We start from the raw sequence: 57,671 nt of genomic DNA, 5'->3' as shown, positions 1-57,671 counted from the left end.
TGGTTTGTTTGTTTTTTGATTGCTCAACGAAAGGAATCGCTTGTTTATACAATGTTTCTGCTAGTTTTATTTGATCTTGGCTTGAGGCAATATCTGCTTTTAGCATAGTAAGTTGATAGTTGAGCCCTTTGGTGAGTTGCTCAGGGTTATGTATTGAGCTCAGCTCTTGCTCTACTTGATTGAGGTTTGCCTCAATTGATTGGCTGCTACCTTCAATTTTCCAATTGAGCCGTATTTCAAGTAGACGTAATTCCAAGCTTAAATAAGGCAACTTGTACTCTTCGGTCAGTTGCTTTGCTTGTTGAATATATCGAAGTGATTCAGATGGATTATTAAGGTTAAATTCTGCTTGAGATAAAATCTTAAGTGCATCGATTGTGCTTCCTGGGGTTCTAAAACGAGTGTCTGAATCGTCACGGGATATGGTCGAAGGCCCCTTTTCTGACTGGGCCATAAGCTTTCTTTGAGTTAGGTAATTAGAAGCTAAAATTTTGGATTGCTTGGGAACAATATCGACCAATGAGTCTGCTTCATTAAGCAAGGCCGATGAATAAACAGTCGAGGCTGATACAAAAGCTGGCAATATTAGAATGAATATTGTTATCAGGCGACTCAAGCGCAAAATCTCCATAAAGTAATTTTGATCCTTATTTAGGGGCCGATACACTTAACGATTATAAGTGGTAGAATATTGATAATATCAGTAAAAACATTTCTATACACTGTTAGTGGTGTTGATTGTAATTGTGGTAAAGAGCCTAATATCTAGGCTAAGAAATACCAAATTCTAGTCCATTAATGTTTAAGCTACGAGTACTAGGTTGCATAAAGAAGAGTGTCTAGATTCAGTCTGCTGGCGGTGTGTTAGCTAGGTAAGGACCAGAGCGTTTGAATAATAGCTCATACCTTGACCCTCTTTTGGATTAGAATGACGAGAATTTTACGCAATACCGCACTGAAAAGCGAATACTCATATCGGAGAAAATCATGGCTGAACAAGCCCTTCTTGCACTGTTGTCATTTAGTAAAAAGTACCATCAGGCGTATGTTGAGCACTATGGTCATCAACCGACAAACGAGCAGTTGTTTGATATAGCCTCTCCTTGTGTACAAACCAAGAGAGAAGATACCGTCGAATGGCAAGCTTGTTCACGAGAACACGAAGCAAACTTTGCTAATCTTGAGCAAGGGATTGAGTTGACTCTACATCAAGATATTAAGGTGTTTTATGGGTCTCAATATAGCGCAGATATGAACGCCACATGGCAGGGTAATGGTTTAACCCTTCTGCAAGTTTGGAGTGATGAAGATTTTGTACGCTTACAGGAAAATATATTAGGTCACTTAGTGACTCAGCGACGTTTAAAGTTGAAGCCAACGGTATTTATCGCGACGACGGATGCTGAACTTGATGTGATCTCAATTTGTAACCTCTCGGGTAATGTTATTCTTGAGCGCCTTGGTACCGACCAACGTGACGTTTTGGCACAAAATATCTCGGAATTTCTTAATCAGCTGACGCCTACGGTATAACAATGTATGTAATTGAACTCCATTTTGAATGTTTTGATAACACCACTATAACGGCTGTTGATAAAGCTATTAACGGCTTAATGGATGCACTACGTTACAATGGTCAAGTTCTTGGACGAGAGTTCCCTATCATTATGGGGGAGGGCGAATTTTTTGTTCGTGTGGTATGTCCTGAACAAGACAGCTTACACCCAAGTCATCACTCTGACTTTGTAAAAGTATGTTTAGAGCGATTGAATGAAGCGAGTTTGCTTGCACCTAAATTGCGTCTTCTCGGTCGAGATCTTAACTCTGAACAAGCAGCTGAAAATGATCAGCCTAGCTGGCAAGTATTGTACACGACATATGTCCATACTTGTTCTCCTCTAAGAAGCGGCGATACGTTATTGCCAATCCCACTTTACCGCAATTCTCCAACACTAAATGGCGATCATAAAGCGGTGCTCAAGTGGCAGACTGAGTGGCAAGCATGCGATGAGCTTCAAATGGCTGGAGCTTGTAGAGCTGAGCATGCGGCACTGCATGAAATATGTGATGTAGATAGTGTATTGTTTAAGCGTGGTTGGGATTTACGAGGACGTATAGAATATATCACCAAGATTCCAACATACTACTATCAATATCGTGTAGGTGGGGACAACTTAGCTAATGAAAAATTACGCAAATGTCCAAAGTGTAATAGTGATTGGTTACTAGAAGAGCCAGAACACGATATCTTTCATTTTAAATGCGATCAATGTCGTATCGTATCGAATATCTCATGGGATCATATCAAGTAAAGCTAACAGCCCGCAATTAATGCGGGCCTGATTCCTCTTTTTCTGAGGGCTCTTGGTCGTCATCTTTTTTTGTTGTTTTATCCGGCTGGCCAAATTTCATTTTGGCTGTATATTTAAGTGCCGCAATGTTTCCAATTACGACACTTAAAACGATAACAATGATTACCCAAGGGTTAGTCAGAAATTCCATTAACCTGCCTTCGTACTGATATTTGTTATAAATTGATTGTAGATGCTATCCAACTCAGATAATACCAGTTGCTCACAGCTTACATCGCAATTTGAAAGTTGCTTGCGCAAGACCTGCTGATTAAACAGAGATAAACACTGGGTGGCTGTTGCAAAGTGGCTAATATGCCAAGGCTCTGCTGCTACTCCACCTTTATCTTGTGCATAAGGAAAGAAAAACCCAAATTTAGCCAGATTATTCTTTAACCATTGATAAAAATCAACTTGATGCCCTTGGAGATATTCCCATGGCTCTAATTGCAACTGTGAACCCTTTGGTAAGCTTGCCTTATCAAAGATATCGAAGTCAGTTCCCCAATGGTGCCTACTTGCTCCTGGTAGCGCAGACCAGCGAAGAATAGCATAGATTTTTTCGCGTTCGGAAAGCTTTTCCACATCAAGAGGCTGGCTATTGTGGTCAAGGATAGCGAGCTGACCAGACATCTTTCGGTTCCAGATGGATTTTTGTCTTTCAAATTCGCGAAATCCACTTGCTACATTGAAATCAAACCCTGACTGAACAGCTGCGTCCCTCAAGGACTGTAGATCGGCTTCAACCATAGTATGTACAAGCAATGGTTGATCTCCGATAACAGTATTGACGAGGTGTGTCGGTACTTTTCCAACCAGCTGTTCAGGTGTCATTGTCATGCCAATAGGTTCTCCAGCGTCATTTGGTACATCTTAGTCAGTTTTTCAAGGTCGTCGACTTTGACGCATTCGTTGACTTTATGAATGGTTGCGTTGACGGGACCAAGTTCGACAACTTGTCCTCCCATACGAGCAATAAAGCGACCATCTGAGGTGCCACCAGTTGTGAGCAATGCAGGTTTGGTTTGATTTACGGCCCCTACAGCGCTAACAACAGCATCAAGTAATTCACCTGTATCGGTTAGAAATGGGTCGCCATTGAAAGTCCAATCTAGGTGGTACTCTAGGCTGTGTTTCTCTAGAGTTTCAGCCACGCGTTTTACTATTATCTCATTATTAAGCTCAGTACTAAAACGCAGGTTAAACTGAACGTTAAACTCACCTGGAATGACATTTGATGCACCAGTGCCCGCTTGAACATTTGGGATCTGAAAGCTGGTTGGAGGGAAATAGTCATTGCCTTGGTCCCACTCTGTTGATGCAAGTTCATTCAGGGCAAGCAATGATTGATGAACAGGGTTTCTTGCTAAGTGAGGATAGGCAACATGCCCTTGGATGCCTTTGACCGTTAAATCGCCAGTGATGGAACCTCTGCGGCCATTTTTTACAACGTCACCGACGACTTCCGTACTGGATGGTTCGCCAACAATACACATGTCAATATTTTCACCACGTTTAATTAAGGTTTCTACGACGCGTACGGTTCCATTGATAAATGGTCCTTCTTCATCGGAAGTGATCAGAAAGCCAATTGACCCCTTGTGATTAGGATTTAGGGCGATGAACTGTTCAACCGCGACGATCATTGAGGCTAATGACCCCTTCATGTCTGCCGCTCCTCTACCGTAGAGGAAGCCATTTTTAATGGTAGGTTCAAATGGTGGCGTGTCCCATAACTCTATGTTACCTACTGGGACGACATCTGTATGCCCTGCAAAAGCAAATAAGGGGGCTTGAGTGCCTCGCCGTGCCCAGAAATTAGTCGTATCTTCAAAGACCATAACTTCTATTTCAAACCCTAGAGCTTTTAGGCGCTCTATCATTACATTTTGACAACCTGCATCTACAGGGGTTACCGACTGGCGACTAATAAAATCTTTTGCTAGAGCCAAAGTAGGGGTGTCAGTCATACTCTCATTCCTTATACAGCAGAGAAAATGGCGGAGTATTGTTCAGCTTTAAAGCCAAGATGATAATCGTTATTTGTCACTATAATAGGGCGTTTAATCATAGCGGGTTGCTCATTTAAGAGTTCAATTGCCAATTCTTCATTAAGGTTATCTTTTTGCTCTTGGCTTAATTGACGGTAGGTTGTGCCGCGCTTATTAACGACATTCTCCCAGCCGAGGTGCTGGCAAAATGTTGCAAGCATATTTTTATCAACACCTTGTTTTCGGTAATCATGGAATTGAAATTCTATCCCTTCTACTTCTAGCCATTTTTTGGCTTTTTTTATCGTGTCACAATTAGGGATTCCATACATGATGATTGTCATAACTCAACCTTTAAAGAGACTTTAGTAAACTTTATTGACGCTTTTGGCATCCTAGCAGGAAGTGTTCACAGAGACAAAAGTGTGAGCAAACTATTTTGCCTGTACAAAACATGCATTCAATCTTTGATGAAGGGTGAGTTATTGATCAAACGCAACGTATAGGGCTACAAAACATAAATAATGACGTTGTTCATTAGCAAAGGTTAACAGATCGAGGAGGAACCAATGGAACTGAGTCCTGTTTTTGCAAGGCGTCTATATCTAGCACTATTGGTGCAAAATCTTGATAGACCTAATATCCCTAAACTTATAGATAATACCGGGTGGCCCCGCCGTACAATCCAAGATGTGATTAAAGCGTTACCCAGAATTGGTATTGAGCTGAAATTTGTCCAAGATGGACGTCGCCATAATGATGGTTATTACCAGCTCTCCAATTGGGGGCCTTTTGACTACCAGTGGGTGGTAGATAGGCAATCGGATATTGAAACTAGCTTGGGCTTTAATATTTGATAATTTAAAGGGCGATGGCACATTGTCCCTTTTGGGTCAAAATTGTGCTAAGTAGGTAATAAAACCAATCCAACTCAAGGCGAGTAGCCCCCAAGAAATAATAAGGGGGGATTTAGTGTGTAGAGCTGAACGTTGGATGTTTACATCGCTTGGTTGAATCTCTGTTTCAAGCTGAACTTGTTTGACTTTCTTTGCTTTTTTTTGGGCTTTATCTGCTTGGCGTGTTTTTTCTTTGTGCTGCTTTTTATATTGAGCAATGCCTTTTTCTATTCCTTGAGCTATGAGTTTAGTTTGTTCTTTTGTCTGGCCGGGCTTTTGTGTTGCTTTAGCTATCTTTAATGCCTCTTGTTGAGTTTCAAGAGAAGGAGAAATGTTACTTTTCATCGGTCTTGTTACTTATAAATTTGAGTACTTGTATCCTAACACGATTTAGGTTTTTTCAGAGATAGCAATATAGGATAAATAGTATAAAGTAGAGTAATTATTAATAGTTATGAAATTATCGTGCGGTACAGTCTAGAACAATATGATAAACATGGTTTTCTCAAGGCTCCACTTTGGCTTTGGCTGGGTTGGTTGTTTCTTGCCAAAGCTTGGGTGATTTTTACCTTAGCTGGAGCAAGCCGAGAAAATGGTGCTCAAATCCTCGATATTATCTACCCAGATCATAATCTTTTTTATTTAGATTTGCTCATGGGAGTCCCTAGCCTTGTTTTGATGTGGGCTATCGGATTACGAAGTCCAGATAGGACGTGGATTAATAGAGTGGTTGGTATGGCTAGGTCGACAACATTGTTAGTAATTACCGGTCAGTTTATTCAAACCATTTATCATGTATATCTTGAACATGGCATATTCCAATGGTCTAACGCTGTAGCCCTAGTTATTTTATTATGGTTTATGCTTTATACCTACAAGAGTCGCCATGTGAGAGATTGTTTGGGTTACACTTCATCAGTGGCAGATTGATATAATCCGTTGAGAGTCTTATTAATATAATTACAATAAACATAATACACTGGTTAAAATTTTAGATGTGAGGAAATAACCATGCCGACCCCTCAAGGTGCAATTGTTCCTGAAGCGAGCCCTTTCGCTCAGTATACTTTGTTGAAAGTGAAACAAAACCCAGCTGCGGTTTTAGAACAGCTTCAATCGTTACCTGCTTTGGTTGAAGAACTTAATGCACAGCAAATTGGAGCTGAGCTAACCGTTTCGATTGCTTTTACCAGATCATTTTGGAGTCAACTTGAAGGCCCTATCCCTGAAGAGTTAATCGATTTTCCGCAGTTAGGTGAAGGGGACATGCTGGCACCAAGTACAGATGTTGATGTTCTGGTACATTGCCATTCAAAGCGTCATGACTTACATATTCATCTTCTTTGTAAGTTGTTTGAAAAAATGTCTGAATATGTTTCGGTTATCGATGAAACTTATGGCTATCGCTACTTAGATGCACGTGATATGACAGGCTTTATCGATGGCACAGAAAACCCGCATGGTGGCCAGCGTCATGAAGTGGCAATTATCCCTCAAGGAATATTTGCTGGTGGAAGTTATGTGATGTTGCAACGTTTTGTACATAACCTACCTGCGTGGAATCGGCTTAATGTTTCAGCTCAGGAAAAAGTCATTGGACGTACCAAGTCTGATTCAATTGAACTAGATAATGTACCCGCGGCTTCTCACGTTGGTCGTGTTGATATTAAAGAAGAAGGAAAAGGACTGAAACTCGTTCGCCATAGCTTACCTTACGGCAGTATATCAGGGGACCATGGTTTATTATTTATTGCCTATTGCCATACTTTGCACAATTTTAAAGTGATGTTAGAAAGTATGTATGGAGTCACGGACGGGAAATACGATCAACTGCTGCGATTTTCAAAGGCAGTTACAGGGGCTTACTTTTTTGCACCATCTGCCAAAATGCTACAAGCGCTGCAGGTAAAGTAATGTAAGTTGAACCTTATCCCAACGGAGCCGAACCATTGTGTTCGGCTTTTTTATTGTTCCTATGTTCTAATAGCTTTAAAGTTTTGTTATATAAATCTTTTTAGCTCAAAAAGGCGGAGTTATGAACAATGCAAAAGTAGTTATAATTACAGGTGGTGGGCGAGGTATTGGAGCTGCAACCGCAAGGCTTTTTACTCGCTACGGATATGCGGTTTGCATCAATTATAAGGCTAACTCTGATGCGGCCAATACACTCGCAAAAGAGATAAATGCCAGTGGTGGGCATTGTATTGCTGTGCAGGCGGATGTCTCTAAAGAGTCTAATGTTTGCCGATTATTTGAAGTGGTAGATGAAGAACTTGGTTCATTAACTGTTCTTGTCAATAATGCAGGTATGTTACACAGGCAAATGCGTTTAGATGAAATGAACGCAGAACGAATAAATACCATTTTGACTAATAATGTCACGAGTTATTTTTTATGTTGTCGAGAGGCAGTGAAGAGAATGTCAACTTATCACGGTGGCGCTGGTGGAGTGATTGTTAATGTATCGTCGACGGCTGCCAGAACAGGCTCTCCTAATGAGTATATTGATTATGCAGCGTCGAAAGGTGCGATTGATACTTTAACCAAAGGTTTGTCTCTTGAGGTAGCAAAAGAGGGAGTACGGGTTAATTGTGTTCGACCTGGGTTGATTTATACCCAAATGCACGCAGATGGTGGAGAGTCTCAGCGCGTCGATAGGTTAAAAAGTAACATCCCAATGCAGCGTGGCGGCTTGCCTGAGGAAGTGGCAGAAGCAATTTATTGGCTTGCCTCTGAAAAGTCATCATTTTCTACGGGTAACTATTTGGACTTAGCGGGCGGCTTATAGGCGATAAAAAGCTAAAGAAAATCGCTCTAGGCCGATATAAGTAGTAATCCTCTTGAGTTATATGACCCAGCATTATGGCCATCACTGTAAATACCAATGTCTCAGCAATGACGGCGCAGAGGTATCTAACCAATGCGACGGACATGTTGAATCAATCTTTGGAGAGGCTATCTTCAGGACATCGCATTAATAGTGCAAAGGATGACGCTGCTGGTTTACAGATTTCTAATCGTCTTGAAGCACAAATGAGAGGTTTAAGTGTTGCAATGCGTAATGCTAACGATGGCATTTCCATAATGCAAACTGCTGAAGGCGCAATGAATGAAACCACCACCATTTTGCAACGTATGCGCGATCTGTCTCTGCAATCAGCCAATGGTTCGAATAGCCGCTCAGAGAGGATCGCCTTACAAGAAGAAATGACGGCTTTGAATGATGAATTAAATAGAATTGCCGAAACTACTTCTTTTGGAGGTCGTAAGCTACTCAATGGATCATTTTCTAGTTCATCTTTTCAAATTGGTGCAAGTTCAGGTGAAGCTGTCCAAATTTCGTTAAAAAATATGCGTTCTGACAGCTTAGATATGGGGGGCTTTAGCTATATTTCCGCGGGAAAAGCGGATCGGAACTGGCAGGTTAAACAGGGCTCGGAAGTATTGGTTATGGACTACACTGATGCTTTTGGCCAGCCGAAATCTATTCAGGTTGAAGCCAAGGTTGGTGATGATATTGAAGAACTTGCTACATATATTAATGGTCAAACGAGCAAAGTTTCTGCATCAGTTAATGAAGATGGTCAGTTGCAAATTTTTATGGCAGGAGAGGAAACTTCTGGCACGATTTCTTTTTCTGGTAGCTTATCCAATGAATTACAAATTGGCTTATCAGGTTATGAAGCAGTTGATAACCTAGATATTTCTGATGCTGGAGGTGCTCAGCGAGCAGTATCAGTTATTGATACTGCTTTGCAGTTTGTCGATAGTCATAGGGCTGAGCTAGGGGCTATGCAAAATCGGTTTGGTCATGCGATTAGCAATCTAGGTAATATTAACGAAAATTTAGCGGCTTCAAATAGCCGTATTAAAGATACCGATTACGCAAAAGAAACAACCCAGATGGTTAAACAGCAAATCTTACAACAAGTCAGCGCCTCTATTCTTGCTCAGGCAAAACAGCAGCCGAATCTGGCACTCACTCTACTTGGTTAAGTCTCTGCTTCCCTTCGACAATACTCTTTAAATCTTTAGTAAAAAAATCGTTTTTCTGAAGTTTTTTCGGCCTTGGTCAAATTTCATCTTCTGAGAGTATTTTTTTCAAAAATAGCTTAGAAAAAAGCTCAAGGTTTTAAAAATTGAGCCGTTAATAAAAGTAACTTTGAGAGAACTACTTTGATTTTCCGAGACGTCGGGAATCGCAATACAGGAAAATCAAACGGAGAAATCATCATGGCAGTGAATGTAAACACTAACGTAGCAGCAATGACAGCACAGCGTTATCTAAATAGCGCTAATAATGCGCAGCAAACGTCAATGGAACGTCTATCTTCAGGTTTTAAGATTAATAGTGCAAAAGACGATGCTGCGGGCCTCCAAATCTCAAATAGATTAACATCTCAGAGTAGAGGCCTTCATGTGGCAGTACGTAATGCTAATGACGGTATTTCAATTGCACAAACTGCGGAAGGTGCGATGAATGAAAGCACCAACATCCTACAGCGTATTCGTGACCTATCTCTTCAATCAGCAAACGGTTCTAACTCAAGATCAGAGCGAATTGCATTACAAGAAGAGGTAACGGCTCTTAACGATGAACTCAATCGTATTGCTGAAACTACATCATTCGGTGGTAACAGATTACTAAATGGCACATATTCAACCAGAGCTTTTCAAATAGGATCGAACGGTGGTGAAGCGGTAATGCTAACTCTCAACAACATCCGCTCTGATAATGTTGGTATGGGCGGTGGCATGTATCACGCAGCGAACGGCAAAGATAAAGATTGGGTGGTTGAAGCTGGTGTTAACGATATAGTTATGGACCTTACCGATATAGAAGGTAATGCGCAAACAGTCACTATTAACACAAAAGTTGGTGATGATATCGAAGAGGTTGCTACTTATATCAATGGTCAAACTGAGCTGGTGGGTGCTTCCGTTGATGGAGAAGGTAAACTACAGATTTTCGCTGGTACAGATAAGGTAGTAGGTGATGTTTCTTTCAGTGGTGGATTAGCCGGTGACTTAAACATGGGACCACGAGAAGCAGTAACCGTTGATACTATTGATGTGACTACAGCAGGTGGCGCTCAGCAATCAGTCGCTATTGTTGATTCAGCTTTGAAGTATATCGATAGTCATCGAGCTGAACTTGGTGCTTTCCAAAACCGATTCACACATGCAGTTACTAACTTAGATAATATTAATGAGAATGTGAATGCATCTAAGAGCCGAATCAAGGATACAGATTTTGCCAAAGAAACTACTTCATTGACCAAATCACAGATTCTATCTCAGGCTTCAAGTTCCATCCTAGCTCAGGCAAAAGAAACGCCAAATACAGCTTTAAACCTTCTTGGTTAAATACCAAAAACAAAAAAAATCCAGCTAATTCTGGATTTTTTTGTTTTTTAATTATCTGATTTTAAGTGTTTTTTTTGATTTTAAGCCATATCTGATTTTTTTTTCAAAAATTTTCTCTAAAGGATATATTCACTCAGCCGTTACAAAGACTGAGAGAAATGAGATGTGCCAAAGCGAGGTGAGAGACGCGAAGGTGCATCACCCTTAATGCCTAAGGAGATCAATATGGCAATTAACGTAAACACCAATGTGTCTGCGATGACTGCTCAGCGATACCTTAACGGGTCAGCTGACGGCATGCAGAGATCGATGGAGCGTCTATCATCGGGTTACAAAATTAATAGTTCCCGGGATGATGCAGCAGGACTTCAAATATCTAATCGTTTAACATCGCAAAGTCGTGGTTTAGACATGGCGGTGAAAAACGCCAACGATGGGATCTCGATTGCACAAACCGCAGAAGGTGCAATGAACGAGACGACCAACATCCTTCAACGTATGCGAGATCTATCACTTCAATCGTCTAATGGTTCGAACTCTCGTTCCGAACGTATTGCGATTCAAGAAGAGGTAACAGCACTCAATAACGAGCTCAACCGTATTGCCGAGACAACTTCTTTCGGTGGCAACAAACTTTTGAACGGTACTTATGGTAGCCAATCTTTTCAGATAGGTGCAGGCTCCGGTGAGGCTGTTATGCTCACTATGGGAAATATGCGCTCCGACAACGAAGGGATGGGTGGTAAAGCCTACACAGCACAAACTGGGCAAGACACTGATTGGACTGTCTCTCAAGGATCAACCGATCTGACTCTGGACTATACTGATGTATATGGTGAAGCAAAGCAGTTAACCATTAATGCCAAAGAAGGTGATGATCTTGAGCAGCTTGCAACCTATATCAACGGTCAAAGCCAAGACGTTAAGGCATCTGTTGGTGAAGAAGGTAAAATGCAATTGTTTGCTGGCAATAATCGAGTCGCATCTGATGTCACCATCGGTGGTGCTTTAGGAGGTGAAATAGGTTTTGGAGCCGCAGAAGACAAGACAGTTTCTGATGTTGATGTTTCTACTGTTGCTGGTTCGCAGATGGCCGTATCCATCATAGATGGTGCTTTGAATACCGTCGATAGCCAGAGAGCGGAATTAGGGGCATTCCAGAACCGTTTTGGTCATGCAATCAGTAATTTGGATAATATTAACGAGAATGTGAATTCTTCTCGTAGTCGTATCCGAGATACTGATTATGCAAAAGAAACGACTCAGATGACTAAGTCGCAGATTTTGCAGCAGGCAAGTACTTCTGTACTGGCTCAGGCCAAGCAATCACCGTCAACAGCTCTTAGCTTATTAGGTTAATCGATAGGTTCGAACGAGCTTATTGGTAGGTAACAGAGTTACCAACCTATAAGGTGGAAGGGAGATTGTTATGGAAATACCATCCAACACATCGAACGTCCAGCCTTACGGCTCAGAAAGTGGCATTAAAGTTGCTTCAAAGTATGATGGTGCACAGCAAATTTCCTCGCGGAAAGAACAAGTTGCTACAGTCGAGGTAAGAGAACAAGCTGATCAAGCTGTTGAACAAGCAATAGAAGCGTCTCAGCAACGTGAAAAGCTCAACAGGGAAGATCGGCAACGTATGGTACAGCAAATGAATGATTTCATTTCGTCCATTAATACCGGCTTATCTTTTCGAGTCGATGAAGAATCGGGAAGAGATGTAGTAACTATTTATGAAGCGGATACTGGTGCTATTATTCGCCAGATACCCGATGAGGAAATGTTAGAAATACTGCGACGCCTGAGGAATCAGACAGCTCGATATTCGTCGGGTCTTCTGAACCATAAGGTTTGATCGTGTTTTGAGGTGATTGAATGAGCTTTGGCCCCGTAGGGATGAATTCTGGCATGGATATCAATGCCATGGTCAGCAAAGTTGTTGATTCGGAGCGTGTTCCTAAACAGCAACGAATTGATAATGAGCGTGACAAAATTGATTCCAGTATCAGTGCCTACGGTCGGCTCAGAGAGTCGTTGGATACGATGAAAAACTTGATGGCGAGCTTTCGTCAAGAGAAAGCTTTCGCTGCGAGAAAGGTTGAATCGACAGATGAAGCCGTCGTGTCTGCGACAGCAACCACTGAAGCTATCGCTGGTAGATATGCTATTGATGTGTTGCAGCTTGCTCAGAGTCATAAAATTGCGTCGGATGTATTACCACAAGATGCAAAATTTGGCCCTGGTAAGCTGCAGATTTCTTTGGGAGATAAAGAATTTACATTACAAGTAAAAGATAACTCCAAATTGATTGATATTGTTCGCAGTATCAATGAAAGTAAAACTAACCCCGGTGTTCGAGCCTCTGTCATCAATGATGTCCAAGGGCCTCGTCTTATCGTTGCATCGAGCAACTCAGGTGAAACAAATGCACTTAAGCTGAGTGCTGAAGCCGCAACAAGTAATTTACTAAAAAGACTCGAATACAAAACTCTTGAACAACGTGTCAAAGATCTTGAAGAAGCACGATCGGTGGCTCAAGATTTGATCAGCCCATTAACTGTTGACGAGCAGGCTGTCGCTGATCGAATTGCAGAAAATAATATTAAAGCGGCAAAGATTGTCGATCAAGAAATTGCCGATACGTCAAAGCAGGCGGCAATTGATGCCGATCCTAAGGCTGCTAAAGATGCAAGTGCAGATAATGAGTTATCAGATGTTGCGGCAACAGCCGCTGCCGCTGCAGGGACACAAGCCAATCAGTATCTTAAACCACAAGATAGGATTCCAGGTTGGACAGACACGGCTTCTGGCACCTTAATAGATTCATACTGGGAACCTGAATCTCAGCTTGATGAAAGGGCACTAGAGAAAGCTCCTGATATCCCTGGTTGGAGCATGTCAGCTTCAGGTACTTTGACAGATTCCTATGTCACGCCAAAAGAAGCGCAAGTTGCCTTAGAGGCTAAACAGGCTGCGATTGAAGAGAAACTTGCTCAAGAAAAAGCAGTACTCGATGCAAAAGTATTATCTGGTGAGTTGACGCCTGAAGAAGCACAAGAAATTGAACGCTCTAAACTACCATCAGAAGAAAGAGACTATCTCGAGCGTATGGATAAAGCTCAAGCAGACCTAAAGACAGCCCAAGAATCTTTTGATACCTATAGAGGTATGACACAAGTCCAAGCTGCTCAGGACTCTAAGGTGTTACTTGACGGAGTCGCTCAGCTTTCTAGCGATAACAATATTATCGAAGATGCCATTGAAGGTGTGGATCTGACTTTAAAAGGTCGTTCAGATACAAATAAAGCCCCTTCTGAAATTGATATTGAGTATGATCGCCAAAGAGTACGGGAAGATATTGAGCAATTCGTATTAGCTTATAACCAGTTCTATCAAGTATCTAAAGAGTTAGCTGGTGTCGATCCAAATACAGGGCAAGCAGGGCCACTCGCGGGTGACAGCGTAGTTCGTAATGCAGATTCAAGGCTTAAATCAGTTTTTTCTACTCAAATAGAGCCCGCATCTAATGATCTTAAAACATTAACCGAATTTGGTATTGCAACAACTCGGCAAGGTACTCTAGAAATCAACTATGATATGTTAGACCGCCAGCTCAATAAAAACTTCAACAAGCTTGAAGACTTTTTTGGCGGTAATCAAGGTTTTGCTAAGAAGGTAGAAGAAGCGATTCAAGGTCTTACCGGCGTGACAGGATCGCTAAGGACTCGCGAGCGTTCTATGACTGACAGAAATTATCGCCTTGATGATGACCAGACTGTGTTAGATAGACGAATGGAGAGCCTTGAAAAACGAACGCATGCCAAATTTTCGGCAATGCAAGATGCAACAACCAATATGCAATCACAATTGTCAGGTATGATGAATGCACTCGGTTGATGATTTTTTGAAAAAACTCGCACTACTTAGTGATGTAGATCTCAAAATAACCTTTAAGCTTGCAGAAATTGAGATTAATTCTGAAGAAATTCTCGTTCTGGTCGATAGAAGGGAACAGATATTGCTAACCTTGATCAGTACAATAAATGAGCATGAAGAGTTAGCGCAATTATCTGAATGGCAAGATGCCATTACGCGCACTCAGTTGACTGTCGAGTTGATGCAAAAGAAAACTGCGGAACTTGGCAGTAATTTGAAAAAGTACCGCTATGGCAATAAGTCACTTCAGCAGTACAAAAAATTTTTATAAAGAGGGTTGTTATGCGTGGTTCATTACAGGCTTACAAGAAGGTATCGGTAGATAGCCAGCTCAGTGCTGCCTCCCCGCATAAAATTGTTCAAATGTTAATGGCAGGAGCTATTGAACGTTTGATTCAGGGTAAAGCGGCAATGGAGCAGGGCAATATCCCAATAAAGGGAGAAAAGCTAGGTAAAGCACTCGATATTATTATCAGTTTACGTAGTTGTTTATCGATGGATGATGGTGGTGATATTGCTCAAAATCTTGATCAACTCTATGAATTTATGATTACGCAAATAACTGAAGCTAATCATAAGAATGATCCCCAGCCAATTGATGATGTTATCGATATAGTTCGTGAAATTAAATCTGCATGGGAACAAATACCTGCCGAATATCACAATTTGACCGCAAATGATGCGGAAAAATAAAGAGTAAGTTTGATTTAATCGACTTTATCGACATAATTTTCGCCAAAGCTTTTGGTATAAACATCACATCACCTAATTGCTTGGTTGCCTTTATTTTTTTATCAAATAGAATGTAAGCCACTAACTTGTTTAGTGGCTTAATTTGTTGCTAAGTATTATAAATTGTCTATCACTAATCCTGTTCTATAGTTAGGTTAGTCTCCAGAACAAAATATCAGTCACAACGTTTGAAAATAAAGGCAATAATTCTCACCTATGCAAGGTTTAGCTAAGCTGCTCGTAATTGAAGATGATGCTCAAGCACGCATCGATCTGAGTAATATATTAGAGTTCGTTGGAGAACAGTGTGAACCGATAAGTTCTACACAGTTAAACGACGTAGATTGGTCCAATGTTTGGGCTGGCTGTATTATTGGATCGTTGAAAAATCAGGATTTTTCACCTCAATTGACCAGTCAAATCTTAAAAGCAAATCACATTCCTTTGCTTATCCTAGGAACTCATTCTTATCCAGTTGAAGAAATGACCAATTATGTTGGTGAACTGGAATATCCTTTAAATTATCCACAGTTAAGTGAAGCTCTTCGTCATTGTAAAGAGTTTCTTGGACGTCAAGGGGTTAGCCTTGCGTCAGCCTCTCGAAATAATACCTTGTTCCGCAGCCTAGTTGGGCAAAGTATTGGTATTCAGGAAGTGAGACATCTTATTGAGCAGGTCGCTGCTACTGAAGCAAGTGTTCTTATTTTGGGTGAGTCCGGTACGGGCAAAGAAGTTGTGGCACGTAACATTCACTACCATTCTACACGTAGAACAGGGCCATTCGTGCCAATTAATTGTGGTGCTATTCCCCCCGACTTACTTGAAAGTGAGCTTTTTGGCCATGAAAAAGGGGCTTTTACAGGGGCTATTACTTCTCGTAAAGGACGTTTTGAATTAGCTGAAGGTGGCACTCTATTTTTGGATGAAATTGGTGATATGCCAATGCCAATGCAGGTTAAACTACTTAGAGTTTTGCAAGAACGCTGTTTTGAGCGGGTTGGTGGAAACGCGACAATAAAAGTTAATGTACGTGTTATTGCTGCAACTCATCGTAACCTAGAAAATATGATAAAAGATGAATCTTTTCGAGAAGATTTATACTATCGCCTTAATGTTTTCCCTATTGAAATGCCCCCTTTACGTGATCGTATTAATGATGTGCCTCTATTACTTCAGGAATTGATGGTACGAATGGAGTCTGAAGGGAGTCAACCTATTTGCTTTAGCCCTCGTTCAGTTAATTCATTAATGGAACATAATTGGCCAGGTAATGTAAGGGAACTGGCTAATTTAGTCGAAAGAATGGTTATCCTTTATCCTAATAGCTTAGTGGATGTAAACCACTTACCAACGAAATATCGTTATAGTGATATTCCTGAATTTCATCCTGAATATCATGCATTTGCTTCGGTAGAGGAGCAAGAACGCGATGTATTACAAGATATTTTCTCGGAAGGTTTCAGCCTTAAGAAGGCTAACGGTATACATGATCATATCCATGCTCCTCAGGAATTGCCTCCAGAAGGGGTGAACTTGAAAGAGATGTTAGCAGAGTTAGAAGTGAATATGATTAACCAAGCTTTAGAGGCTCAAGATGGAGTAGTCGCGCGAGCTGCAGATATGTTGGGTATGCGAAGAACAACTCTTGTTGAGAAGATGCGCAAGTACAATGTTGAACGCTAGTGCGTCAATTATTAGTGTCGTCAAAATTCCGACTGTCACTTAACTTGCTGAATTTAAACAACAATAGTCTGGCTTGCTTCTTGCATTCCAGACTATTGTTGTTTTTAAAGGCAGAAATACGACATGCAAGCAGCTCAAGCTATGATAACTCAAAAACCACTTGGTACTATTGAAGAGCAAGTTGAGAGATACAAGCAAGTATTAGATGTTATGCCAGCAGGCGTTATCTTGCTGGATACTCAAGGTGTAGTGCATGAAGCTAACCCTGAAGCTCAAAGACTGCTAGAAATGCCACTTATCGGGCAGAAATGGTTTGAAGTTATTCAAGATGCCTTTTCTCCTCGTGAGGATGATGGGCATGAAGTCTCATTACGAAATGGTCGTAAGGTGAGGCTTGCCATTTCTGCTTCGGCCACGGGACAATTAATTCTTATTACTGATTTAACGGAAACGCGACTTTTACAATCGCGTATTAGCGACCTTCAGCGTTTGTCTTCATTAGGGAAAATGGTTGCTTCGTTAGCACATCAGGTTCGAACTCCTTTATCTAGTGCGATGCTTTATGCGTCAAACCTAGGTGCTCCTAGCCTAACCGCAGAGACTAAACAACGTTTTCAAACTAAGTTAATGGATCGTCTACATGATCTTGAAAAGCAAGTTAACGATATGCTGCTGTTTGCCAAAGGCGGTGATAATAAGGTGGTGAAGCCTTTCACTATTTCTGAGTTGGTCTCTGAATTTTCACCTATGGTTGAAACGGCCTTAAAGAACAATCAGATTGATTATCATCTTGAAATCGAGAAAAACCGAGTTCAGTTATTAGGTAATGTTAATGCGATAGCATCAGCATTAAGTAATCTAGTCATGAATGCTATTCAAATTGCAGGAAAACAGTCACAAGTTGATGTGTTTTTTAGAGCAGTGCGAAATGAGCTTAAGATTTCTGTCCAGGATAATGGACCTGGGATACCGGAAGAATTACAGAATCAAATTATGGAGCCATTCTTTACGACTCGAACTCAAGGAACTGGACTTGGGCTCGCTGTGGTGCAGATGGTATGTCGTGCTCATGATGGTAGGTTAGAGCTGATATCAGAGCAAGGGGAAGGTGCTTGTTTTACTGTCTGTATCCCTCTTGATAACAATTCACAATCTGAGCCTAAGACAATCACAGGAGAAGGATAATGACGCAAAGCAAAGTACTAATCGTAGAAGACGATGAAGGTTTGCGCGAAGCCTTAGCGGACACTCTCGCTTTAGCAGGATATGAGTGGCTAGAAGCAGATAGCGCTGAAGATGCCTTGCTTAAACTCAAATCACACTCTGTTGATGTGGTTGTATCTGATGTACAAATGGCAGGCATGGGAGGATTGGCCTTACTGCGTAATATAAAGCAACATTGGCCGAACATACCTGTGTTACTAATGACCGCCTACGCTAATATTGAAGATGCAGTCTCAGCGATGAAAGATGGGGCTATAGATTATATGGCGAAACCATTCGCACCAGAAGTGTTGCTCAACATGGTCAGTCGGTATGCTCCCAATAAATCAGACGATAATGGCTATGCTGTTGTTGCTGATGAAAAAAGCCTCAAATTATTGGCGATGGCGGAAAAAGTGGCAAAAACAGATGCCAACGTTATGGTCCTTGGACCAAGTGGTTCAGGTAAAGAAGTTATGTCACGGTACATTCACAATGCCTCCAATCGTAAAGATGGTCCTTTTGTTGCAATTAATTGTGCAGCTATCCCAGATAATATGTTGGAAGCTACCTTATTTGGTTACGAAAAAGGCGCTTTTACAGGAGCTGTGCAGGCTTGCCCAGGTAAATTTGAACAAGCTCAAGGTGGAACCATTTTACTCGATGAAATTAGTGAGATGGATTTGAACCTGCAAGCTAAATTATTACGCGTTCTACAAGAGCGTGAAGTAGAACGTTTGGGAAGTCGCAAGAGTATTAAACTCGATGTGCGTGTTTTGGCTACTAGTAACCGAGACCTCAAGCTTTATGTTCAAGAGGGTAATTTCCGAGAAGATTTATATTACCGCTTAAATGTTTTTCCAATAGCATGGCCGGCATTGTGTGAACGTAAAGGTGATATTGAACCCCTTGCTAACCACCTTATTGAACGCCACTGTAAAAAGCTGGGATTACCAGTTCCTAAATTGTCACTAGCGGCCTTGAATAAACTCCTTACCTATCATTGGCCAGGCAATGTTCGAGAGTTAGATAATGTTGTGCAACGAGCTCTTATTTTAAGTGAGAATGACGAGATTGCTTGTGAACATATACTTCTTGAGGGGCTAGATTGGCAAGATGCGTGTAGTTTGCAGCAAATAGTTGAAACTGGGCAGATTTGTGCACCAAATATAAAACCTTTAGCTGAAGTTGAGAATGATCTCATTATAACTTCTGGGTTAGGGGGAGAGTTACGTGAACAGGAATATGCCATTATTTTGGATACTCTAGCTGAGTGTAACGGACGGCGTAAGGATATGGCAGATAAGCTAGGTATTAGCCCTCGAACACTGCGTTATAAGCTAGCAAAAATGAGGGATGCAGGTATCGACATCCCAAACTAAAGTGCTGCTTTTTTAGCTAAACTTTATGGCATGTAGATTGCAGATTATTTTAACAACAAGGACTATGGTCAAAGAGTTGACGGTTGAGGTGTTGCAATGAAAGTGGATGGTTTTCAAGGTGAACTGCAAGCTATGATGTTTGAGGCGGCGAATACAAAGCCGACTGCAACAGGTCAGTCGGTAGGCAGTGATTTTAAAGATTTGCTCAATAACGCTATCAACAATGTGAATGGGTTGTCTAAAACCTCGAGCAATTTACAAATGAGATTCGATCGTGGTGATGAGGATATATCTTTGTCTGACGTAATGATTGCGCGAAACAAATCGAGCGTTGCATTCGAAGCTACTATTCAGGTACGTAACAAGCTTGTTGAAGCGTACAAAGAATTAATGAATATGCCAGTTTAATGGATAGGTATTGTCTGTGTCAGAAGAAGAAAACCAATCAACAGACCTAGCCGTAGCGGAAGGAGCTCCGGATACCGCCATGGTCGCAACATCAGATTTGGATAGTGATATTCAGAATCCAGATCTAGATGAGCAAAGTTCGAAAAAATTCGATATGGCTGTCGGAGACCTAGATCTTCTTCGCCAAGTTGTACTCGTTTTTTCTATCTCTATCTGTGTTGCTTTAATTGTGATGTTATTTTTCTGGGTTCGAGAACCTGAAATGCGCCCTCTAGGTGCTTATGAGACCGAAGAGCTTATCCCAGTATTGGATTACTTCGATCAAGAAAAAATAGACTACAACCTCGATGGTAACACGATTTCCGTACCTGCCAGTGACTACAACTCAATCAAATTAGATATGGTCCGTGCTGGATTGAACACTGAAAAGCACGCGGGTAATGACATCCTGATGCAGGATATGGGATTTGGTGTTTCACAGCGTTTGGAACAAGAGCGACTTAAACTGAGTCGTGAGCTTCAACTCTCTACAGCCATAGAAGAAATGAAGCAAGTACGTAAAGCGCGTGTACTACTTGCACTACCTAAACGAAGTGTTTTTGTGCGACATAATCAGGAGGCATCAGCTTCTGTTTTCTTAACACTACGAATGGGGACTTCTCTTAAACAAGAAGAGGTGGACTCTGTAGTAGATATGGTTGCAAGTGCGGTTCCAGGCATGAAACCGAATCGAATTACAGTAACTGATCAGCATGGCCGCTTATTGAGCTCTGGCTCTCAGGACCCCGCATCGGCAGCTCGGCGAAAAGAGCATGAATTGGAGCGCAAGCAAGAAGATGCCTTGCGTGAAAAAATAGATTCTGTACTTATCCCTATTCTTGGTTTTGGTAATTATACGGCGCAGGTGGATATTCAGCTTGATTTCAGCGCGGTAGAGCAAACTCGTAAACGTTTTGATCCCAATACGCCTTCTACTCGAAGCGAATACACGTTAGAAGACTACAATAATGGTAATGTGGTTGCCGGAGTCCCTGGTGCACTCAGTAATCAGCCTCCTGCTGATGCATCTATTCCGCAGGATGTTGCTCAAATGAAAGATGGTTCCTTATTTGGCCAAGGATCGGTACATAAAGAGGCAACACGTAATTTTGAACTGGACACAACAATTAGTCATGAAAGGCGTCAGACAGGTATTGTTAACCGTCAAACGGTAGCAGTTGCAATAAAAAACCGCTCAACAGTTAATCCTGATACTGGTGAAAAATCATATCAGCCTATTTCTGAAACTGAATTGAAGTCAATTCGTGAAGTATTGATTGGTACTGTAGGTTTTAATGAGAATCGTGGTGATTTATTGAACGTACTTAGTATGCAGTTCGCTGAACCAGAATCTGAAATTAAAGTGGATGTTCCTATCTGGGAGCACCCGAACTTCAATGACTGGATGAGATGGTTGGCCAGCGCTCTCGTTATCATCGTAATTGTGCTTGTGTTGGTTCGCCCTGCGATGAAGAAGCTACTCAATCCAGCTTCAGAAGACGACGACGATATGTATGGACCTGATGGATTACCAATTGGTGCTGACGGTGAAACAAGCCTGATTGGCGGCGATATGGATGGTGGAGAGTTGTTTGAGTTTGGATCTAGTATTGACTTGCCCAACCTCCATAAAGATGAAGATGTGCTTAAGGCTGTTCGAGCTCTAGTAGCAAACGAGCCTGAACTCGCTGCACAAGTAGTTAAGAACTGGATGGAAGATGGCTAATGATGATGCCCCTCAAGGTGAGGGTGGTGAAGAGAACACCATAGATATAGAGAGTGTACCCGGTGAAGAGCGTGCCGCGATCCTTTTGCTGAGTCTTAACGAAGAAGATGCAGCCGGAATTATTCGCCATCTAGAACCTAAGCAAGTACAGCGAGTGGGTAGTTCGATGGCGCAAGCAGCAAGCTTTAATCAGGAAAAAGTCAGTGTTGTTCACCGCGCATTCTTAGAGGATATTCAGAAATACACCAATATAGGTATGGGTAGTGAAGACTTCATGCGTAACGCCTTGGTGGCTGCTCTTGGTGAAGATAAAGCTAACAACCTTGTTGATCAAATCTTACTAGGGACAGGGTCAAAAGGATTGGATTCACTGAAGTGGATGGACCCTCGTCAAGTGGCCAGTATTATCATCAACGAACACCCTCAGATTCAAACCATAGTGCTTTCTTACCTAGAGCCTGACCAGTCTGCCGAGATTTTGACACAGTTCGCCGAACGTGATGCTCTCGACTTAGTTATGAGAATTGCCACCCTAGAAGAAGTTCAGCCTTCAGCCCTCGCTGAGTTGAATGAAATTATGGAGAAACAGTTTGCCGGTCAAGCGGGTGCTCAAGCTGCCAAGATTGGTGGTACTAAAGCAGCCGCAGAAATCATGAACTTTATGGATAACCAGATGGAAGGCATCATGATGGAACAGATCCGCGAGCAGGATGAAGACATGGCCACACAGATCCAAGATCTTATGTTTGTGTTCGAGAACCTTATCGAAGTGGACGACTCAGGCATTCAAAAGTTGCTGCGTGATGTTCCACAAGATGCCTTGCAACGAGCACTAAAAGGTGCCGACGATGCACTACGTGAAAAAATATTTAAAAATATGTCTAAACGAGCGGCTGAACTTATGCGAGATGACCTTGAAGCCATGGCACCAATTAAAGTATCGGATGTTGAAGCAGCTCAGAAAGAAGTATTGGCTGTTGCCCGTAAAATGGCTGACTCAGGTGATATCGTACTGGGTGGTGGCGCAGATGAATTCTTATAGTTTTGAAAGTTAGGTGATAGAGCAATGTCAGAGGAAAGAAAGCGCGGATATCTACGTATAGAGGACGGGGACCTAGCTCATAAGACTGAGTTGTGGGGTATGCCGGATTATTCATCGGATACTCGCACTCAAGCTAAAGATACAGCAATGAATTATGACCCTAGCTGGATGCCTGTTCTTCCTGAACCTCAGCAAGAAGCACCGAAAGAGCTAACAGAAGAAGAAATTGAGCAAATAAAGCAACAGGCCTATGAAAACGGTTTATTACAAGGCCAAGAGGCAGGATTTACACAAGGGCATGAAAAAGGAAAAGAACAAGGACATAGTGAAGGCCATCAGCAGGGTTTTGAAGCAGGTAAAGTAGAAGGCGTAGAGGCAGGGCAAGACCTGATTCAACAGCAAATTAGTACATTTGTTAGCTTGGCAAACCAGTTTGCTCAACCACTTGAATTACTCAATGTTCAGGTTGAGAAACAGATCGTCGATATGGTACTGATGTTAGTTAAAGAAGTTGTCCACGTGGAAGTTCAGACTAATCCTCAAGTTATTTTAGATACTGTTAAACAGTCGGTTGAATCATTGCCAATCTCAGGCCACTCCATCACACTCAAACTTCACCCTGACGACGTTGATACAGTGCGCTCTTCCTACGGAGAAAGAGAATTAGAGTTTCGCAATTGGCTTCTTGTTCCAGAGCCTGCTTTAAATCGTGGAGATCTACAAATTGAAGCTGGAGAATCAAGTGTTAACTACCGATTAGAAGACAGAATTCGCAGCGTGCTTCAAAGCTTTTGTGGTGCAAACCATCATCAAGGTGGTGAATAATGTTAGCTCTGGATCAGCGTCTATCGGATTACCAAACTGAAGGTCTGACATGTCGTCCTGTAGCGTCAGGTAAGTTGGTTCGAGTGATAGGCCTTACTCTGGAAGCTACTGGGTGCCGTGCCCCCATTGGTAGTCTATGCCAAGTTGAAACTATTCATGGTCATATGGACGCTGAAGTAGTGGGCTTTTCTGGGGATAATCTTTTTCTCATGCCAAGTGAGCAAATTACTGGGGTTTTGCCCGGAGCAAAAGTGACCCCGTTGACAACAGATTCAGGCTTGCCAGTTGGTATGGAGCTATTGGGTCGAGTCATTGATGGCGTCGGAAATCCACTTGATGGACTTGGTCCTTTGTACACAGAAAAACGGGCAACCTTTAGCTCGGAACCTATTAACCCTTTATCTCGCAAACCTATTTCTGAACCTTTGGATGTTGGTATTAAAGCGATTAATGGGTTATTGACGGTTGGTAAGGGCCAACGTATTGGTCTGTTTGCGGGTTCTGGTGTCGGTAAATCTGTAACCTTAGGTATGATGACTCGCGGTACGACTGCTCAGGTAGTTGTAGTCGGGCTGATTGGTGAGCGGGGCCGTGAGGTTAAAGAGTTTATCGAGGAAATATTGGGTGTGGACGGTCGTCAGCGTTCAGTCGTTGTTGCTGCGCCAGCCGATTCTTCTCCATTAATGCGTCTCAAGGGGTGCCAAACAGCCTTGACCATAGCGGAATACTTTCGCGATCAAGGTCTAGATGTATTGCTATTGATGGATTCATTGACTCGTTTTGCTCAAGCTCAGCGAGAAATTGCTTTGTCCGTTGGTGAGCCACCTGCGACCAAAGGCTACCCACCCTCTGTATTTGCTAAATTGCCTGCTTTAGTCGAACGGGCAGGTAACGGTAACCAAGAATATGGCTCCATAACGGCTTTCTTTACCGTTCTTACTGAAGGTGATGACTTACAAGATCCTATTGCAGATGCATCACGTGCAATTCTCGATGGGCATATTGTCTTATCGCGAGAAATGGCAGATGCCGGACACTACCCAGCTATAGATGTTGAAAAATCGGTAAGTCGAGTAATGCCACAGGTAACTAACGAAGAGCAAATGCTTATGTCGAAAGCAGTACGACAGGTACTATCTGTGTGCAGAAAAAACCAAGATCTAGTTTCTATTGGTGCTTATAAAATAGGGTCTGATCCAGCAATCGATAGTGCATTTACACTCAAACCAAGATTAGATAGCTATTTACAACAAGGCATGAAAGAAACAGTACCCTTCGACATGAGCATTAGTATGCTGCGTAACCTACTACAAGGCGAGGAGTAATATATGGATAATGCTGTCGTTTTTTTACTCGAACAATCTACCACACGTGAGAACCAAGCGGTACTTGCTTTAAGCCAAGCTCGGTCTGAATTACAAGATTATTACCAGCAATTGGAACAAATAGAACATTATCGTTTAGATTATTGTGAACAACTTGTTGAGAAAGGTAAGCAGGGTTTGACGGCAAGTCAGTACATGCATCTGAATCGATTTCTCACAACTCTCGATGAGACTTTATCTAAACAGAAACAAGCGGAACAACATTTTCTATCACAAGTAGAAAATTGTGAACAAAATTGGGCTGAATGCAGAAAGCAGCGCCGATCCTATGAGTGGCTCATTGAGAAAAAGCGACAAGAGAAAGAACGAATACAGTATATTCGAGAGCAAAAACAGATGGATGAATTTTCCGCTCTGCAGTTTGCTCGGCGTCCGGCAAATTAGGCTAGATAGCGCGCTGTGTTAAGACAAATAGCCACCCTCTTTGTCTTTGGCGCATTTCTTGCTGGTTAAACATCATTAAATAATGCTGCGCCGCTGTTCATTTGTTTTAATAATTAGCTGTGGCTGTTCTCTCAATTATATGTGAGTGCTCTGTTTATGAATGTAAATCTTAACCCAGTTTCGGACTCTTCTAAAGCGACGACATCGACTTCTCAGTCTAAAGATACTGAGCAATCAGAAGGTTTTTTCTCTAAGTTGGCTGCATTTATCAAAGGTGAAGCTAGTGAGGAAATATCCACAGACAAGGTCGCCACTGAATCACTTACAGAAGGTGAAGAAAGCACTAAAGTCATGTTAGAACAACAGGTTAATCTCGAAGGTGAGCTTGGCGATGAGGAGCCTGTTACTTTGGATAAGAGCAGTGCATCTGTGACTGAGTTGAAGGGTGAAGACATTAAAACTGATGCTGTAGCTTCTCCGGTAGCTAGCAGCAAAATGCTGGCTACAGAAGTTATTGCAGATGTACCAGATGGTGATGCAGAAAAAATAGTATCTGAGAATGGTGCGCTGCTTGGACGGCTTAATGAAGCTAACAAAGCTTTGCAGCCTAAAGACGGCAATGGATTGCCACTAATGGTTAACAAAGTTCAACCAATTTCTAATGATATGGTGGAAGAAATTCATCCAGGACTTGATACAGAGGTTGTGCAACAAGCACTTAGTGAGAGTGATGTCGTTACTAAAGAGGTTACTGATCCAGCGAATGCCAAACGGATTTTGCTTCAAAATGGTGTTTCTGAGCGACAGAGTATAATTATCCCAGAAACAGCTCAACAACTTATTGAGCCTGAAGAGTTGGTAACCGACCTGCCTTTGAATTCAGGTATTAATTATCATACTCCACTAGCCATTAATACAGTAGTTAGTGCCAATGCAGTTGAACCGAATGAAGTTGAACTCGCCATTAATGCCGATATTGAGAAGCTTAAACTTCAGCTCAAGGCGCAAGGAGTAACAGGTATTGAATTGGAGCAGATTGTTGAAGCTGCCAAAAATAAGGCCATGTTAGAAAGTGTTCCAACTCCTATTACTCCTATTGCTAAAGCAGTAAATACTGAGTTGAGAAAATTGTCTTCAGCTCAACAGAATAATACTACTAATGACATTTCCACTAATAGTAAGGTGAATTTAAACACCTCCCTTGACCCACTAGCGGCAACTTCAGCCTCTGTCATTCCATGGTCTGCATCGATTGATGAAATTACAGTAGATGAAATGCCACTAAAAGTTGAAGCAAAATATAAGGCGCAACACACTAATTTGTCTCAGACTGTTCCTCAAGCTTTAAATCAATCGGTAATCAGCAATCAACAAACGTCACAGGTTGTGGCGAATATGCCTCTTGTAAATGATTTTCCCGTAAATCCATTACAGCATGCAGCAGCAGCGGTTCCCATTGCCAGTGAACAAGCCATGTTGAAAGCTGTTATAGGAGCAAAAGCTGCGGGATCACTTGGTAAGTTAGCGAATGCCGCCTCAAAACAGGGAGCTAGTCAAAGCCAAGAGCTTGGTCTAGCTCAACAATTATCGCAAGCCGTTGGGCAGCAGAGTAATAACACACACACTCAGATTCGTTCTGATCAGGCTTCAGCTCAGACACCTATGCCATTAAATAGAGAAGTGGCAGGAGAGCAGGTTGCAGAGCGTGTCCAGATGATGATGTCGAAAAACCTTAAGAGTGTTGATATTCGTCTTGATCCTCCTGAACTAGGTCGGCTCCAAATTCGTTTAAATATGGGCGGGGATGGTGCGACGGTACATTTTACAGTAGCAAATCAACAAGCACGGGATGTAATAGAACAATCCATGCCTCGCTTACGTGAGATGTTGTCTCAACAAGGGGTGCAGTTGGGGGATTCTTCTGTCCAGCAACAATCTTCGGGTCAACAACAAAACCGTTATGCTGGAAATGGGCCCGATAATGGTCAAGGTAACGGTAATCAACCCTTTGCTGGTGACGAAAACCTTGAACCAGACGTCAATCTTGATTTGAATGTCATAACAAAGCGTGATGGAATCAGTTATTACGCTTAAACTATAGAAAAGTAAGAAAAATAGAGAATCACATATATGGCCGACGAAGAAATTGAAACAGAAGCACCCAAAGGTAAAGGTAAGCTGTTAGTTATCATCATCGCTGTTGTTGTATTGCTAGTCGGTGGCGGTGGAGCTGCATTTTTTTTAATGGGATCAGATGAATCAGGAGATGAGGAACAAGTTGTTCAACAAGAAGTTGTCGCTTCATCAGAGCCTGTTTCTTACGTCAATATTGCCCAGCCATTTCTTTTTAATGTCACGGGTGATACCAAAGAACGATTGGTACAAATCAAAGTACAGTTAATGGTGCGAGGGTTTGAAAATGAAAATCTCGCACGTTACCACTCTCCGTTAATAGAAAGCTCACTACTTGGTACATTTGCTTCCGCTACAGTTGAGCAGCTTAGGAATGTTAATGGACGAGTAGAATTGCGAGAAAAAGCAACAAACGATATCAAAGCAAGTTTAAGCCGAGCAGTCGGTCAGCCGGTAATTGAGCGTGTGTTGTTTACTGATTTTGTAATACAGTAGGTGAATAGTGACTGATCTATTAAGTCAAGATGAAATTGATGCACTTCTCCATGGTGTCGATGATGTCGATGATGGTGATGATGGTGGTGGCGGTGGTGGTAAAGGCGGATCTTCAGTAGATTTCGATTTTTCATCACAAGACCGCATTGTTCGTGGTCGAATGCCAACATTGGAGCTGATTAACGAGCGTTTTGCCCGCCATATGCGGATTAGCTTGTTTAACATGCTTCGAAAAGCAGCCGAGGTCTCAATAAACGGCGTGCAAATGATGAAGTTTGGTGAGTATCAGAACACACTTTACGTACCAACGAGTTTAAATATGGTACGTTTTAGACCACTGAAAGGTACTGCACTTGTCACCATGGAAGCTCGGTTGGTGTTCATATTGGTGGAGAACTTTTTTGGTGGTGACGGCCGTTATCATGCTCGAATTGAAGGTCGTGAGTTTACTCCAACAGAACGCCGAATTGTCCAGTTGCTGCTCAAAATCGTTTTTGAAGATTATAAAGAAGCTTGGTCACCTGTTATGGGAGTCGAGTTTGAATACCTCGACTCGGAAGTTAACCCGAGTATGGCGAATATAGTAAGCCCGACGGAGGTGATTGTTGTCAGTTCATTTCATATCGAAGTTGATGGAGGTGGAGGTGACTTTCATGTGGTCATGCCTTATTCAATGGTCGAACCGATTCGAGAACTTCTCGATGCGGGTGTTCAATCTGACAAGATGGAAACTGATGTCCGTTGGAGTAGTGCTCTACGTGATGAAATTATGGATGTTCCGGTTAACTTTAGAGTCAATTTACTTGAGCAAGATATCTCTCTTAGGGATCTGATGGAGATCCAGCCTGGTGATGTTATTCCGGTAACTATGCCTGAAAACGCAACTATGTTTGTCGAGGAGCTACCTACGTATAGAGTGAAAATGGGGCGTTCTGGTGAAATGCTTGCAGTACAAGTATACGAAAAAATCAAACGCCCTGATGTCGTGAAAACCGATATTGCATTTTTGGGTAAGGACGTCATCTCTGAACTAGAAGAAGATGATGGTGAAATAGAAGATTAGTAAATAGGTAATTAGGTATGGAACCGACTGAAGACCAAAGATTGGCTGATGAATGGGCTGCAGCTTTGGGTGAAGATCCCGATGCACCAGAGGTGGACGTGGATGAGGTTATGTCTGCACAGCTGGATGAGCTTGAAGACACAGCATCACCTATCTCCGATGATGAGCGCCGTAAACTAGATTCGATTCTAGATATACCCGTCACCATCTCTATGGAAGTTGGGCGTTCAAAGATAAGTATTCGAAATTTACTGCAACTTAACCAAGGCTCGGTTGTTGAGCTTGAGCGTTTAGCTGGTGAATCTCTAGACGTTTTGGTTAATGGGACTTTGATCGCTCATGGTGAGGTTGTAGTTGTTAATGATAAGTTTGGTATTCGTTTGACTGATGTTATTAGCCAAACTGAACGAATCAAGAAGTTAAGGTAAGGTATGGTAAGTCTTTTGAACAGAATCAGCTGTTTGACTCTGTTAGCTATCTCACCTGCTGCTTTAGCTGAAGGGGCAGCTAGCGAGCAATTAGACTGGGTAACAACCTTTGGATCCTTGCTATTTGTTGTTGCGTTCATCTTGTTTCTTGCTTGGTTATTGAAGCGTATGCGAGTTCCTTCAATGATCAACCAAGGTGGATTAAGTATTGTTCGTCAGCTTCCAGTGGGAACTCGTGAACGAGTGGTGATTGTTCAAGCTGGTGAAGAACAGTTTTTGGTTGGAGTGACTTCACAGTCAGTGCAGCTCATTTCTAAGCTGGACACTCCGTTGAATCAGGAAGAGCTTAATAAATCGGCGCTGGAAAATTCCCCCTTTGCGACCCAATTAACTCAGATATTGAAGAAAAAATGAGAAATACTAGCAGGCTGCTATCATTCGTATTGGCATTTTTTTTGACAATGTATTCAACTTTGTCTTTATCTGAAGAATCGCTTCCTACTCCTATACCCAACAACGCAGCTCCGTCACAGGGGGTGACGGTCTCTGCCATGGAGAAAGAGCAAGGAGCTGCGAGAACAATTGCAACGGGTAGCTTTTCTGGAGGAGGTGGGGGTATTCCCGCTTTTACCATGACAACTAACCCAGACGGCAGTGAAGACTATACGATTAACCTGCAGATTTTGGCGTTAATGACCATGTTGGGCTTTCTGCCTGCTATGGTTATTTTGATGACTTCATTCACTCGGATTGTTGTTGTCATGTCGATTCTTCGTCAAGCTATGGGGTTACAGCAAACACCCTCTAACCAAGTTATTATTGGTATTGCTATCTTCCTGACATTTTTTATCATGTCACCTGTTCTTGATAAGATAAACACAGATGCTATTCAGCCATACATTAGTGAGAAGATAACAGCACGCAAAGCGTTTGACCTAGCTCAAATCCCGATGAAAGATTTTATGCTCAAACAAACTCGTGTTAAAGACTTAGAAACTTTTGTCAATATTGCTGGTTCAGATGTGAGAAGGCCGGAAGATGTATCTATGGCTGTTTTAATTCCTGCTTTTATTACTTCAGAGCTTAAAACTGCTTTCCAGATAGGCTTTATGTTATTTCTACCTTTTTTAGTCATAGATCTGGTTGTGGCTTCAGTATTAATGGCTATGGGTATGATGATGCTATCTCCTATGATTGTTTCCTTGCCCTTCAAGTTAATGCTATTTGTACTTGTTGATGGGTGGAATCTGATTTTGTCTACACTGGCTGGCAGCTTTGCCTTGTAGAAGGAGGGAAGCATGACACCTGAAGTATTTGTTGAGTTATTTAGAGATGCTTTATGGATGGTGCTGATCATGGTATGCGCCATTATAATTCCCAGCTTATTGATTGGATTGGTCGTCGCGATTTTTCAGGCGGCGACATCAATCAATGAACAGACATTAAGCTTTTTGCCTCGTTTAGTGGTGACCTTGTTGGCTATGATGGTATTTGCTCATTGGATGACACAGATGTTAATGGAATACTTTTTCTCAATAGTTGAACGTCTGCCACAGGTTCTTTACTAAGGTGGGTGAGAGTGGAGTATCCAACTAACTTAGTATTGGATTGGATTGCGAATTATTTTTGGCCCTATACCAGAATCGCAGCCATGTTGATGGTGATGTCTGTCACTGGTGCTCGTTTTGTCTCTAATCGTGTTCGTCTTTATTTGGGCTTAGCAATTACTTTTGCAGTAATGCCCGCTGTTCCTACTGTACCTGATAATATTGAGTTGCTTTCCTTACAAGGGTTTATGACCGTACTTGAGCAGATCATAATTGGGGTTGCTATGGGGACTATTACGCAGTTTATGATCCAGACCTTTGTTATACTCGGCCAGATTTTGGGTATGCAGTCGAGTTTAGGTTTTGCTTCTATGGTGGATCCTGCGAATGGCCAAAACACGCCATTACTCGGCCAATTATTTATGTTTTTGGCGACGATGTTTTTCCTTGCCACAGATGGTCATCTTAAAATGATCATGCTGGTAGTGATGAGCTTTAAGTCATTACCTATTGGAAGCGGTTCACTCAATACTGTCGACTTTAGAGAACTTGCGCTCTGGCTTGGTACTATGTTTCAAGTTGCATTGAGTATGTCTCTATCGGGTATTATTGCCTTGTTGACGATTAACCTGTCTTTTGGTGTGATGACCCGAGCGGCTCCCCAGTTGAATATATTCTCTCTTGGATTTGCATTTGCTCTTATTGTTGGTTTGCTACTGTGTTGGTATATCATATCAGGCCTGTATAGCCACTATGAGCTATTCTGGTTACAAGGTGAACAGCAAGTATGTCGTTTTATTCGCTTAGATTGCTAGGGGGGCTGAATTGGCAGAATCAGATGGTCAAGAACGTACCGAAGAGGCTACGCCCAAGCGATTGCAGCAAGCGCGTGAAAAAGGTCAAGTAGCCCGTTCAAAGGAATTAGCATCGGTTTCGGTACTGGTTATTGGTGCGGTTGCTTTGATGTGGTTTGGGGAGTGGCTTTCACGTTCTCTTTTTACTCTGATGGCAAGATTATTCAATCTTTCCCGTGAAGAAATCTTCGATCTTGCAAAACTTTTCGATATTGCTTTTGGTGCTATGGGCGAACTGCTTTGGCCGTTGATCATAATTCTTTTAGTCCTTTTCATCGCTGCTTTAGCGGGTGCAGCTGGGATAGGGGGAATTAGTTTTTCAGTGGAAGCAGCCATGCCTAAGTGGTCAAAAATGAACCCTTTAAGTGGTTTTAAACGTATGTTGGGGCTGCAAAGTTGGGTCGAACTAATTAAATCAATTTTGAAAGTTATCTTAGTCTCTGGTGCGGCTTTTTATTTGATTAATGCGGCTCAAGAAGATTTGTTTCAGCTCAGTTTGGATGTTTATCCACAAAACATTTTCCATGCTTTGGATATCTTGCTCAACTTTGTACTTTTGATTAGCTGTTCATTGCTGATTGTTGTGGCAATCGATATTCCATTTCAAATCTGGCAGCATGCGAATCAACTTAAAATGACTAAGCAGGAAATCAAAGACGAGTATAAAGAAACTGAAGGTAAGCCAGAAGTCAAAGGGCGTATTCGAATGCTACAAAGGGAAGCAGCGCAGCGTCGTATGATGGCAGAAGTACCACATGCTGATGTTATTGTGACTAACCCTGAGCATTTTTCTGTTGCATTAAGGTATAAACAAGACATAGACAAAGCCCCGATTGTTGTTGCCAAAGGTAGTGATCATATGGCTTTAAAAATCCGTGAGGTTGCCCGAGAGCATGATATTTATGTGATACCAGCGCCTCCATTAGCTCGAGCTCTATACCACTCTACTGAATTAGAGCAAGCGATTCCTGATGGCTTATTTACCGCTGTTGCTCAAGTATTAGCATACGTATTTCAGTTAAAACAATTTCGCAAACGTGGTGGTCAGCGGCCGAACTTTAAAGCCTCCGATTTACCTATTCCACCACAATACAGAAAGTAGCATTCCCTAATGAATTTATTTATCAGGAACAGATAATAAGACTAGCAAGGCTCCATTACCACCAAACTCCAATGGTGCTTGATGGAATGCCATGACATCTGGATGCTGGGCTAGCCATAAAGGCGTTTTTTGTTTGAGAATATGCTTACCTATACCATGTTGGATACAGGCGCAACTGACTTCATTCTTGATACAAAAAGCGATCATCGCCCCCAATTCACGTTTGGCTTCGTTTTGCGTCATGCCATGCATATCTAGGAAAACATCTGGAACATACACACCACGCCGTAGTCGTTTGACTTCATACTGAGAAACATCATCGCGTGCATAACGAGTAGGGCCTTCTTCACTCAGTAATGGAACAAACTCATCAGAAAAATAAAATTCAGTATCACTCGCTTCACGGGCTTGGCGAGTTATTTCTTTTTGCTTAGTATTTTTTTTTGTTTGCTGGACTATGGTATCCTGACGTAACTTTTTAACGCCTTGTACTGCATCCTTAAAAAGGGCGAAATCGTCATTAATTTCGGTGTCTTTTTTGCTCATTTGGTTTTAGATACTTAAATAAAATGCTATTGGCAGTATTGTAGCGCTTTTCGGAGGCAATTTTGGATAAGATTTTTGTAGAAGAGGCAGTGTCTGAGTTACACACGCTTCAGGATATGATCCGCTGGACAGTGAGCCGCTTCAACGCTGCTAACCTTTTTTATGGACACGGCACCGATAACGCATGGGATGAAGCGCTGCAGCTTATTCTTCCTACACTGTATTTGCCTATCGATGTTCCTCCGTATGCTCTGAATTCTCGATTAACCAGCAGTGAGCGTTTACGTGTTGTAGAAAGAGTCGTTAAACGTATTAATGAGCGGACTCCTACCGCTTATTTAACCAATCGAGCTTGGTTTTGTGGTTTAGACTTTTTTGTCGATGAAAGAGTTCTTATTCCTCGTTCACCAATTGGTGAGTTGATTCAAGCTGAGTTTCAGCCTTGGTTAATTGAAGAGCCAACTCGGATTATGGATCTTTGTACAGGTAGTGGATGCATTGCTATCGCTTGTGCCTATGCTTTTCCTGAGGCGGAAGTTGATGCTATCGATATTTCTTCGGATGCTTTGCAAGTGGCTGAGCAAAATGTACAGGATCACGGAATGGAGCTGCAAGTATTTCCAATCCGTTCGGACTTATTTAGAGACCTTACCAAAGAAAGATATGATTTAATTGTCTCTAATCCTCCTTATGTGGATGAGGAGGATATGAATTGTTTGCCTGATGAATTTACTCATGAACCTGTACTTGGTTTGGCTGCTGGTACAGATGGCTTGAAGTTAGTGAGACGCATTCTTGCTAACGCACCTGATTACCTTACAGAAAAAGGAATTCTGATATGTGAAGTCGGTAACTCAATGGTGCATATGACGGATCAATACTCGCACATTCCATTTACTTGGATTGAATTTGAGAATGGTGGTCATGGTGTGTTTATGTTGACTCGGGCGCAATTACTTGAACATGCTACCGAGTTTTCTATCTACAAAGATTAACGCTAGTCAGTTGTCCTAATATAGCTTGGCGCTTTTGTATTGTTAAAAGAAAAATAGATCTGTTTAGGGGTTTACATCAATCTCTAATAAAGCGACTATGAAATTATTAAAATTTAAAGCGTAAGTTATTATTTACAGTTTGAGGTAGAGGAAATAATGGCAGGAAATAGTATCGGACAACATTTCCGAGTAACTACATTTGGGGAAAGTCACGGTATCGCATTAGGTTGTATTATTGATGGGTGCCCACCGGGACTTGACATTACGGAAGCAGATATTCAGATCGATCTTGATCGTCGTCGCCCTGGAACCTCCCGTTATACCACTCAGCGTCGAGAGCCTGATGAAGTTAAAATTTTATCTGGTGTTTTTGAAGGTAAAACGACAGGTACATCAATCGGCTTACTAATTGAAAATACCGATCAACGCTCGAAAGATTACTCAGAGATTAAAGACAAGTTTCGCCCAGGACACGCGGACTATACCTATTATCAAAAGTACGGTATCAGAGACTATCGTGGTGGTGGTCGTTCTTCTGCACGTGAGACAGCAATGAGAGTTGCTGCTGGTGCCGTTGCAAAAAAATACCTTAAACAAGAATTTGGTATCGAAATTCGAGCCTACCTTGCTCAAATGGGTGATGTTTCAATTGATTCGATTGACTGGGATGAAATTGAAAATAACCCTTTTTTCTGTCCAGACACTAATAAAGTTGAAGCATTTGACCAATTGATACGAGATCTCAAAAAACAAGGAGATTCTATTGGTGCGAAGCTGCAAGTTGTCGCTACGAATGTACCTGTTGGACTAGGTGAACCCGTTTTTGATCGTTTAGATGCAGATATAGCACATGCATTAATGAGTATTAATGCGGTCAAAGGTGTTGAAATTGGTGATGGCTTTGATGTTGTAAGCCAAAAAGGTAGTCAGCACCGAGATACTCTATCTCCGGATGGCTTTGGTAGTAATCACGCTGGAGGTGTATTGGGTGGTATTTCTACAGGTCAAGATATTGTCGCGAATATTGCCCTTAAGCCAACATCGAGTATTACGGTACCTGGGGATACGATTACTAAGCAAGGAGAGCCTACTCAAGTTATAACCAAAGGCCGACACGATCCATGTGTGGGGATTCGGGCTGTACCTATTGCTGAAGCAATGCTGGCAATCGTTGTTATGGATCATCTGCTTCGTCATCGAGGACAGAATCATGCGGTCAATACAGATACCCCTGAAATTTAATTAAAAACGGCTCCTTGAAAGGGGCCGTTTTTAATTTCTAAATAACTTGGACTTAGTGAAGAGAGTTTTCACTTTCTTCACTTTCAAGATGAAATGAAGGTAAGCGCCATTTGAAACGAACTGCGGCCATTCGTATTAGGTAACCAATCACTAATGTAGATATAGTTGCTGTGACATCATGAACTCCAAATTCAAGGAGGCTAAGATAAAGACTGGAGGATATAATCGCAACTGACGCATACAGTTCTCCGTGCAATACCAAAGGGGTCTGACGGCAGATCAAATCACGCAGTAGTCCTCCAAATACACCAGTGACCAGTGCTGATACTATGCAAATTAATGGGTGGAGTCCCATTTCCATAGCCACTTTGGTTCCTATAATGCTGAATACTATTAATCCTAGGGCATCTAAACGTATAAACAGACCTTTGAATTTGATAATCCATTTTGCTAAGCCGGTTGTTACTATGCCAGCAATGCAGGTAATCGCGAGAAAATGAGGATTTTCGACCCAGCCAAGTGGGTAATGTCCCAATAAAATATCACGTACAGTCCCGCCACCAATAGCTGTTGCGCTGGCAACTAGCATAACGCCAAACCAGTCCATTTTTCTGTGACCAGCACTTAGTGCCCCAGTCATGGCTTCAGCCGTGATGCCAATGATATACAAAATACTTAATAACATTGTTTCACCTTAGGTAACGAGTGAGATGTAAATTGACTACTCTGAAAATAATCAATAGGATTCTAGTGTGAAATGTGATCTATGACGAATGATATTTTCTCACCATAAAAGAGTATTTAGCATAAGTATTTCTAATGCTAATAAGGTAGATGTTGCAACTGAAAGCTAAAATGAGACAATATCTAGAGTAGTATTTATGACAACGCCAGATCTAATGAGCCATCAATACCAAGATTTAATCAATATATTTAACGATACGTTTCTTCTTAAGTACAACACTCGGTTAGAGCTAGGGCACGATGAACCCATTTACCTTCCAGCTGATGAGATAAATGCTAACCACCGAATTCTTTTTGCTCGCGGATTTTACGCGTCAGCTCTGCATGAAATTTCTCATTGGTGTGTTGCCGGGCCCAAACGTCGTCTTTTGGAAGATTTTGGTTATTGGTATGAGCCTGATGGCCGCACTGAAGTCTCTCAGGCAGAATTTGAAAAAGTGGAAATACGTCCGCAAGCGTACGAATGGATATTGTCTGTAAGTGCTGGTTTTCCATTTACGGTGAGCTGTGACAATCTTAATGGTGATTTTGAACCCGATAGATTGGCTTTTATGCGGAAAGTGCATAAAGAGGTCGGTGATATATTCGCTAATGGTTTTCCTTTACGTATTCGTATGCTTTCTCAAGCTCTCAGTTGTTTCTATCACCAACCAGATATAGTTTATTCAATGTTTGAAGTGAAATAAAAGCGAGCCATATTCTATGACTCGCTTTTATTGTTGTACCTAGGATCTTTTGAGCTGATTACTGAATCAGCCAGGTCGTTTCTGCTTGGTTGTTGTGGTTTAGTGTATAAACTAAAGGGTTTATGTCGGGCTCCATGATACTCACAACCGCTATCAATGATTCACAATGGTTGGGAACACGTAGTTGGTAGCTCCCAGTTCCAGACTGCAATGATGCTTTAAGTAAACAGTTATCATAATTGATAGATTCTATGCCTCCGCCCGCATTGTCACAAACCGATATGTATACTTGAGAAGCTGCTAGATGTGGAAGAGAAACATCAATATCAACATTATAAACAGACGTTAAGCTGTTGTTATAGTCTATTTTGACGTCTGTTAATCTAGTTGTACTGGCCGCTACGACACTGGGTGTCGAGTTCGATGGAGAGCTACCAGTGCTACTGCCACCTTCTCCACCACCACCTCCTCCACAGCCGGAGACAGATATTAGCATTGCAAACCCAATCAAAGTTTTTGTGTGTATGATATGCATAATCCTTTCTCCTCTAATCTATGAAAATTTTGTCATTTTGGAAGCTTTCATACCAAGTTGGTTCTGTACGCCCACTGGCATCTTGAGCGTAATCGTCAAACTTATTATATGCTTCGAGAATGTTGACCTGTTCGTAAGGGTGCTGCCAAGAGGTTGGGATTTCAATTGCCCAAGGAAGCCCATTTTCATTATGATAGTGGGTATCACCACTTGATGCATCTACGCCGTATGACTTGTACCGAGTATCGAATTTACTAGTGGGTGATTGATTTTTGAGGTGTATCTCTAAATCTCTTCCAGGGTAGCCACCAGATAGTTCATAACCGATATCACCATAGGAGTGACCAGGTGCAGCAAAGATAAATGGGTCATAGGGGAAGTTTGGCATAACTGATGTATTAACTGCGTTGCTGAAAGAGAAAGTAAGGATCCAGCTCGGTCGGTATGATGTACCGCAGTTTTCTTGAGTTCTAAACATGGTACACGTTTCTGCTTCCCCCGCCTCCACAATATCTTTAAGGTCATCTTGAATTATAAAAACTGCATCAATTGTATCTGTTTCGAGAACTGTACTTGATTGCAGTTGATTGTTGACATAGAGCTGTACTGAGTCAGATTTTATGTCTTCTTTGACAACATCTGGTAGACGTATCGCAAAACCTGAATGGTTATCTCCACCAAGAGCGGCAAGTTTACCTTCGATTTTCATTCTAATTACCTGACCGTTAAGCTGGTATTCAGTGTATTTGACGTTCATCAGAACATCATTCATATCATAGTCACCACTCTTAGGGTATTGGTCTTCATATGCGAATGATGTGTATCCACCTCCGCTTGGATAAAGCTCAGTGACGACACCGCTTTCAGTAATATCTACTTGGTAATCTTCTACTTCACCAGCGGGGACACCGCCTGTTGGGCCAATGCCTGAAGTGTCTGATATACGGAATCGAGCCCAAGTATCCCCTGCGACAGCCCAGGTTGGAACCGAGAAGAAGATGTCACTGGTTATATCAGCCATTGATTGATCAGCAATGATTTTCTCGCTTGACTCAAATACACCATCACGGTCAAAGTCAATCCAAGCATTCAGCACTGAGTTATCGCCGGTCCCAGATGCTGAGGCTATGACTTTACTGGTTTGACCAACTTGAATAGGAACTGGGAACTGGATGCCATCATCATCATCTACACCATCTGAAGAGTCATCACTAAGTGGGTATGGGCTTCCATCTGTTTCGCCATCGATGACAGAGCCTAATTTAAGATCTGACATACCGTGGCGAGCACCTGACTCTGCGAAAGTCGTTTGATAGGTGTCTGGAGCATCACCAAAGTCTGTAAATTGAGTCGGCTCAACGGGTGCTAGGGCGCAGCGGGCACCATCGTTGGAGCTACTTGAAGGGCCATAAGCGAAGAATTCAGCAGAAGAATTGGTGCCATTAATATCCACTTTAAATACGTAACCATTGCTGTTGTTACTCGCATAAAAATTTCCATCAACGTCAAAGTAGACTGCGCCGAACGTTAGTTTATATCCGAGCGCGTTTTTATCGAGTAATTGATTTAACATTGTTGTTGTACCAGCATTGACATTGATTTCCCAAAGGTAACCGTTGGCGTCAATAGAATAAGCCAGTGCATTGTCTGGATGGAAGGCTAAATCAAAAATCGCGGGGTTGCCGAATCTATTTGGAGGTGAGGAAAGTTCCATAACTAAGGTGTCTAAGTCAATTCGATATAAGCCATAATTTGGTCTGTATCCATACCAAGCATTTTCATCCAATGATACGTCACCAACATAGATAGAACTTGGGGTTCCAGAAGGTTTAGTAACGTCCAATAGTGTTTTAGTAAAGGTTGAATCAATGCGAGATAAAGAAGCCGTGCCATAATCCCAACCGTAAATGAAATCATCATGTTTGCTGTATCCGACCCCATTTAATTTTGATGCCCCAAGGTTAGAATCTAATGTGATGTAGCTACCCACATCAATACTTACACCATAAGACACTGGAGTTCCCGATGGATTTTGAAATAAAAAGGCTTGTGTTGGGCATGAGGTAAAGGGTGTTTCTGCAGCTAAATCCATACTGTGACTAGCTGCAATGGCAAGTAGGGGAATGTGCAACATCAAAGGCTTTATTCTCATTGGGAACTCCTCGCTAAACTGACTCAATACCCTCTAATAAGCACACAGCGTGCCATAATGTGAGACCTTGAAATTGCAAGGGTTTGCGTTGAAATTCTCAATGTGAGAAGCTTGTCATTCTTTTTGAGAAGCAAACTGATTAGGCATTAGTGCAATATGATTATTGAATTTGAAGAGCAGCTACTAGAACTGATTGACGTACGCATTTCTACGGCGTCTGATGACGAGTTATTTGCTGGGGGCTATTTACGTGGTCATATATCCTTGTCAGCGGCTACATGTGAAGAAGAAGGTATTAATGATGTGGAGGAGCTGAAACTGCGTGTACAAGCAAGTTTGGATGAAGCTCGCTCTGAATTAACACCCGCAGATCGGACAATTGTCAGCGATCTGTGGGTCGAGTTGGTTAATCATTCTTAAGACATCGCCATTTAAATAGTCGTTTGTCATTTGTTCGAAATTTTTGAATGTTCTGTTGTGCTTTTTATACTTGTTGGATCTGAAGGCTGTCGATATTCTTTATCTCACACAGTGAAATACAACGAGGAACTTGATTATGAAAATTGTCGCTTTTGGAGCATCGACCAGCTCGACATCAATTAATAAGACATTAGCGATCTACGCTGCAAATATGATCGAAGGTGCGCATGTCAAGGTGCTAAACCTTAATGATTATGATGTTCCGTTGTTTAGTGAAGATAAGGAAAAAGAAATCGGCCAGGCGGATAGGGCGAAGGCATTTCTTTTAGATATTGCTCAAGCTGATGCACTGGTTATTTCTTTTGCGGAGCATAATGGTTCTTATACCGCGGCCTATAAAAACCTATTTGATTGGGCGACACGTATTGAGCGCAATGTTTTTGCTGATAAACCAGCTGTATACCTTTCTACTTCTCCAGGTCCAGGTGGTGCTGCGAGCGTATTGGCGGCAGCCACTGCGTCAGCTCCTTACTTTGGCGCGCAAGTAAAAGCATCTCTATCTATTCCCAGCTTCTACGATAATTTTGACCTAGGGCTGAAAAAGCTGACTAATCCTTCATTGAATGAAGAATTAAAATCTGCGGTTTTGAAACTCAGTTGAAATTAGAAATACTCTTATATTCATTTATTGATATTGACTTTAGTTGGGACTCATAAAGAGTAGAGTCCCACACATAATGTACATATATCAGTAAAATGCTCACCCATCGTTGATTGGTTTGCCTTTTCTGAGTTTTCTTACCCACATTCGACTTGGGTGCAATTCTTCTAACACATCAATTGGCAAAGGAAGAGGATCGCCACAAATCTGCGATGCGAGTGTTTCCGCTAATAGAGGAGAAGAGGTCAACCCACGAGAGCCTAGCCCAAGCATGCAGAAGAGGTTGGTGTAGTGTGGAACATCCTCAACGTTTATTGCTTTAGTCTTTACTAAATCGCGATAAACAAGTTTCGTTTTCTCTAGATCGCCGACGTTTCCTATGAAGGGTAGATGGTCTCTGCTGACACAACGAATACCTTGGCGCGATAGGTTTTCTGAGGTATCAACTTGGTGAGGCCAACTTTGGTTCACAACACATTTTCGTAACTTGTTAGCATTATCCTGCTGCGCAATAGGGTCAAAGATATTGTCGAGATTTTCTCTATCATAGCTAGCACCAATGCAGTGATGGCCGTTGTTTAGATTGACTGGAGTTAAATAGCCATCGTAACAAAGAACGTTTTTTAATCGACTTAAATCATTTGTTGTGGGTACATGGCTGATTTGACCTTTAACTTGGCCGAGAGGAATGGATTGAGTTTGCTTTAGTTCACCGAATAGGTGCCCATTAGCAACGACAACAGTTTCATGAACGAATGTTTGCTCATTACTTTTTATAGTCCAGCTAAATTTATCCTCATTTATGGCAATATCATTTATTTTTGTATTGAAGTGAGCTGTAAACATTGGATGCTGTAATAATTCTTCAATCAGCCCTTGTGTAAGCTGTGCAGGGCATAACCAGCCACCTTGTGGGTAGTGAACGCTATCAACTTCGACAGGTAATCCAACGTTTTCATCTGTTTGTTTGGAATTGCGATATTGTACGAGATCAGGAGTGAAATTGGCACTGAGCATTCGTTCTAGCTTAGCTCGTGATTTTTCGTTCCACATTAATTGAGTGACACCGCACCAGCTATGATCAAAAGATACAGATTGTGCAATTTGCTCTATGAATTGACGAGCAAATAGAAAGGCTGGTGCGAATACTCTTGAAACACCTGTGTGTGAGCCATTAAGTAAAGGGTATAAAGCACCTTGGCGATTACCAGATGCGCCTTGAGCTGGTTTTGAATCCTGGCAATATAAAGTGACCTTTTGTCCTCTACGAACGAGTGTCTTTGCCAGTGTAGCACTGGCAATTCCTCCGCCAATAATTGCAATGGATTGGGTAGAGTTACTTTGGCTACGTTGAAACCAAGGCTTATAGTTCGTGTATGGCTTTTTATGTGCCATATAACCAGCTATCATATCTCGTTTGGTGCCAAAGCCTTTTACTTTTTTCATTGTAAACCCAGTTTCTATTAGCCCTCGCCTTACAAAACCAGCAGCGGTGAAAGTGGCGCATGTGCAGTCTTGCTTGGCTAGTTTCGCCATGCCATCAAATAGTGTTTGACTCCACATTTCGGGGTTTTTGCTTGGTGCAAAACCGTCTAAGAACCACGCATCAATTATTCCGCTTTCATTGACGGGGACCTTGGGCATACAATCTTTTATATCGCCAAACCATAGATCAAGCGTAATCGCGCCATCGGCAAGAATAATACGGTGGCATTCTGGGACAGCTGTGGGATAATGCTGTTGTAGTTGTCGAGTATATTGCTCTAGTTCTGGCCAAGCCGCATGAGCTTTGATCAAGTCTTCTTTGCTAAGAGGGTATTTTTCAAAACTCACAAAATGCAGTTCTTTTAGTAGCGCATTTGGGTTTTGACTTCTAAATTGTTCAAACCATTGCCAAACGGCAAGGAAGTTTAAACCTGTACCAAAGCCTGTTTCTCCTATCACAAAACGGCGCTGGTCATAATCTTGCCACCTTTGGGGTAGATTATTTTGTTGGAGAAAAACGTAGCGTGTCTCTTCAAGACCATTAACGTTGGAGAAATATACATCGTCGAACTGGTTTGATACCGGGGTGCCAACAGCGTTCCAGCCCAATTGAGCATTGGTAATTGAGGTCATAATGTGTGAATTTTTGTGATGATTACAATAAACTTATATCGATTGTACGGTTTTCAGGGAAAGCTGACCACTTTTCATGAACAACTTAGTTATTATCTAGCTGATTTTTGAATTATAGGAATGTCATAATGAAACGAGTCGTAATCACCGGTATGGGTATTGTTTCAAGTATCGGTAACAACGTCGAAGAAGTTTTAGTGTCTCTTAAAGCGGGTAAATCTGGAATTACTGCCTCTGAGCAGTTCAAAGAACAAGGTCTACGCTCACAGGTCTGGGGTGATTTAAAAATCAACCCAGCAGAGTATATCGACCGTAAACAGATGCGCTTTATGGGTGATGCGGCTGCATATGCATACCTATCGATGCAGCAAGCAATACAAGATGCAGGCTTAACTGATGAGCAGGTGTCTAATGACCGTACGGGTATCGTTGCCGGTTCTGGTGGAGCTTCTGCATTGAATCAAGCTTTGGCCGTTGACACTATGAGAGCGAAAGGTGTCAAGCGTGTCGGTCCTTACATGGTACCACGCACCATGTCATCCACGGTTTCAGCTTGTCTTGCAACACCATTTAAGATTCGCGGTGTTAATTACTCTATGAGTTCTGCTTGTGCAACTTCTGCTCATTGTATCGGGCATGCAATGGAGCTTATCCAACTTGGTAAACAAGATATTGTATTTGCGGGTGGTGGTGAAGAGCTAGATTGGTCACAGACTATGATGTTTGATGCTATGGGCGCACTATCAACTAAATATAATGAAACTCCAGAAAAAGCATCACGTACTTACGATGCTGACCGTGATGGTTTTATTATTTCTGGCGGTGGCGGTATGCTGGTTGTTGAAGAATTGGATCATGCTTTGGCTCGAGGTGCGAAAATCTATGGCGAGATCGTGGGTTATGGTGCGACTTCTGATGGTTATGATATGGTTGCTCCTTCAGGTGAAGGAGCAGTTCGTTGTATGAAGATGGCTATGCAAAATGTTGATAGAGTGGATTATGTCAATACCCATGGTACTTCTACGCCTGTGGGTGATGTTAAGGAACTTGGAGCAATCCAAGAGCTATTTGGCAATGATAGCCCTGCGATATCTGCAACTAAAGCAATGACAGGTCATGCTTTGGGTGCTGCGGGTGTTCATGAGGCCATCTACTCAACTTTAATGCTAGATAACAATTTTATCGCACCGAGTATTAATATTGAAAACCTAGATGAAGCGGCACAAGGTCTTGACATAGTAACAGATGTGCGCGAAGCCGAGTTGACAACAGTAATGTCAAACAGTTTTGGTTTCGGGGGAACAAATGCGACTCTAGTGATCAAAAAGTACCAAGCTTAATGTCAAGGTCGTGAGACCTTGTAGATATACTGATTTTTGCTATTGTGCCCAGCTTATGTTGGGCATTTTCTTTGCAACAGTGGTTAGTTTTGCTTTATTGAGATTTAGCTAATACTCGACAGGCTCAATGCTTTTTTGCACAATAATATCATTTTTTAAAAGTCATTTTGTTAACCTATGAAAATACTAATAGATGAAAATATGCCTTATGCTGAGCAGTTGTTCAGTCAAATAGGGGAAGTTATTTTAAAGCCGGGTCGTACACTAATTGCAGATGACCTAGTTGATATTGATGCGCTAATGATCCGTTCCGTGACGAGAGTAAATGAAACTCTATTAGCTAAGGCGAATAAACTTCGATTTGTTGGTACCGCAACAGCAGGTATGGATCACATTGATAAGGTTCTATTAAAAGAAAAAGGTATTTTCTTTACAGCTGCACCGGGGTGTAACAAGGTGGGTGTTGCTGAATATGTTGTTAGTGTAATTATGGTACTAGCGCAGCAGCATGGTTTCTCTATTTTTGACAAAACGATTGGTATCATTGGAGCTGGTCAAGTTGGTAGTTATTTACAGCAGTGTTTAGAAGGCATAGGGGTTGAAGTTATTATAAACGATCCCCTTAAAGAAGGTGCCGGTGATTCTCGTACTTTTACTTCTTTGAACTTGCTACTTGAACAAGCTGATATAATTAGTATCCATACTCCAATTGTTCGTGATGGTGATCACCCCACTCACCACCTCTTCAATCAAGATGTTTTGGATAAGTTACGAGCTGATCAAATTTTGATTAATGCAGCTAGGGGAGCTGTGATCGACAATGCTGCTCTAAAAACTCGCTTATACAAGCAAGATGGTTTTATTGCGGCCCTTGATGTGTTTGAATTTGAGCCAGAGGTTGATATGGACCTTCTGCCTTTGCTAGCATTTGCTACTCCTCATATTGCAGGATATGGCCTTGAGGGCAAGGCGCGTGGCACCACAATGATTTTTAACCGCTATTGTGAGTACTTGAATAATAATTTACGTGCGCATGAGAATGAGTTGTTACCTAAAGCCCCAGTACCAGAATTAGTATTGCAGAGGGCATGGGATGAAACAACCTTGCATAACTTGACGCAGCTTATCTACGATGTACGCAAAGATGACTCCTTGTTTCGGCGTGAGATTGGTAATAATGGCGCTTTTGATAGGATGCGTAAAAACTATTGGGATCGCAGAGAATACAGTGCACTGACGCTACGAGGCAATATAGAAACAAATCTTCGGCCACTAGCAAAATTAGGTTTTCAAATTGAGGTAAGTTAATGAGTCAACAATATAATGTTGCCGTTTTAGGCGCTACTGGTGCGGTAGGTGAAACGATTTTGGAAGTTCTTCAGGAGCGAAAGTTTCCTGTTGGTGATATTTTCCTTTTAGCAAGTGAGCGAAGTGAAGGAAAAACTTACCGCTTTAACGGAAAGACGGTAAAAGTGGAAAATGTTGACAATTTTGATTGGTCTCAGGTTCATATTGGTTTGTTTTCCGCTGGTGGTGAACTTTCTGCCAAGTGGGCTCCAATTGCAGCTGATGAGGGGGTTATTGTTATTGATAATACCTCTAACTTCCGATATGACTATGATATCCCTTTAGTAATACCTGAAGTTAACCCTGAAGCTATTGCTGAATTTCGTAATCGTAATATTATCGCGAACCCTAATTGTTCGACTATTCAAATGCTTGTCGCCTTAAAGCCAATTCATGATGCAGTTGGTATAGATCGTATCAACGTTGCGACGTATCAGTCAGTTTCGGGAGCTGGCAAGCCGGGCGTCGATGAGCTTGCAGGTCAAACAGCAGCATTACTCAATGGATTACCTGCAGAAAATGAGCAGTTTTCACAGCAAATTGCGTTCAACTGTCTTCCTCAAATAGATTCATACATGGATAATGGTTACACCAAAGAGGAAATGAAAATGGTATGGGAGACGCAGAAAATTTTTAATGATTCCTCTATCATGATCAATCCGACTTGTGTACGTGTACCAGTATTTTATGGCCATGCTGAAGCTGTACATATTGAAACTCGCGCGCCAATAGATGCTCAGGACGTTATAAATCTACTTGAACAAACTGAAAGTGTGGAAGTTTTTCATGGTGAAGATTTTCCTACACAGGTTCGTGATGCTGGTGGTAAAGACCATGTGATGGTGGGACGCATTCGTAACGATATCAGTCACCACAGTGGGATCAACTTATGGATGGTGGCAGACAATGTACGCAAAGGGGCGGCTACTAACGCTGTTCAAATAGCCGAAGTCTTGGTTCGTGATTATTATTAGTAGACTAGGTTTCATTCCGTTTGGTTAATCAGATTAATTTCACTAGTAAAGCCTGACGTTTACGTGAGGCTTTTTTAATCGAATTTACAAAATTAGCTAGATATTGATACGAATATGGCGGCAGCAACACATTTTTTATCTATGCGCCTATAGTTTTAGCGTGTTTATCCGATATATTTAACAGATCATTACAGTAAAATTTATAGAGCACATAACTGAGCCTTCTATGCTTCGAATTTTAAAGTGTCTATTGCTACCTGTTGCATTGGTAGCCGTGACTCAGACATCGATTGTTGGTGCAGAGAGCATTCGTTTAAAAGGACCGAATGGTGAGCTTCAAGCTTCACCGCGGTATTCTGACTCTGCGCCTCAACAAAGGCGCAATATTAATGAGCCTTCGCGTTTTTACGGACCGACTACATCGCAAGAAACCCTTTGGTCTATTGCGAGTCGTTTGCGTCCCTCTGCTAGTGTTACTGTCCAGCAAACATTATTCGCTGTCTATCAACTTAATCCACAAGCTTTTGCTAATCAAAACATCCATGAGTTGATACCAGGCAGTACGCTTCGTATTCCATCACTTGCTCAGGCTCAAAGCGTCTCTACCCAAGAGGCAGTCAATATAATGGCCGCCCATCAAGCGCGTTTATCTGGCAGTAGCGCTCCTGTTGTTCGTCGTTCACAGCCCCAAGAGACCAGAGTCGTTCCAAATAAGGTAGTTCCAAATAAACAGACTCAAGAGACTACTAAAAAGCCAATGGCTGTTGAAGACTCAATAAAACCTAATAGTAGTCTGGAAAAAATTGTCCAAAAAGAGCACAAGCATCAAGTTAATTCACTTGAAAAACAACTCGAGAGTTCGGAAGGCGATCTACTTGTCCTAGAAGAAAAAAATCATAAGTTAAGACTCATGTTGGCCGATGTTCAGACTGAAGTTGACGTTCTCAAGGATGAACTTGGTGATGAGTCGCGTATTCGTAGTGAAGTTGAAAAGCTTATAGAAGCTGAGCGTGAGAGACTAGCAGAGGAACAAAGGCTAAAACCTTCTGCATTGGATGACTTACTTTCAAGCACAGCCTTCGTTGCTGCAATGGCGATAATCCCCGGCTTGCTGATTGGGCTGTTGGTTATGATAGCTCTTGGTCGTCGTAAGAATGAGACGACCGAGCAACAGCAAGTTGCTACTGAGCAGGTTCTTGAGCCAGTTACTCCAGCTACACCAGTCACGCCTCCTCCTATTGATGAAAATGTCGAAGATGACCTCTTATTAGATGATGATTTATTTGGTGAACCTTCTGATGAAGACCAGCTATTCTCGGATGAGCTCGAAGGTGAAAATTCAGATGAAGAAGACGTATTTGCAGATCTTGAAGAAAATGATCTTGATTTTAATCTTGAAGGTGAAGATGGTGAAGACCCATTTGCTGGTATTGGTGATGATGGGGAGTTAGACGAATCTCTAGCGGACTTGGATGAAGGTCCAGACGAAACTAGCGCTAATGGTGATGACGAAGCCTTAGGCATAGAGGAAATGGAGCGAGCTCTAGATGAGGTCGTTGGGGATGAGAATGATCAAGACAATGATTTTAATGTATCTGATGATATCGATGATATATCTCAGAATGAATTGGATTCATTGTTAGCAGATGATGGTGAATCAGAAGACTTAGGTACCGATGAATTAGATCAATCTTTGTTAGATGATTTATTTAATGAAAGTGAGTCGGGAGATGACTTAGATTTTGACTCTCTACTCGATGAATCTGATGCTGAAGAAAGTACGGATTTACTGGATGAGTTGATTGATGAAAGCAGTGATACTGAATTACCCGGTGAGACAGACCTGCTTGATGAAGCTTTGGTTGAAGATTCTGTAGATGTTTCTGACGAGAGTACGGATTTACTGGATGAGCTGATTGATGAAAGCAGTGATACTGAGTTACCCGGTGAGACAGACCTGCTTGATGAAGCTTTGGTTGAAGATTCTGTAGATGTCTCGGACGAGAGTACAGATTTACTGGATGAGCTGATTGATGAAAACAGTGATACTGAGTTACCCGGTGAGACAGACCTGCTTGATGAAGCTTTGGTTGAAGATTCTGTAGATGTCTCGGACGAGAGTACAGATTTACTGGATGAGCTGATTGATGAAAACAGTGATACTGAGTTACCCGGTGAGACAGACCTGCTTGATGAAGCTTTGGTTGAAGATTCTGTAGATGTCTCGGACGAGAGTACAGATTTACTGGATGAGCTGATTGATGAAAACAGTGATACTGAGTTACCCGGTGAGACAGACCTGCTTGATGAAGCTTTGGTTGAAGATTCTGTAGATGTCTCGGACGAGAGCACAGATTTACTGGATGAGCTGATTGATGAAAGCAGTGATACTGAGTTACCCGGTGAGACAGACCTGCTTGATGAAGGTAATGAATTAGATAGTGCCTCCGATGATTTTACCGCTGATTCATTGTCTGGGTTCTCTGAAGATAGTATTGATGGGGAGGTTTCATTTGATGAATTGATTACTGATGGTAGTGATGATGTTGATTCAACAGAGACTCTGGATGAAGTCTTGCTGGATGAGCAGCAAGACAGTCAACTATCTGAAGATCTTGGTGATGAAGGGACAAACCTTTTTGAAGAGCTGGCGGAGATTGATAATCAGGATAATGATGTCTCAGACGATGATTTTCAAAACGAAGCTGAGCAAGATAAAGCAGTAGCAACCGATAACGATTCTGATGCTCAAGTTGACGAAGATAAATTCTCTAGTGAAGATTTTATTGACGATATGTTAAGTGTGGCTCCAGAAGGAGACCCACTATTAGAGCCGGAGACAGAAGATGATTTGTTGACTTCAGTGGTTGATGAAGTTGAAACCACTGATATTGCTCAAAATAAACCTGAAGATATTAAAACGTCGTCGAACTCGACGGACGATATCCCTTCTTCGACTGAAACTGGAGAGGCTGTCGAGGAAGATGTTCTTGCTCAGCAAGAGCAATTTGATACCCCAAAAAAGCCTGAGGCTCCCGGTGATGACGCTCCCGATCTGGACATATCTACCGATGAGCTAGAAGACGCTGATCAAGATGAGAGCGTTGCGCTTGATGAAGCTGATGCTCCTGAGGATGTTGAGGATTCTGAGCCAGCAGAAACAGAAGCTGCTGTTGATGAGGCTGACGTTCCTGATGAGGCCGAAGTGCCTGATGAAGCTGACGCTCCCGATCTGGGCATGCCTACCGATGAGTCAGAAGACGCTGAGAAAGATGAGAGCGTTGCGCTTGATGAAGCTGATCCTCCCGAGGATGTTGAGGATTCTGAGCCAGTAGAAACAGAAGCTGCTGTTGATGAGGCCGAAGTGCCTGATGAAGCTGACGCTCCCGATCTGGACATGTCTACCGATGAGCCAGAAGCCGTTGAGAAAGATGAGAGCGTTGCGTTTGATGAAGCTGATGCTCCCGAGGATGTTGAGGATTCTGAGCCAGCAGAAATAGAAGCTGCTGTTGATGAGGCCGAAGTGCCTGATGAAGCTGACGCTCCCGATCTGGACATGTCTACCGATGAGCCAGAAGCCGTTGAGCAAGATGAGAGCGTTGTGCTTGATGAAGCTGATGCTCCCGAGGATGTTGAGGATTCTGAGCCAGCAGAAATAGAAGCTGCTGTTGATGAGGCCGAAGTGCCTGATGAAGCTGACGCTCCCGATCTGGACATGTCTACCGATGAGCCAGAAGCCGTTGAGCAAGATGAGAGCGTTGTGCTTGATCAAGCTGATGCTCCCGAGGATGTTGAGGATTCTGAGCCAGCAGAAATAGAAGCTGCTGTTGATGAGGCCGAAGTGCCTGATGAAGCTGACGCTCCCGATCTGGACATGTCTACCGATGAGCCAGAAGCCGTTGAGCAAGATGAGAGCGTTGTGCTTGATCAAGCTGATGCTCCCGAGGATGTTGAGGATTCTGAGCCAGTAGAAACAGAAGCTGCTGTTGATGAGGCTGACGCTCCTGATGAGGCCGAAGTGCCTGATGAAGCTGATGCTCCTGAGGATGTTGAGGATTCTGAGCCAGCAGAAACAGAAGCTGCTGTTGATGAGGCCGAAGTGCCTGATGAAGCTGATGCTCCCGAGGATGTTGAGGATTCTGAGCCAGCAGAAATAGAAGCTGCTGTTGATGGGGCAGACGTTCCTGATGAGGCCGAAGTGCCTGATGAAGCTGATGCTCCCGATCTGGACATGTCTACTGATGAGGCAGAAGCCGTTGAGCAAGATGAGGAAGCTACGCTTGGTGATATTCAAGACGCTGATTCAGAGCCTGCTCATTCGGTACCAATACCTGAATCTATCCCGAATGAATTTGGATTACCTCAAGACAATGACTGGCTAACAGAAGAAGATATAGCTAGGGAAACTGAACAGGTTGGCATAGGCGAAGAATCAGAGCCAGAAGCGCCAGCTGAACCTCAAGAAGAAGTAGCAGAACTTGATGAAGCCGAATTACCTGAGTTTACTGAAGAGGACGCAGCCGCTGAACTAGGTGAAGAATCAGAGCCAGAAGCGCCAGCTGAGCCTCAAGAAGAAGTAGCAGAGCTTGATGATGCTGAATTACCTGAGTTTAGCGAAGAGGACGCAGCCGCTGAATTAGGTGAAGAATCAGAGCCAGAAGCGCCAGCTGAGCCTCAAGAAGAAGTAGCAGAGCTTGATGATGCTGAATTACCTGAGTTTACCGAAGAGGACGCAGCCGCTGAACTAGGTGAAGAATCAGAGCCAGAAGCGCCAGCTGAGCCTCAAGAAGAAGTAGCAGAGCTTGATGATGCTGAATTACCTGAGTTTACCGAAGAGGACGCAGCCGCTGAACTAGGTGAAGAATCAGAGCCAGAAGCGCCAGCTGAGCCTCAAGAAGAAGTAGCAGAGCTTGATGATGCTGAATTACCTGAGTTTACTGAAGAGGACGCAGCCGCTGAATTAGGTGAAGAATCAGAGCCAGAAGCGCCAGCTGAGCCTCAAGAAGAAGTAGCAGAGCTTGATGATGCTGAATTACCTGAGTTTAGCGAAGAGGACGCAGCCGCTGAACTAGGTGAAGAATCAGAGCCAGAAGCGCCAGCTGAGCCTCAAGAAGAAGTAGCAGAGCTTGATGATGCTGAATTACCTGAGTTTAGCGAAGAGGACGCAGCCGCTGAATTAGGTGAAGAATCAGAGCCAGAAGCGCCAGCTGAGCCTCAAGAAGAAGTAGCAGAGCTTGATGATGCTGAATTACCTGAGTTTACCGAAGAGGACGCAGCCGCTGAACTAGGTGAAGAATCAGAGCCAGAAGCGCCAGCTGAGCCTCAAGAAGAAGTAGCAGAGCTTGATGATGCTGAATTACCTGAGTTTAGCGAAGAGGACGCAGCCGCTGAACTAGGTGAAGAATCAGAGCCAGAAGCGCCAGCTGAGCCTCAAGAAGAAGTAGCAGAGCTTGATGATGCTGAATTACCTGAGTTTAGCGAAGAGGACGCAGCCGCTGAATTAGGTGAAGAATCAGAGCCAGAAGCGCCAGCTGAGCCTCAAGAAGAAGTAGCAGAGCTTGATGATGCTGAATTACCTGAGTTTAGCGAAGAGGACGCAGCCGCTGAACTAGGTGAAGAATCAGAGCCAGAAGCGCCAGCTGAGCCTCAAGAAGAAGTAGCAGAGCTTGATGATGCTGAATTACCTGAGTTTACTGAAGAGGACGCAGCCTCTGAACTAGGTGAAGAATCAGAGCCAGAAGTATCTGAAGGCGTTCCGTCATCGAGCATAGGACAAGACAAAGTTACTCTGGATTTATCGGATCTTGATATACCTAAGTATGGTGAAACTTCTGTAGACCCAATTGCTATTGAAGAGACCCTGCCAGTTGACACAGATGATGACCTGACCACAATAGATAAGCCAGAGCCAGAGCCAGAGCCAGAGCCAGAGCCAGAGCCAGAGCCAGAGCCAGAGCCGGATAATAGTGATGAAGATTTTAATCTTGATGAGTTAGATTTACCGGCTTTAAGTGAGATCCCATCTGAAGCTGATCAGAACCTTGCTAATCATGAGTATAATGAAGCAGCCTTCGAGGAATTGCTCTCTGAGGATGAGGCTAAATCAACGGGTAGTTTTGATTTTGAATCCCCTGACGCTATAACATCCGATAGTGCTGGTTTGAATATTGAAGCAATGCTGGAAGTTGGCGGAGAAGATTGGAATGGATTCAGTCTTTCTTCCGATCAGCAAGCTGAGATTACTGACGATATTCCTGTTGATCAGCAATCAGCTTGGGATCAAAGCAATCGTCCAGATCAGGCTCAAGTTCTAGATGAAGATTGGGAAGATCAAGAGCAAATCGAAGATTTTACTCCTGATGAAGGAGAGTTTAAGACCATCGATGAGTTGATGGCTGAAGTCGAAAATGAAGAAGAGGCAGGCTCCCAAGAAGAGGAACTCCAGTTAGAAGTGGGCTTGAGCGATTTTCCTGATGTCATTGGAGACACAGGGAATGTCGATGTCGATGATAATTCAGAGGCTGCAGGTAAGCTTGATTTAGCGAAAATTTATATCGAAATGAATGATTCAGAGGGTGCGATTAAATTACTAGAAGAAGCGATTGTTGATGGTGGTGATGAAATTCGCCGTGAAGCGAAGAACCTTATTGATTTAATAAACAATAAGAAGGGCGATTAGCACTAAGTCCTTACCATTTTGCGCTAAAATGTATATACTTCTCGGTCAACTTTCGAAGAGAGTAGTCCAATGAGAATTGCATTAGGTATTGAATACAATGGTAGTCAATACTTTGGTTGGCAGCGGCAGAGAGATGTTCAAAGTGTTCAAGAAAAGCTTGAAAAGGCTTTGACTGTTGTCGCCAATCAACCCATTCAGGTTCAATGCGCTGGTCGTACTGATGCTGGTGTACATGGTACTGGTCAAGTGGTCCATTTCGATACCGAAGCGAATAGGAAAATAGTGGCTTGGACTATGGGGGTTAACGCTAATCTTCCTAGTGATATTTGCGTAAGGTGGGCTAAAGAGGTTTCTGATGAGTTTCATGCTCGATTCTCGGCTACTGCTCGTAGATACCGATACATAATTTTTAACAGTGCTTTACGGCCAGGAATTCTATATTCAGGCGTGAGCCACTATCATGGTGAACTTGATGTGGCTAAAATGCATATGGCTGGTCAGTATTTACTAGGTGAAAATGATTTTACTTCTTTTCGTGCTGTACACTGTCAGTCACGCAGCCCTTGGCGAAATGTTATGCATCTTAATGTAACGCGCCATGGTCAATATGTTGTGATTGATATCAAAGCTAACGCATTCGTGCACCATATGGTACGCAATATTGTCGGTAGCTTGATTTGTGTTGGGCGAGGTGAACAGCTTCCCGAATGGATAGGTTGTTTGTTACAAGCTAAGGACCGTAAACTTGCAGGTGCGACAGCAAAAGCAGGTGGGCTTTACCTCGTTAATGTAGACTATTCAGAACAATTTGAATTACCCCAAGGGTCCATTGGGCCGCTATTTTTGCCGGATAACTTGAACTAAACGGTGAAATATTGTCGAACTAATCAGTTCTTTAGGGCTCGGAGGGTGGTGTAGCAAATAGGTACAACCAGTTTTTTGTCTACACTTTGCATTTTATATGCTTTAATCCTCTCGCGTATATTGAGAATTTTTGTCCTTCGCATATAGCGAAAGGACAGTTAGAGAAAAGGTCTTCCATGAGTTGGCTTGAAAAAATTTTAGAAAAAAGCAACATTGTTAGCTCTCGTAAAGCATCTATCCCTGAAGGTGTATGGACTAAGTGTACATCATGTGAACAGGTACTTTATCATGCTGAACTAGAGCGTAACTTAGAAGTATGTCCAAAATGTGACCATCATATGCGTATGTCAGCGCGACGTCGTTTGGAAACTTTTCTGGATCAGAATGATAGAGTTGAATTGGCTGATGAGTTAGAGCCGCAAGATAAACTCAAATTTAAAGATTCGAAAAAATATAAAGATCGCATTTCGGCTGCGCAAAAGAACAGTGGAGAGAAAGATGCACTGGTTGTTATGAAAGGTGAGCTACTTGGCTTGCCGATCGTAGCGTGTGCATTTGAGTTTTCCTTTATGGGAGGCTCGATGGGATCTGTTGTTGGAGCCCGCTTCGTTCGTGCTGTCGAAGCAGCGATTGAAAATAAGTGTGGTTTAGTGTGTTTTTCTGCCAGCGGAGGAGCCCGTATGCAGGAGGCTTTAATGTCTCTGATGCAAATGGCCAAAACCAGTGCAGCACTTGAGCGATTATCTAAGCATGGTTTACCATTTGTCTCTGTGATGACAGATCCAACTATGGGCGGTGTTTCGGCAAGTTTGGCAATGCTGGGAGATGTCAATATTGGTGAGCCTAAAGCTCTAATAGGCTTTGCTGGCCGACGTGTTATTGAACAGACAGTACGAGAGGACCTACCCGAAGGCTTCCAACGTAGCGAATTTTTACTCGATCATGGTGCTATTGATATGATTGTAGATCGTAGGGAGATGCGTCAACGTGTAGGAAGTTTGATAGCAAAAATGACTAATAAACCTTCACCTCTGGTCGTTCCTATAACTAATTCACAAAATGAAGCCGCTTATTCTGTACCAGAAGCGGATGAAAAAGGGTAAAGTAATAACTAACAAACAACCACATTTATTTGGTTAAAGTTAGATGAATCAAACCCAGACTCTCCAAGCCACATCTTCGATAACGATGTGGCTTGATTATTTAGCAAATATCCATACTTCGAACATTGACCTTGGCCTCGAGCGAGTTAAAGCTGTAGCTGAAATGGCAAACCTCACTAAGCCCGCTCCGACTATCATCACTGTAGCAGGCACTAATGGGAAAGGTTCAACATGTGCTTTAATGGAAGCTATTCTCCTCGATGCTGGCCATTCTGTCGGTGTATACAGCTCTCCACATCTTATTCGTTATAATGAACGAGTTCGAATCAACGGTAAGGAGCTAGCCGATGAAAAGCATACTCAAGCATTTGACTACATTGAACAAAAGCGTAGCGATATCAGTCTAAGCTTCTTTGAGTTTGGGACATTGGCAGCTTTGCGTCTGTTTCAAACCGAAAGTGTTGATATTGTCTTACTTGAAGTTGGATTAGGTGGCCGATTGGATGCGACCAATATTGTTGATCATGACGTGTCAGTCATCACTAGCTTAGCAATCGATCATGTCGATTGGCTTGGCGACGATATTGAAGTTATTGGTTTTGAGAAAGCGGGCATTTATCGAGCTAATAGACCTGCTATCTGTGGCCAGCCAAAGGCTCCATCTACAGTGGCTGCTCATGCAGATGACATAGGGGCTGAGTTGTATCAGGTTGGTATTCAGTATGATTACCAAGCGATAGACGAAAATAGTTGGTGTTGGAGCCATGGGCCATACCGTTTAGAGCAGCTTCCTATACCTGTATTACCGCTCCAAAACGCTGCAACAGCTCTGATGGCGTTAGCAACTGCTAACTTGGATATATCCGATGTTAATATAGTTAACGGTTTGGAAGCTGCCCAGCTCCCTGGAAGAATGCAAGTTATTCACAATGAGCCTACAGTGATTCTTGATGTTGCCCATAACCCCCATTCTGCAGGCTACCTTGTTGAGCAAACTCAGCAAAAATATCATGGTAAAGAAGTCCATATCGTTGTAGCTATGCTGCATGATAAGGATATCAAAGCTACATTGGATGTAATATCTATTACTGCGAACTATTGGTATCCTGCTTCATTAAAAGGCCCAAGAGCCGCTCAAGCAAATGAGTTGTCTCAATTTCTACCCGATAATACTATGAGTTTTTCGACGCCTATCGATGCTTTAAAGGCTGCGATGAACGAAGCAAAAGATAATGACGTTATTTTAGTTGTAGGGTCGTTTCACACGGTTGGTGAAGTACTTGATTATTGGCAGAGCCGAGGAGAATAAATGGCCAGTAAGTTTCAAAAGCGTTTAATGGGGACCATTATTTTGGTTGCCATTGGAGTTATCGTATTACCTGATGTCCTTGATGGAAAAAAAACGCATTATAAAGAGAATGTCGCTAGCATTCCTATGAAGCCTGAGCTTGATAGTGCAGTAGAAAGCTTTGAGGTTAGAGAGCCTATCGATGATTCTGCAAATTTACCAGAGACACCTGTTGAGTTGGCACAAGAGTCTCAACCATCACTGGCTGCGGATAATATTCAGCTATCAGTGAAAATAAAGGATGAGCCTGAAAAAAATGAGTACATAGATAGTGCTTGGATCATTCAGTTGATGGCATTGAAAAATGCTGAAAATGCTGAAAATGTGGTTAAAGATCTGCAAAAGAGAGGCTATCAAGCACACGCTAAAGTTGAGAATGGCTTTACGAGGGTGATTATTGGTCCGGATGTTTCCAAGAGCAAACTTGAGCGTCAACTGATAGAGCTGGATAAAATTACGGGTTCAAAAGGCCAGTTACTCAAATTTAAACCATTAAATCCATAAGAAAACGTTTGCGTCAGCATTTTTTCTGTTAAAATGCGCGCTAACTTAAGATGTAAGAGCAAATGAACGCATTAGATATTGTCATTTTAAGTGTTATCGGCCTATCGGCGGTGATCAGTTTAGTACGTGGTTTCACCAAAGAAGCATTGTCTTTAGTTATTTGGTTTGGGGCATTTTTCATTGCCAGTCAGTACTATGCTAAGTTAGCTATGTATTTTTCCAATATACAAGATGAGATGTTTCGTAATGGGGCTGCAATAGCCACTTTGTTTGTTTCTACACTGGTTGTAGGCGCTATAGTAAACTATGTAATTGCCCAACTAGTACAAAAGACAGGTTTGTCTGGGACAGACAGGGTGATAGGCGTTGTTTTTGGTGGCTTGAGGGGTGTTCTTATTGTATCTGCTGCACTGTTTTTTATGGATTCGTTTACCTCGT

56 protein-coding genes (2 of these 56 running past the window's edge) are annotated in these 57,671 nt (G+C 42.4%); 45 read left to right on the top strand and 11 right to left on the bottom strand.

Going from position 1 to position 57,671, the window contains the following annotated elements; all coding sequences use genetic code 11:
* Nucleotides 1–631, bottom strand: partial view of a tetratricopeptide repeat protein gene (locus tag OCV27_RS11100; protein ID WP_125322175.1) — the 5' end (the start) only. Its footprint begins 1,640 nt before the window's first position; only the first 631 of its 2,271 coding nucleotides appear in the window; its start codon is at nt 629–631; its stop codon lies off the left edge, out of view.
* 356 nt (nt 632–987) lie between these two features.
* On the opposite strand from OCV27_RS11100, the gene syd reads away from it, so the two are divergent.
* Entirely contained in the window at nt 988–1,533 is a 546-nt protein-coding gene (gene syd / locus OCV27_RS11095) for a SecY-interacting protein (RefSeq protein WP_125322174.1), read from the top strand.
* A gap of 2 nt (nt 1,534–1,535) precedes the next feature.
* On the top strand, nt 1,536–2,312 hold the full coding sequence (locus OCV27_RS11090; RefSeq protein ID WP_125322173.1) for a Zn-ribbon-containing protein: 777 nt from the start codon (nt 1,536–1,538) through the stop codon (nt 2,310–2,312).
* 16 nt (nt 2,313–2,328) lie between these two features.
* On the opposite strand, the gene OCV27_RS11085 is transcribed toward OCV27_RS11090, so the two are convergent.
* The 4 genes from OCV27_RS11085 to OCV27_RS11070 are packed head-to-tail and all read right to left on the bottom strand — an operon-like array spanning nt 2,329 to nt 4,686.
* Nucleotides 2,329–2,502 (bottom strand): DUF2897 family protein, encoded by a 174-nt coding sequence (locus OCV27_RS11085; protein ID WP_125322172.1) that lies wholly within the window; start codon nt 2,500–2,502, stop codon nt 2,329–2,331.
* The gene (locus OCV27_RS11080; RefSeq protein ID WP_125322193.1) at nt 2,502–3,185 is read right to left on the bottom strand and encodes a M15 family metallopeptidase; all 684 of its coding nucleotides are present in this window, start codon (nt 3,183–3,185) and stop codon (nt 2,502–2,504) included. Before OCV27_RS11080 ends, OCV27_RS11085 begins: the two co-directional genes overlap by 1 nt.
* 2 nt (nt 3,186–3,187) lie before the next feature.
* Nucleotides 3,188–4,321: a succinyl-diaminopimelate desuccinylase gene (gene dapE, locus OCV27_RS11075; RefSeq protein ID WP_125322171.1), complete on the bottom strand. Its 1,134-nt coding sequence runs from the start codon at nt 4,319–4,321 to the stop codon at nt 3,188–3,190.
* Between the two features lie 11 nt (nt 4,322–4,332).
* Nucleotides 4,333–4,686, bottom strand: coding sequence for an ArsC family reductase (locus tag OCV27_RS11070; RefSeq protein ID WP_125322170.1), 354 nt, complete (start codon nt 4,684–4,686; stop codon nt 4,333–4,335).
* A gap of 225 nt (nt 4,687–4,911) precedes the next feature.
* Between OCV27_RS11070 and OCV27_RS11065 the strand changes: the two genes are divergently transcribed.
* Nucleotides 4,912–5,199, top strand: coding sequence for a helix-turn-helix domain-containing protein (locus OCV27_RS11065; protein ID WP_125322169.1), 288 nt, complete (start codon nt 4,912–4,914; stop codon nt 5,197–5,199).
* A 36-nt stretch (nt 5,200–5,235) separates the two neighbouring features.
* Here OCV27_RS11065 and OCV27_RS11060 read toward each other — a convergent pair whose 3' ends face one another.
* The gene (locus tag OCV27_RS11060; RefSeq protein ID WP_125322168.1) at nt 5,236–5,583 is read right to left on the bottom strand and encodes a DUF2956 domain-containing protein; all 348 of its coding nucleotides are present in this window, start codon (nt 5,581–5,583) and stop codon (nt 5,236–5,238) included.
* Between the two features lie 117 nt (nt 5,584–5,700).
* On the opposite strand from OCV27_RS11060, the gene OCV27_RS11055 reads away from it, so the two are divergent.
* The 28 genes from OCV27_RS11055 (at nt 5,701) to flhB (ending at nt 32,975) form a co-directional block, all read left to right on the top strand.
* Nucleotides 5,701–6,168 (top strand): DUF2919 domain-containing protein, encoded by a 468-nt coding sequence (locus OCV27_RS11055; RefSeq protein ID WP_185759798.1) that lies wholly within the window; start codon nt 5,701–5,703, stop codon nt 6,166–6,168.
* Nucleotides 6,169–6,249: 81 nt separating this feature from the next.
* The gene (locus OCV27_RS11050) at nt 6,250–7,152 is read left to right on the top strand and encodes a Dyp-type peroxidase (RefSeq protein ID WP_125322166.1); all 903 of its coding nucleotides are present in this window, start codon (nt 6,250–6,252) and stop codon (nt 7,150–7,152) included.
* A 121-nt stretch (nt 7,153–7,273) separates the two neighbouring features.
* Nucleotides 7,274–8,026 carry an SDR family oxidoreductase gene (locus OCV27_RS11045; RefSeq protein ID WP_125322165.1) on the top strand — a complete coding sequence of 251 codons (753 nt, stop codon included), beginning with the start codon at nt 7,274–7,276 and terminating at the stop codon, nt 8,024–8,026.
* Nucleotides 8,027–8,100: 74 nt separating this feature from the next.
* Nucleotides 8,101–9,234 carry a flagellin gene (locus tag OCV27_RS11040; protein ID WP_125322164.1) on the top strand — a complete coding sequence of 378 codons (1,134 nt, stop codon included), beginning with the start codon at nt 8,101–8,103 and terminating at the stop codon, nt 9,232–9,234.
* Between the two features lie 237 nt (nt 9,235–9,471).
* Nucleotides 9,472–10,605, top strand: coding sequence for a flagellin (locus OCV27_RS11035; protein WP_337969069.1), 1,134 nt, complete (start codon nt 9,472–9,474; stop codon nt 10,603–10,605).
* A 225-nt stretch (nt 10,606–10,830) separates the two neighbouring features.
* Nucleotides 10,831–11,964: a flagellin gene (locus tag OCV27_RS11030; protein ID WP_125321024.1), complete on the top strand. Its 1,134-nt coding sequence runs from the start codon at nt 10,831–10,833 to the stop codon at nt 11,962–11,964.
* A gap of 70 nt (nt 11,965–12,034) precedes the next feature.
* On the top strand, nt 12,035–12,463 hold the full coding sequence (gene flaG, locus OCV27_RS11025) for a flagellar protein FlaG (RefSeq protein ID WP_125321025.1): 429 nt from the start codon (nt 12,035–12,037) through the stop codon (nt 12,461–12,463).
* Between the two features lie 20 nt (nt 12,464–12,483).
* On the top strand, nt 12,484–14,505 hold the full coding sequence (gene fliD, locus OCV27_RS11020; RefSeq protein WP_125321026.1) for a flagellar filament capping protein FliD: 2,022 nt from the start codon (nt 12,484–12,486) through the stop codon (nt 14,503–14,505).
* Nucleotides 14,492–14,815, top strand: a complete 324-nt coding sequence (locus OCV27_RS11015; RefSeq protein WP_125321027.1) for a flagellar protein FliT — start codon at nt 14,492–14,494, stop codon at nt 14,813–14,815. The genes fliD and OCV27_RS11015 overlap by 14 nt, the downstream gene beginning before the upstream one ends.
* 11 nt (nt 14,816–14,826) lie before the next feature.
* A complete protein-coding gene (gene fliS, locus OCV27_RS11010) occupies nt 14,827–15,237 on the top strand; it encodes a flagellar export chaperone FliS (RefSeq protein ID WP_125321028.1) in 411 nt (136 codons plus the stop codon).
* Between the two features lie 255 nt (nt 15,238–15,492).
* A complete protein-coding gene (locus tag OCV27_RS11005) occupies nt 15,493–16,959 on the top strand; it encodes a sigma-54 dependent transcriptional regulator (RefSeq protein WP_125321029.1) in 1,467 nt (488 codons plus the stop codon).
* A 123-nt stretch (nt 16,960–17,082) separates the two neighbouring features.
* A complete protein-coding gene (locus OCV27_RS11000) occupies nt 17,083–18,144 on the top strand; it encodes a sensor histidine kinase (protein WP_125321030.1) in 1,062 nt (353 codons plus the stop codon).
* On the top strand, nt 18,144–19,544 hold the full coding sequence (locus tag OCV27_RS10995) for a sigma-54-dependent transcriptional regulator (RefSeq protein WP_125321031.1): 1,401 nt from the start codon (nt 18,144–18,146) through the stop codon (nt 19,542–19,544). The genes OCV27_RS11000 and OCV27_RS10995 overlap by 1 nt, the downstream gene beginning before the upstream one ends.
* Before the next feature lie 96 nt (nt 19,545–19,640).
* On the top strand, nt 19,641–19,952 hold the full coding sequence (fliE, locus tag OCV27_RS10990; RefSeq protein WP_125321032.1) for a flagellar hook-basal body complex protein FliE: 312 nt from the start codon (nt 19,641–19,643) through the stop codon (nt 19,950–19,952).
* Between the two features lie 79 nt (nt 19,953–20,031).
* Nucleotides 20,032–21,717 carry a flagellar basal-body MS-ring/collar protein FliF gene (fliF, locus tag OCV27_RS10985; protein ID WP_125321073.1) on the top strand — a complete coding sequence of 562 codons (1,686 nt, stop codon included), beginning with the start codon at nt 20,032–20,034 and terminating at the stop codon, nt 21,715–21,717.
* Nucleotides 21,710–22,759: a flagellar motor switch protein FliG gene (gene fliG / locus OCV27_RS10980; RefSeq protein WP_125321033.1), complete on the top strand. Its 1,050-nt coding sequence runs from the start codon at nt 21,710–21,712 to the stop codon at nt 22,757–22,759. Before fliF ends, fliG begins: the two co-directional genes overlap by 8 nt.
* 24 nt (nt 22,760–22,783) lie before the next feature.
* Complete coding sequence (gene fliH / locus OCV27_RS10975) at nt 22,784–23,584, top strand: flagellar assembly protein FliH (protein WP_125321034.1); 801 nt, start codon at nt 22,784–22,786, stop codon at nt 23,582–23,584.
* On the top strand, nt 23,584–24,909 hold the full coding sequence (gene fliI, locus OCV27_RS10970; protein ID WP_171360019.1) for a flagellar protein export ATPase FliI: 1,326 nt from the start codon (nt 23,584–23,586) through the stop codon (nt 24,907–24,909). Before fliH ends, fliI begins: the two co-directional genes overlap by 1 nt.
* A gap of 3 nt (nt 24,910–24,912) precedes the next feature.
* Nucleotides 24,913–25,353: a flagellar export protein FliJ gene (fliJ, locus tag OCV27_RS10965; RefSeq protein WP_125321036.1), complete on the top strand. Its 441-nt coding sequence runs from the start codon at nt 24,913–24,915 to the stop codon at nt 25,351–25,353.
* A 156-nt stretch (nt 25,354–25,509) separates the two neighbouring features.
* The gene (locus tag OCV27_RS10960) at nt 25,510–27,447 is read left to right on the top strand and encodes a flagellar hook-length control protein FliK (RefSeq protein ID WP_125321037.1); all 1,938 of its coding nucleotides are present in this window, start codon (nt 25,510–25,512) and stop codon (nt 27,445–27,447) included.
* A 36-nt stretch (nt 27,448–27,483) separates the two neighbouring features.
* The gene (fliL, locus tag OCV27_RS10955) at nt 27,484–27,981 is read left to right on the top strand and encodes a flagellar basal body-associated protein FliL (RefSeq protein WP_125321039.1); all 498 of its coding nucleotides are present in this window, start codon (nt 27,484–27,486) and stop codon (nt 27,979–27,981) included.
* Between the two features lie 7 nt (nt 27,982–27,988).
* Complete coding sequence (fliM, locus tag OCV27_RS10950; RefSeq protein WP_125321040.1) at nt 27,989–29,044, top strand: flagellar motor switch protein FliM; 1,056 nt, start codon at nt 27,989–27,991, stop codon at nt 29,042–29,044.
* A 17-nt stretch (nt 29,045–29,061) separates the two neighbouring features.
* The gene (gene fliN, locus OCV27_RS10945) at nt 29,062–29,472 is read left to right on the top strand and encodes a flagellar motor switch protein FliN (RefSeq protein WP_125321041.1); all 411 of its coding nucleotides are present in this window, start codon (nt 29,062–29,064) and stop codon (nt 29,470–29,472) included.
* Nucleotides 29,473–29,475: 3 nt separating this feature from the next.
* A complete protein-coding gene (gene fliO / locus OCV27_RS10940) occupies nt 29,476–29,886 on the top strand; it encodes a flagellar biosynthetic protein FliO (RefSeq protein WP_125321042.1) in 411 nt (136 codons plus the stop codon).
* Between the two features lie 47 nt (nt 29,887–29,933).
* Nucleotides 29,934–30,758 carry a flagellar type III secretion system pore protein FliP gene (gene fliP, locus OCV27_RS10935; RefSeq protein ID WP_420919486.1) on the top strand — a complete coding sequence of 275 codons (825 nt, stop codon included), beginning with the start codon at nt 29,934–29,936 and terminating at the stop codon, nt 30,756–30,758.
* A 12-nt stretch (nt 30,759–30,770) separates the two neighbouring features.
* Nucleotides 30,771–31,040 carry a flagellar biosynthesis protein FliQ gene (fliQ, locus tag OCV27_RS10930; RefSeq protein ID WP_125321044.1) on the top strand — a complete coding sequence of 90 codons (270 nt, stop codon included), beginning with the start codon at nt 30,771–30,773 and terminating at the stop codon, nt 31,038–31,040.
* An 11-nt stretch (nt 31,041–31,051) separates the two neighbouring features.
* The gene (gene fliR / locus OCV27_RS10925) at nt 31,052–31,834 is read left to right on the top strand and encodes a flagellar biosynthetic protein FliR (RefSeq protein ID WP_125321045.1); all 783 of its coding nucleotides are present in this window, start codon (nt 31,052–31,054) and stop codon (nt 31,832–31,834) included.
* A 10-nt stretch (nt 31,835–31,844) separates the two neighbouring features.
* On the top strand, nt 31,845–32,975 hold the full coding sequence (gene flhB, locus OCV27_RS10920) for a flagellar biosynthesis protein FlhB (RefSeq protein ID WP_125321047.1): 1,131 nt from the start codon (nt 31,845–31,847) through the stop codon (nt 32,973–32,975).
* Between the two features lie 15 nt (nt 32,976–32,990).
* Here flhB and smrB read toward each other — a convergent pair whose 3' ends face one another.
* Nucleotides 32,991–33,521, bottom strand: a complete 531-nt coding sequence (gene smrB, locus OCV27_RS10915) for an endonuclease SmrB (RefSeq protein WP_125321049.1) — start codon at nt 33,519–33,521, stop codon at nt 32,991–32,993.
* Nucleotides 33,522–33,583: 62 nt separating this feature from the next.
* On the opposite strand from smrB, the gene prmB reads away from it, so the two are divergent.
* Together prmB and aroC are read left to right on the top strand one after the other, a co-directional pair.
* Complete coding sequence (gene prmB / locus OCV27_RS10910; RefSeq protein ID WP_125321051.1) at nt 33,584–34,516, top strand: 50S ribosomal protein L3 N(5)-glutamine methyltransferase; 933 nt, start codon at nt 33,584–33,586, stop codon at nt 34,514–34,516.
* A gap of 156 nt (nt 34,517–34,672) precedes the next feature.
* Complete coding sequence (gene aroC, locus OCV27_RS10905; protein ID WP_125321053.1) at nt 34,673–35,758, top strand: chorismate synthase; 1,086 nt, start codon at nt 34,673–34,675, stop codon at nt 35,756–35,758.
* A 52-nt stretch (nt 35,759–35,810) separates the two neighbouring features.
* Here the strand turns inward: aroC and OCV27_RS10900 are convergent, their stop codons facing one another.
* The gene (locus OCV27_RS10900; RefSeq protein WP_125321055.1) at nt 35,811–36,443 is read right to left on the bottom strand and encodes a trimeric intracellular cation channel family protein; all 633 of its coding nucleotides are present in this window, start codon (nt 36,441–36,443) and stop codon (nt 35,811–35,813) included.
* Nucleotides 36,444–36,657: 214 nt separating this feature from the next.
* On the opposite strand from OCV27_RS10900, the gene OCV27_RS10895 reads away from it, so the two are divergent.
* Nucleotides 36,658–37,188 carry an elongation factor P hydroxylase gene (locus tag OCV27_RS10895; protein ID WP_125321075.1) on the top strand — a complete coding sequence of 177 codons (531 nt, stop codon included), beginning with the start codon at nt 36,658–36,660 and terminating at the stop codon, nt 37,186–37,188.
* Nucleotides 37,189–37,246: 58 nt separating this feature from the next.
* On the opposite strand, the gene OCV27_RS10890 is transcribed toward OCV27_RS10895, so the two are convergent.
* Both OCV27_RS10890 and OCV27_RS10885 read right to left on the bottom strand, forming a co-directional pair.
* The gene (locus OCV27_RS10890; protein ID WP_125321057.1) at nt 37,247–37,723 is read right to left on the bottom strand and encodes a hypothetical protein; all 477 of its coding nucleotides are present in this window, start codon (nt 37,721–37,723) and stop codon (nt 37,247–37,249) included.
* Nucleotides 37,724–37,736: 13 nt separating this feature from the next.
* The gene (locus tag OCV27_RS10885; protein ID WP_420919485.1) at nt 37,737–39,857 is read right to left on the bottom strand and encodes an LruC domain-containing protein; all 2,121 of its coding nucleotides are present in this window, start codon (nt 39,855–39,857) and stop codon (nt 37,737–37,739) included.
* Between the two features lie 174 nt (nt 39,858–40,031).
* Here OCV27_RS10885 and OCV27_RS10880 point away from each other — a divergent pair, with 174 nt between their 5' ends.
* Together OCV27_RS10880 and OCV27_RS10875 are read left to right on the top strand one after the other, a co-directional pair.
* The gene (locus tag OCV27_RS10880) at nt 40,032–40,295 is read left to right on the top strand and encodes a YfcL family protein (protein ID WP_125321061.1); all 264 of its coding nucleotides are present in this window, start codon (nt 40,032–40,034) and stop codon (nt 40,293–40,295) included.
* Nucleotides 40,296–40,431: 136 nt separating this feature from the next.
* Nucleotides 40,432–40,956, top strand: a complete 525-nt coding sequence (locus OCV27_RS10875) for an NADPH-dependent FMN reductase (RefSeq protein ID WP_125321062.1) — start codon at nt 40,432–40,434, stop codon at nt 40,954–40,956.
* A gap of 99 nt (nt 40,957–41,055) precedes the next feature.
* Here OCV27_RS10875 and mnmC read toward each other — a convergent pair whose 3' ends face one another.
* The gene (gene mnmC / locus OCV27_RS10870; protein ID WP_125321064.1) at nt 41,056–43,074 is read right to left on the bottom strand and encodes a bifunctional tRNA (5-methylaminomethyl-2-thiouridine)(34)-methyltransferase MnmC2/FAD-dependent 5-carboxymethylaminomethyl-2-thiouridine(34) oxidoreductase MnmC1; all 2,019 of its coding nucleotides are present in this window, start codon (nt 43,072–43,074) and stop codon (nt 41,056–41,058) included.
* A gap of 128 nt (nt 43,075–43,202) precedes the next feature.
* Between mnmC and fabB the strand changes: the two genes are divergently transcribed.
* The 9 genes from fabB to OCV27_RS10825 form a co-directional block, all read left to right on the top strand.
* Nucleotides 43,203–44,414 (top strand): beta-ketoacyl-ACP synthase I, encoded by a 1,212-nt coding sequence (gene fabB, locus OCV27_RS10865; RefSeq protein ID WP_125321066.1) that lies wholly within the window; start codon nt 43,203–43,205, stop codon nt 44,412–44,414.
* Between the two features lie 177 nt (nt 44,415–44,591).
* Complete coding sequence (locus OCV27_RS10860) at nt 44,592–45,722, top strand: 4-phosphoerythronate dehydrogenase (protein ID WP_125321068.1); 1,131 nt, start codon at nt 44,592–44,594, stop codon at nt 45,720–45,722.
* Nucleotides 45,722–46,735: an aspartate-semialdehyde dehydrogenase gene (locus OCV27_RS10855; protein WP_125321070.1), complete on the top strand. Its 1,014-nt coding sequence runs from the start codon at nt 45,722–45,724 to the stop codon at nt 46,733–46,735. The genes OCV27_RS10860 and OCV27_RS10855 overlap by 1 nt, the downstream gene beginning before the upstream one ends.
* A gap of 226 nt (nt 46,736–46,961) precedes the next feature.
* Nucleotides 46,962–53,414 (top strand): FimV/HubP family polar landmark protein, encoded by a 6,453-nt coding sequence (locus OCV27_RS10850; RefSeq protein ID WP_337969068.1) that lies wholly within the window; start codon nt 46,962–46,964, stop codon nt 53,412–53,414.
* A gap of 69 nt (nt 53,415–53,483) precedes the next feature.
* Nucleotides 53,484–54,278: a tRNA pseudouridine(38-40) synthase TruA gene (gene truA / locus OCV27_RS10845; RefSeq protein ID WP_125322900.1), complete on the top strand. Its 795-nt coding sequence runs from the start codon at nt 53,484–53,486 to the stop codon at nt 54,276–54,278.
* A 176-nt stretch (nt 54,279–54,454) separates the two neighbouring features.
* Nucleotides 54,455–55,381: an acetyl-CoA carboxylase, carboxyltransferase subunit beta gene (accD, locus tag OCV27_RS10840; protein WP_125322899.1), complete on the top strand. Its 927-nt coding sequence runs from the start codon at nt 54,455–54,457 to the stop codon at nt 55,379–55,381.
* 43 nt (nt 55,382–55,424) lie between these two features.
* Nucleotides 55,425–56,690, top strand: coding sequence for a bifunctional tetrahydrofolate synthase/dihydrofolate synthase (gene folC, locus OCV27_RS10835; protein ID WP_125322898.1), 1,266 nt, complete (start codon nt 55,425–55,427; stop codon nt 56,688–56,690).
* Nucleotides 56,691–57,233 carry an SPOR domain-containing protein gene (locus OCV27_RS10830; protein WP_125322897.1) on the top strand — a complete coding sequence of 181 codons (543 nt, stop codon included), beginning with the start codon at nt 56,691–56,693 and terminating at the stop codon, nt 57,231–57,233.
* 62 nt (nt 57,234–57,295) lie between these two features.
* Nucleotides 57,296–57,671 carry the 5' portion of a CvpA family protein gene (locus OCV27_RS10825; protein WP_125322896.1) on the top strand. It continues 116 nt past the right edge of the window, so the window shows 376 of its 492 coding nt (coding positions 1–376); it begins with the start codon at nt 57,296–57,298; its stop codon lies off the right edge, out of view.

This window comes from Vibrio pectenicida, from assembly GCA_024347015.1.
Taxonomy (GTDB): Bacteria; Pseudomonadota; Gammaproteobacteria; order Enterobacterales; family Vibrionaceae; genus Vibrio; species Vibrio pectenicida.
Note: the sequence above shows the minus strand (reverse complement) of the source record. Positions and strands in the feature narration are given on the sequence as shown.

What these genes read in the sequence shown, in the direction of transcription:
- syd (WP_125322174.1), top strand. Translation starts at nt 988, where the DNA reads ATGGCTGAACAAGCCCTTCTTGCACTGTTGTCATTTAGTAAAAAGTAC.
- OCV27_RS11090 (WP_125322173.1), top strand. Translation starts at nt 1,536, where the DNA reads ATGTATGTAATTGAACTCCATTTTGAATGTTTTGATAACACCACTATA.
- OCV27_RS11085 (WP_125322172.1), bottom strand. Translation starts at nt 2,502, where the DNA reads ATGGAATTTCTGACTAACCCTTGGGTAATCATTGTTATCGTTTTAAGT.
- OCV27_RS11080 (WP_125322193.1), bottom strand. Translation starts at nt 3,185, where the DNA reads ATGACACCTGAACAGCTGGTTGGAAAAGTACCGACACACCTCGTCAAT.
- dapE (WP_125322171.1), bottom strand. Translation starts at nt 4,321, where the DNA reads ATGACTGACACCCCTACTTTGGCTCTAGCAAAAGATTTTATTAGTCGC.
- OCV27_RS11070 (WP_125322170.1), bottom strand. Translation starts at nt 4,686, where the DNA reads ATGACAATCATCATGTATGGAATCCCTAATTGTGACACGATAAAAAAA.
- OCV27_RS11065 (WP_125322169.1), top strand. Translation starts at nt 4,912, where the DNA reads ATGGAACTGAGTCCTGTTTTTGCAAGGCGTCTATATCTAGCACTATTG.
- OCV27_RS11060 (WP_125322168.1), bottom strand. Translation starts at nt 5,583, where the DNA reads ATGAAAAGTAACATTTCTCCTTCTCTTGAAACTCAACAAGAGGCATTA.
- OCV27_RS11050 (WP_125322166.1), top strand. Translation starts at nt 6,250, where the DNA reads ATGCCGACCCCTCAAGGTGCAATTGTTCCTGAAGCGAGCCCTTTCGCT.
- OCV27_RS11045 (WP_125322165.1), top strand. Translation starts at nt 7,274, where the DNA reads ATGAACAATGCAAAAGTAGTTATAATTACAGGTGGTGGGCGAGGTATT.
- OCV27_RS11040 (WP_125322164.1), top strand. Translation starts at nt 8,101, where the DNA reads ATGGCCATCACTGTAAATACCAATGTCTCAGCAATGACGGCGCAGAGG.
- OCV27_RS11035 (WP_337969069.1), top strand. Translation starts at nt 9,472, where the DNA reads ATGGCAGTGAATGTAAACACTAACGTAGCAGCAATGACAGCACAGCGT.
- OCV27_RS11030 (WP_125321024.1), top strand. Translation starts at nt 10,831, where the DNA reads ATGGCAATTAACGTAAACACCAATGTGTCTGCGATGACTGCTCAGCGA.
- flaG (WP_125321025.1), top strand. Translation starts at nt 12,035, where the DNA reads ATGGAAATACCATCCAACACATCGAACGTCCAGCCTTACGGCTCAGAA.
- fliD (WP_125321026.1), top strand. Translation starts at nt 12,484, where the DNA reads ATGAGCTTTGGCCCCGTAGGGATGAATTCTGGCATGGATATCAATGCC.
- OCV27_RS11015 (WP_125321027.1), top strand. Translation starts at nt 14,492, where the DNA reads ATGCACTCGGTTGATGATTTTTTGAAAAAACTCGCACTACTTAGTGAT.
- fliS (WP_125321028.1), top strand. Translation starts at nt 14,827, where the DNA reads ATGCGTGGTTCATTACAGGCTTACAAGAAGGTATCGGTAGATAGCCAG.
- OCV27_RS11005 (WP_125321029.1), top strand. Translation starts at nt 15,493, where the DNA reads ATGCAAGGTTTAGCTAAGCTGCTCGTAATTGAAGATGATGCTCAAGCA.
- OCV27_RS11000 (WP_125321030.1), top strand. Translation starts at nt 17,083, where the DNA reads ATGCAAGCAGCTCAAGCTATGATAACTCAAAAACCACTTGGTACTATT.
- OCV27_RS10995 (WP_125321031.1), top strand. Translation starts at nt 18,144, where the DNA reads ATGACGCAAAGCAAAGTACTAATCGTAGAAGACGATGAAGGTTTGCGC.
- fliE (WP_125321032.1), top strand. Translation starts at nt 19,641, where the DNA reads ATGAAAGTGGATGGTTTTCAAGGTGAACTGCAAGCTATGATGTTTGAG.
- fliF (WP_125321073.1), top strand. Translation starts at nt 20,032, where the DNA reads ATGGTCGCAACATCAGATTTGGATAGTGATATTCAGAATCCAGATCTA.
- fliG (WP_125321033.1), top strand. Translation starts at nt 21,710, where the DNA reads ATGGCTAATGATGATGCCCCTCAAGGTGAGGGTGGTGAAGAGAACACC.
- fliH (WP_125321034.1), top strand. Translation starts at nt 22,784, where the DNA reads ATGTCAGAGGAAAGAAAGCGCGGATATCTACGTATAGAGGACGGGGAC.
- fliI (WP_171360019.1), top strand. Translation starts at nt 23,584, where the DNA reads ATGTTAGCTCTGGATCAGCGTCTATCGGATTACCAAACTGAAGGTCTG.
- fliJ (WP_125321036.1), top strand. Translation starts at nt 24,913, where the DNA reads ATGGATAATGCTGTCGTTTTTTTACTCGAACAATCTACCACACGTGAG.
- OCV27_RS10960 (WP_125321037.1), top strand. Translation starts at nt 25,510, where the DNA reads ATGAATGTAAATCTTAACCCAGTTTCGGACTCTTCTAAAGCGACGACA.
- fliL (WP_125321039.1), top strand. Translation starts at nt 27,484, where the DNA reads ATGGCCGACGAAGAAATTGAAACAGAAGCACCCAAAGGTAAAGGTAAG.
- fliN (WP_125321041.1), top strand. Translation starts at nt 29,062, where the DNA reads ATGGAACCGACTGAAGACCAAAGATTGGCTGATGAATGGGCTGCAGCT.
- fliO (WP_125321042.1), top strand. Translation starts at nt 29,476, where the DNA reads ATGGTAAGTCTTTTGAACAGAATCAGCTGTTTGACTCTGTTAGCTATC.
- fliP (WP_420919486.1), top strand. Translation starts at nt 29,934, where the DNA reads ATGTATTCAACTTTGTCTTTATCTGAAGAATCGCTTCCTACTCCTATA.
- fliQ (WP_125321044.1), top strand. Translation starts at nt 30,771, where the DNA reads ATGACACCTGAAGTATTTGTTGAGTTATTTAGAGATGCTTTATGGATG.
- smrB (WP_125321049.1), bottom strand. Translation starts at nt 33,521, where the DNA reads ATGAGCAAAAAAGACACCGAAATTAATGACGATTTCGCCCTTTTTAAG.
- aroC (WP_125321053.1), top strand. Translation starts at nt 34,673, where the DNA reads ATGGCAGGAAATAGTATCGGACAACATTTCCGAGTAACTACATTTGGG.
- OCV27_RS10900 (WP_125321055.1), bottom strand. Translation starts at nt 36,443, where the DNA reads ATGTTATTAAGTATTTTGTATATCATTGGCATCACGGCTGAAGCCATG.
- OCV27_RS10895 (WP_125321075.1), top strand. Translation starts at nt 36,658, where the DNA reads ATGAGCCATCAATACCAAGATTTAATCAATATATTTAACGATACGTTT.
- OCV27_RS10890 (WP_125321057.1), bottom strand. Translation starts at nt 37,723, where the DNA reads ATGCATATCATACACACAAAAACTTTGATTGGGTTTGCAATGCTAATA.
- OCV27_RS10885 (WP_420919485.1), bottom strand. Translation starts at nt 39,857, where the DNA reads ATGTTGCACATTCCCCTACTTGCCATTGCAGCTAGTCACAGTATGGAT.
- OCV27_RS10880 (WP_125321061.1), top strand. Translation starts at nt 40,032, where the DNA reads ATGATTATTGAATTTGAAGAGCAGCTACTAGAACTGATTGACGTACGC.
- OCV27_RS10875 (WP_125321062.1), top strand. Translation starts at nt 40,432, where the DNA reads ATGAAAATTGTCGCTTTTGGAGCATCGACCAGCTCGACATCAATTAAT.
- mnmC (WP_125321064.1), bottom strand. Translation starts at nt 43,074, where the DNA reads ATGACCTCAATTACCAATGCTCAATTGGGCTGGAACGCTGTTGGCACC.
- fabB (WP_125321066.1), top strand. Translation starts at nt 43,203, where the DNA reads ATGAAACGAGTCGTAATCACCGGTATGGGTATTGTTTCAAGTATCGGT.
- OCV27_RS10860 (WP_125321068.1), top strand. Translation starts at nt 44,592, where the DNA reads ATGAAAATACTAATAGATGAAAATATGCCTTATGCTGAGCAGTTGTTC.
- OCV27_RS10855 (WP_125321070.1), top strand. Translation starts at nt 45,722, where the DNA reads ATGAGTCAACAATATAATGTTGCCGTTTTAGGCGCTACTGGTGCGGTA.
- OCV27_RS10850 (WP_337969068.1), top strand. Translation starts at nt 46,962, where the DNA reads ATGCTTCGAATTTTAAAGTGTCTATTGCTACCTGTTGCATTGGTAGCC.
- truA (WP_125322900.1), top strand. Translation starts at nt 53,484, where the DNA reads ATGAGAATTGCATTAGGTATTGAATACAATGGTAGTCAATACTTTGGT.
- accD (WP_125322899.1), top strand. Translation starts at nt 54,455, where the DNA reads ATGAGTTGGCTTGAAAAAATTTTAGAAAAAAGCAACATTGTTAGCTCT.
- folC (WP_125322898.1), top strand. Translation starts at nt 55,425, where the DNA reads ATGAATCAAACCCAGACTCTCCAAGCCACATCTTCGATAACGATGTGG.
- OCV27_RS10830 (WP_125322897.1), top strand. Translation starts at nt 56,691, where the DNA reads ATGGCCAGTAAGTTTCAAAAGCGTTTAATGGGGACCATTATTTTGGTT.